Annotated in this window: 54 protein-coding genes and 1 pseudogene (2 of these 55 only partly in view); 18 read left to right on the forward strand and 37 right to left on the reverse strand. The window is 69.8% G+C overall.

Annotated elements, in window-relative coordinates:
- The 6 genes from scy to ACFRKB_RS26445 all read left to right on the forward strand — a co-directional run.
- A protein-coding gene (scy, locus tag ACFRKB_RS26420; protein ID WP_383108928.1) for a polarized growth protein Scy crosses the window boundary here: on the forward strand, positions 1-2,805 show its 3' portion. The gene continues 915 nt to the left of window position 1, outside the view; only the last 2,805 of its 3,720 coding nucleotides appear in the window; its start codon lies off the left edge, out of view; its stop codon occupies positions 2,803-2,805.
- Between the two features lie 152 nt (positions 2,806-2,957).
- Positions 2,958-3,896: a coiled-coil domain-containing protein gene (locus ACFRKB_RS26425; RefSeq protein WP_383108929.1), complete on the forward strand. Its 939-nt coding sequence runs from the start codon at positions 2,958-2,960 to the stop codon at positions 3,894-3,896.
- A 109-nt stretch (positions 3,897-4,005) separates the two neighbouring features.
- The gene (locus tag ACFRKB_RS26430) at positions 4,006-4,992 is read left to right on the forward strand and encodes an ABC transporter ATP-binding protein (RefSeq protein ID WP_383108931.1); all 987 of its coding nucleotides are present in this window, start codon (positions 4,006-4,008) and stop codon (positions 4,990-4,992) included.
- Between the two features lies 1 nt (position 4,993).
- On the forward strand, positions 4,994-5,773 hold the full coding sequence (locus tag ACFRKB_RS26435; RefSeq protein ID WP_383108932.1) for an ABC transporter permease subunit: 780 nt from the start codon (positions 4,994-4,996) through the stop codon (positions 5,771-5,773).
- 181 nt (positions 5,774-5,954) lie between these two features.
- Positions 5,955-7,145 carry an ABC transporter ATP-binding protein gene (locus ACFRKB_RS26440; RefSeq protein WP_383108933.1) on the forward strand — a complete coding sequence of 397 codons (1,191 nt, stop codon included), beginning with the start codon at positions 5,955-5,957 and terminating at the stop codon, positions 7,143-7,145.
- Complete coding sequence (locus tag ACFRKB_RS26445) at positions 7,142-8,017, forward strand: ABC transporter permease subunit (RefSeq protein ID WP_383108934.1); 876 nt, start codon at positions 7,142-7,144, stop codon at positions 8,015-8,017. The genes ACFRKB_RS26440 and ACFRKB_RS26445 overlap by 4 nt, the downstream gene beginning before the upstream one ends.
- A 34-nt stretch (positions 8,018-8,051) precedes the next feature.
- Here the strand turns inward: ACFRKB_RS26445 and ACFRKB_RS26450 are convergent, their stop codons facing one another.
- A complete protein-coding gene (locus tag ACFRKB_RS26450; protein ID WP_365975128.1) occupies positions 8,052-8,381 on the reverse strand; it encodes an ATP/GTP-binding protein in 330 nt (109 codons plus the stop codon).
- Between the two features lie 210 nt (positions 8,382-8,591).
- Between ACFRKB_RS26450 and ACFRKB_RS26455 the strand changes: the two genes are divergently transcribed.
- Positions 8,592-9,620: an LLM class flavin-dependent oxidoreductase gene (locus ACFRKB_RS26455; RefSeq protein WP_383108936.1), complete on the forward strand. Its 1,029-nt coding sequence runs from the start codon at positions 8,592-8,594 to the stop codon at positions 9,618-9,620.
- Between the two features lie 63 nt (positions 9,621-9,683).
- Here the strand turns inward: ACFRKB_RS26455 and ACFRKB_RS26460 are convergent, their stop codons facing one another.
- The gene (locus ACFRKB_RS26460) at positions 9,684-10,076 is read right to left on the reverse strand and encodes an SCO5389 family protein (protein WP_030351971.1); all 393 of its coding nucleotides are present in this window, start codon (positions 10,074-10,076) and stop codon (positions 9,684-9,686) included.
- A 212-nt stretch (positions 10,077-10,288) separates the two neighbouring features.
- Here ACFRKB_RS26460 and nucS point away from each other — a divergent pair, with 212 nt between their 5' ends.
- Positions 10,289-10,960, forward strand: a complete 672-nt coding sequence (gene nucS, locus ACFRKB_RS26465; RefSeq protein WP_365975130.1) for an endonuclease NucS — start codon at positions 10,289-10,291, stop codon at positions 10,958-10,960.
- Between the two features lie 29 nt (positions 10,961-10,989).
- On the opposite strand, the gene ACFRKB_RS26470 is transcribed toward nucS, so the two are convergent.
- Positions 10,990-11,661, reverse strand: a complete 672-nt coding sequence (locus tag ACFRKB_RS26470) for a TetR/AcrR family transcriptional regulator (protein ID WP_383108937.1) — start codon at positions 11,659-11,661, stop codon at positions 10,990-10,992.
- Positions 11,662-11,804: 143 nt separating this feature from the next.
- Here ACFRKB_RS26470 and ACFRKB_RS26475 point away from each other — a divergent pair, with 143 nt between their 5' ends.
- Entirely contained in the window at positions 11,805-12,866 is a 1,062-nt protein-coding gene (locus ACFRKB_RS26475; RefSeq protein ID WP_383108938.1) for a medium chain dehydrogenase/reductase family protein, read from the forward strand.
- A 66-nt stretch (positions 12,867-12,932) separates the two neighbouring features.
- Here ACFRKB_RS26475 and ACFRKB_RS26480 read toward each other — a convergent pair whose 3' ends face one another.
- From ACFRKB_RS26480 to ACFRKB_RS26495, 4 genes are all read right to left on the reverse strand, one after another.
- On the reverse strand, positions 12,933-15,476 hold the full coding sequence (locus ACFRKB_RS26480) for an ATP-binding protein (RefSeq protein WP_383108939.1): 2,544 nt from the start codon (positions 15,474-15,476) through the stop codon (positions 12,933-12,935).
- A gap of 204 nt (positions 15,477-15,680) precedes the next feature.
- The gene (locus ACFRKB_RS26485) at positions 15,681-16,004 is read right to left on the reverse strand and encodes an STAS domain-containing protein (RefSeq protein WP_030351976.1); all 324 of its coding nucleotides are present in this window, start codon (positions 16,002-16,004) and stop codon (positions 15,681-15,683) included.
- Positions 16,005-16,152: 148 nt separating this feature from the next.
- On the reverse strand, positions 16,153-17,001 hold the full coding sequence (locus tag ACFRKB_RS26490) for a 3-hydroxyacyl-CoA dehydrogenase family protein (RefSeq protein WP_383108941.1): 849 nt from the start codon (positions 16,999-17,001) through the stop codon (positions 16,153-16,155).
- Positions 17,002-17,167: 166 nt separating this feature from the next.
- Positions 17,168-17,806: a TetR/AcrR family transcriptional regulator gene (locus ACFRKB_RS26495; protein WP_383108942.1), complete on the reverse strand. Its 639-nt coding sequence runs from the start codon at positions 17,804-17,806 to the stop codon at positions 17,168-17,170.
- 80 nt (positions 17,807-17,886) lie between these two features.
- Between ACFRKB_RS26495 and ACFRKB_RS26500 the strand changes: the two are divergent.
- Positions 17,887-18,213 (forward strand): annotated as a pseudogene (locus ACFRKB_RS26500) (ATP-binding cassette domain-containing protein); the annotation flags it as partial.
- A gap of 67 nt (positions 18,214-18,280) precedes the next feature.
- A complete protein-coding gene (locus ACFRKB_RS26505) occupies positions 18,281-18,853 on the forward strand; it encodes a cob(I)yrinic acid a,c-diamide adenosyltransferase (RefSeq protein ID WP_383108943.1) in 573 nt (190 codons plus the stop codon).
- A gap of 19 nt (positions 18,854-18,872) precedes the next feature.
- Here ACFRKB_RS26505 and ACFRKB_RS26510 read toward each other — a convergent pair whose 3' ends face one another.
- The 3 genes from ACFRKB_RS26510 to ACFRKB_RS26520 form a co-directional block, all read right to left on the reverse strand.
- Positions 18,873-19,334, reverse strand: coding sequence for a hypothetical protein (locus ACFRKB_RS26510; protein ID WP_383108945.1), 462 nt, complete (start codon positions 19,332-19,334; stop codon positions 18,873-18,875).
- 158 nt (positions 19,335-19,492) lie between these two features.
- Positions 19,493-20,218 (reverse strand): SMI1/KNR4 family protein, encoded by a 726-nt coding sequence (locus ACFRKB_RS26515; RefSeq protein WP_383108946.1) that lies wholly within the window; start codon positions 20,216-20,218, stop codon positions 19,493-19,495.
- An 86-nt stretch (positions 20,219-20,304) separates the two neighbouring features.
- Positions 20,305-20,865: an SUKH-4 family immunity protein gene (locus tag ACFRKB_RS26520; protein ID WP_383108947.1), complete on the reverse strand. Its 561-nt coding sequence runs from the start codon at positions 20,863-20,865 to the stop codon at positions 20,305-20,307.
- Positions 20,866-21,833: 968 nt separating this feature from the next.
- Between ACFRKB_RS26520 and ACFRKB_RS26525 the strand changes: the two genes are divergently transcribed.
- The gene (locus tag ACFRKB_RS26525) at positions 21,834-21,968 is read left to right on the forward strand and encodes a hypothetical protein (protein ID WP_383108949.1); all 135 of its coding nucleotides are present in this window, start codon (positions 21,834-21,836) and stop codon (positions 21,966-21,968) included.
- Positions 21,969-22,671: 703 nt separating this feature from the next.
- Positions 22,672-23,655 (forward strand): L,D-transpeptidase family protein, encoded by a 984-nt coding sequence (locus ACFRKB_RS26530; RefSeq protein WP_383108950.1) that lies wholly within the window; start codon positions 22,672-22,674, stop codon positions 23,653-23,655.
- An 89-nt stretch (positions 23,656-23,744) separates the two neighbouring features.
- Here the strand turns inward: ACFRKB_RS26530 and ACFRKB_RS26535 are convergent, their stop codons facing one another.
- Entirely contained in the window at positions 23,745-24,329 is a 585-nt protein-coding gene (locus ACFRKB_RS26535) for a hypothetical protein (protein ID WP_383108951.1), read from the reverse strand.
- 370 nt (positions 24,330-24,699) lie between these two features.
- On the opposite strand from ACFRKB_RS26535, the gene ACFRKB_RS26540 reads away from it, so the two are divergent.
- From ACFRKB_RS26540 to ACFRKB_RS26550, 3 genes are all read left to right on the forward strand, one after another.
- Positions 24,700-25,821, forward strand: a complete 1,122-nt coding sequence (locus ACFRKB_RS26540; protein WP_383109008.1) for a sensor histidine kinase — start codon at positions 24,700-24,702, stop codon at positions 25,819-25,821.
- Complete coding sequence (locus ACFRKB_RS26545; RefSeq protein ID WP_383108952.1) at positions 25,818-26,468, forward strand: response regulator; 651 nt, start codon at positions 25,818-25,820, stop codon at positions 26,466-26,468. Before ACFRKB_RS26540 ends, ACFRKB_RS26545 begins: the two co-directional genes overlap by 4 nt.
- A gap of 145 nt (positions 26,469-26,613) precedes the next feature.
- Entirely contained in the window at positions 26,614-28,470 is a 1,857-nt protein-coding gene (locus ACFRKB_RS26550; RefSeq protein ID WP_383108954.1) for a glycosyl hydrolase family 18 protein, read from the forward strand.
- A gap of 106 nt (positions 28,471-28,576) precedes the next feature.
- Here the strand turns inward: ACFRKB_RS26550 and ACFRKB_RS26555 are convergent, their stop codons facing one another.
- The 25 genes from ACFRKB_RS26555 to ACFRKB_RS26675 form a co-directional block, all read right to left on the reverse strand.
- On the reverse strand, positions 28,577-29,023 hold the full coding sequence (locus ACFRKB_RS26555) for a DUF2550 domain-containing protein (RefSeq protein WP_365975147.1): 447 nt from the start codon (positions 29,021-29,023) through the stop codon (positions 28,577-28,579).
- 127 nt (positions 29,024-29,150) lie between these two features.
- Positions 29,151-29,525, reverse strand: coding sequence for a F0F1 ATP synthase subunit epsilon (locus ACFRKB_RS26560; protein WP_365975148.1), 375 nt, complete (start codon positions 29,523-29,525; stop codon positions 29,151-29,153).
- Positions 29,526-29,648: 123 nt separating this feature from the next.
- Positions 29,649-31,103, reverse strand: a complete 1,455-nt coding sequence (gene atpD / locus ACFRKB_RS26565) for a F0F1 ATP synthase subunit beta (RefSeq protein ID WP_383108955.1) — start codon at positions 31,101-31,103, stop codon at positions 29,649-29,651.
- Positions 31,104-31,106: 3 nt separating this feature from the next.
- On the reverse strand, positions 31,107-32,069 hold the full coding sequence (locus ACFRKB_RS26570; RefSeq protein WP_383108957.1) for a F0F1 ATP synthase subunit gamma: 963 nt from the start codon (positions 32,067-32,069) through the stop codon (positions 31,107-31,109).
- A gap of 20 nt (positions 32,070-32,089) precedes the next feature.
- Entirely contained in the window at positions 32,090-33,685 is a 1,596-nt protein-coding gene (gene atpA, locus ACFRKB_RS26575) for a F0F1 ATP synthase subunit alpha (protein ID WP_382517750.1), read from the reverse strand.
- Between the two features lie 180 nt (positions 33,686-33,865).
- Complete coding sequence (locus tag ACFRKB_RS26580) at positions 33,866-34,681, reverse strand: F0F1 ATP synthase subunit delta (RefSeq protein WP_383108958.1); 816 nt, start codon at positions 34,679-34,681, stop codon at positions 33,866-33,868.
- A complete protein-coding gene (locus ACFRKB_RS26585; RefSeq protein WP_383108959.1) occupies positions 34,678-35,232 on the reverse strand; it encodes a F0F1 ATP synthase subunit B in 555 nt (184 codons plus the stop codon). Before ACFRKB_RS26585 ends, ACFRKB_RS26580 begins: the two co-directional genes overlap by 4 nt.
- A 41-nt stretch (positions 35,233-35,273) precedes the next feature.
- Complete coding sequence (gene atpE, locus ACFRKB_RS26590; protein ID WP_129771293.1) at positions 35,274-35,519, reverse strand: ATP synthase F0 subunit C; 246 nt, start codon at positions 35,517-35,519, stop codon at positions 35,274-35,276.
- Between the two features lie 73 nt (positions 35,520-35,592).
- Positions 35,593-36,363, reverse strand: coding sequence for a F0F1 ATP synthase subunit A (gene atpB / locus ACFRKB_RS26595; RefSeq protein WP_383109010.1), 771 nt, complete (start codon positions 36,361-36,363; stop codon positions 35,593-35,595).
- Between the two features lie 276 nt (positions 36,364-36,639).
- Positions 36,640-37,077 (reverse strand): hypothetical protein, encoded by a 438-nt coding sequence (locus ACFRKB_RS26600; RefSeq protein ID WP_365975154.1) that lies wholly within the window; start codon positions 37,075-37,077, stop codon positions 36,640-36,642.
- A gap of 274 nt (positions 37,078-37,351) precedes the next feature.
- Entirely contained in the window at positions 37,352-38,713 is a 1,362-nt protein-coding gene (locus ACFRKB_RS26605) for an MraY family glycosyltransferase (protein ID WP_383108961.1), read from the reverse strand.
- Between the two features lie 145 nt (positions 38,714-38,858).
- Positions 38,859-40,115: a serine hydroxymethyltransferase gene (locus tag ACFRKB_RS26610; protein WP_383108962.1), complete on the reverse strand. Its 1,257-nt coding sequence runs from the start codon at positions 40,113-40,115 to the stop codon at positions 38,859-38,861.
- A 237-nt stretch (positions 40,116-40,352) separates the two neighbouring features.
- On the reverse strand, positions 40,353-41,012 hold the full coding sequence (locus tag ACFRKB_RS26615) for an arsenate reductase/protein-tyrosine-phosphatase family protein (RefSeq protein ID WP_382664987.1): 660 nt from the start codon (positions 41,010-41,012) through the stop codon (positions 40,353-40,355).
- Positions 41,009-41,656, reverse strand: a complete 648-nt coding sequence (locus tag ACFRKB_RS26620; RefSeq protein WP_365975159.1) for an L-threonylcarbamoyladenylate synthase — start codon at positions 41,654-41,656, stop codon at positions 41,009-41,011. The genes ACFRKB_RS26615 and ACFRKB_RS26620 overlap by 4 nt, the downstream gene beginning before the upstream one ends.
- 110 nt (positions 41,657-41,766) lie before the next feature.
- Positions 41,767-42,606, reverse strand: a complete 840-nt coding sequence (gene prmC / locus ACFRKB_RS26625; protein ID WP_365975219.1) for a peptide chain release factor N(5)-glutamine methyltransferase — start codon at positions 42,604-42,606, stop codon at positions 41,767-41,769.
- A gap of 96 nt (positions 42,607-42,702) precedes the next feature.
- Positions 42,703-43,782, reverse strand: coding sequence for a peptide chain release factor 1 (prfA, locus tag ACFRKB_RS26630; protein WP_129771287.1), 1,080 nt, complete (start codon positions 43,780-43,782; stop codon positions 42,703-42,705).
- Positions 43,783-43,884: 102 nt separating this feature from the next.
- Complete coding sequence (rpmE, locus tag ACFRKB_RS26635; RefSeq protein ID WP_030352007.1) at positions 43,885-44,106, reverse strand: 50S ribosomal protein L31; 222 nt, start codon at positions 44,104-44,106, stop codon at positions 43,885-43,887.
- A 198-nt stretch (positions 44,107-44,304) separates the two neighbouring features.
- Positions 44,305-45,405 (reverse strand): LCP family protein, encoded by a 1,101-nt coding sequence (locus tag ACFRKB_RS26640; protein WP_383108964.1) that lies wholly within the window; start codon positions 45,403-45,405, stop codon positions 44,305-44,307.
- 304 nt (positions 45,406-45,709) lie between these two features.
- On the reverse strand, positions 45,710-47,776 hold the full coding sequence (gene rho / locus ACFRKB_RS26645; protein ID WP_383108965.1) for a transcription termination factor Rho: 2,067 nt from the start codon (positions 47,774-47,776) through the stop codon (positions 45,710-45,712).
- 394 nt (positions 47,777-48,170) lie between these two features.
- Entirely contained in the window at positions 48,171-49,088 is a 918-nt protein-coding gene (gene thrB, locus ACFRKB_RS26650; protein ID WP_365975220.1) for a homoserine kinase, read from the reverse strand.
- 298 nt (positions 49,089-49,386) lie between these two features.
- Positions 49,387-50,469: a threonine synthase gene (gene thrC / locus ACFRKB_RS26655; protein ID WP_365975164.1), complete on the reverse strand. Its 1,083-nt coding sequence runs from the start codon at positions 50,467-50,469 to the stop codon at positions 49,387-49,389.
- Positions 50,470-50,476: 7 nt separating this feature from the next.
- On the reverse strand, positions 50,477-51,778 hold the full coding sequence (locus ACFRKB_RS26660; protein ID WP_383108966.1) for a homoserine dehydrogenase: 1,302 nt from the start codon (positions 51,776-51,778) through the stop codon (positions 50,477-50,479).
- Positions 51,779-51,886: 108 nt separating this feature from the next.
- Positions 51,887-53,281: a diaminopimelate decarboxylase gene (gene lysA / locus ACFRKB_RS26665; protein ID WP_383108968.1), complete on the reverse strand. Its 1,395-nt coding sequence runs from the start codon at positions 53,279-53,281 to the stop codon at positions 51,887-51,889.
- A 23-nt stretch (positions 53,282-53,304) separates the two neighbouring features.
- Complete coding sequence (gene nrtL / locus ACFRKB_RS26670) at positions 53,305-54,342, reverse strand: ArgS-related anticodon-binding protein NrtL (RefSeq protein ID WP_383108969.1); 1,038 nt, start codon at positions 54,340-54,342, stop codon at positions 53,305-53,307.
- A gap of 55 nt (positions 54,343-54,397) precedes the next feature.
- The gene (locus ACFRKB_RS26675; protein ID WP_365975168.1) at positions 54,398-54,832 is read right to left on the reverse strand and encodes a response regulator; all 435 of its coding nucleotides are present in this window, start codon (positions 54,830-54,832) and stop codon (positions 54,398-54,400) included.
- Positions 54,833-54,965: 133 nt separating this feature from the next.
- Between ACFRKB_RS26675 and ACFRKB_RS26680 the strand changes: the two genes are divergently transcribed.
- Positions 54,966-55,379 carry a hypothetical protein gene (locus ACFRKB_RS26680; RefSeq protein ID WP_383108970.1) on the forward strand — a complete coding sequence of 138 codons (414 nt, stop codon included), beginning with the start codon at positions 54,966-54,968 and terminating at the stop codon, positions 55,377-55,379.
- On the opposite strand, the gene ACFRKB_RS26685 is transcribed toward ACFRKB_RS26680, so the two are convergent.
- Positions 55,315-55,899: an HIT family protein gene (locus ACFRKB_RS26685; protein WP_383108972.1), complete on the reverse strand. Its 585-nt coding sequence runs from the start codon at positions 55,897-55,899 to the stop codon at positions 55,315-55,317. The two genes, ACFRKB_RS26680 and ACFRKB_RS26685, sit on opposite strands and share 65 nt — an antisense overlap.
- Positions 55,900-56,061: 162 nt before the next feature.
- On the opposite strand from ACFRKB_RS26685, the gene ACFRKB_RS26690 reads away from it, so the two are divergent.
- Positions 56,062-56,785: the 5' portion of an N-acetylmuramoyl-L-alanine amidase gene (locus tag ACFRKB_RS26690; RefSeq protein WP_383108973.1), read on the forward strand. Its footprint extends 1,061 nt past the window's final position; 724 of the gene's 1,785 nt are visible here — the first part of the coding sequence; it begins with the start codon at positions 56,062-56,064; the stop codon falls past the right edge of the window.

Raw genomic sequence — 56,785 nt, forward strand, 5'->3', positions numbered from 1 at the left:
CAGCGCACGCGTACCGCCAAGTCGGAGATCGCGCGGCTGGTCGGTGAGGCGACGAAGGAGGCCGAGGCGACCAAGGCCGAGGCCGAGCAGGCGCTCGCCGACGCCCGCGCGGAGGCCGAGAAGCTGGTCGCGGAGGCCGCCGAGAAGGCCCGTACGGTCGCCGCCGAGGACACCGCGGCCCAGTTGGCCAAGGCGGCCCGTACCGCCGAAGAGGTGCTGACCAAGGCGTCGGACGACGCGAAGGCCACCACCAAGTCCGCGAGCGAGGAGGCCGAGCGGATCCGCCGCGAGGCCGAGGCCGAGGCGGACCGGCTGCGCGGTGAGGCGGCCGAGCAGGCCGACCAGCTCAAGGGCGCGGCCAAGGACGACACCAAGGAGTACCGCGCCAAGACGGTCGAGCTCCAGGAGGAGGCGCGCCGGCTGCGCGGCGAGGCCGAGCAGCTGCGGTCCGAGGCGGTCGCGGAGGGCGAGCGGATCCGCGGCGAGGCCCGTCGTGAGGCCGTCCAGCAGATCGAGGAGGCGGCCAGGTCCGCCGAGGAACTGCTGACCAAGGCCAAGGCGGACGCCGACGAGCTGCGCTCCGGCGCCACCACCGACAGCGAGCGGGTACGCACCGAAGCCATCGAGCGCGCCACGACGCTGCGCCGGCAGGCCGAGGAGACCCTGGAGCGCGCCCGTGCCGAGGCCGACCGGCTGCGCGCCGAGGGCGAGGAGCAGGCCGAGGCCACCAGGACCGCCGCCGAGCAGGCCGCGGCCGAACTGCGCGAGGAGACCGAGCGGGGCGTCGAGTCCCGTAAGACCGAGGCCGCCGACGAGCTGACGCGGCTGCACACGGAGGCGGAGCAGCGGCTGTCCTCCGCCGAGGAGACGCTCACCGACGCCCGCGCGGAGGGCGAGCGGATCCGGCGGGAGGCCGCCGAGGAGACCGACCGGCTGCGCGCCGAGGCCGCCGAGCGGATCCGTACGCTCCAGGCGCAGGCCGAGCGGGAGGCGGAGCGGCTGCGTGACGAGGCCGCCGCCGACGCCTCGCAGTCCCGCGCCGAGGCGGAGACCGCGGCCGTACGGCTGCGCTCCGAGGCCGCCACGGAGGCGGAGCGGCTCAAGACCGAGGCGCAGGAGACCGCCGACCGGATCAGGGCCGAGGCCGCCGCCGCGGCCGAGCGGGTGGGCACCGAGGCCGCCGAGGCGCTGGCCGCCGCGCAGGAGGAGGCGACCCGCCGCCGCCGCGAGGCCGAGCAGACGCTGACGGCCGCCCGCGCGGAGGCGGACCAGGAGCGCGAGCGCGCCCGCGAGCAGAGCGAGGAACTGCTCGCCTCGGCGCGCAACCGGGTCGAGGAGGCCCAGACCGAGGCACAGCGGCTGGTCTCGGAGGCGGACTACCGCGCCACGGAACTGGTGGCCGCCGCCGAACAGACCGCCCAGCAGGTACGGGACTCCGTCGCCGGTCTCCAGGACCAGGCCGAGCAGGAGATCACCGGGCTGCGGGCCGCCGCCGAGCACGCGGCGGAGCGGACGAGGACGGAGGCGCAGGAGGAGGCCGACCGGGTACGCGCGGACGCGTACGCGGAGCGGGAGCGCGCCGCCGAGGACGCGAACCGGATCCGGACGCGGGCCCAGGAGGAGGCGGACGCCGCGCAGGGGCTCGCCGAGCGCACGGTCGGCGAGGCGATCGCGGAGGCGGAGCGGCTGCGTGCCGACACCGCCGAGTACGCGCAGCGGGTACGGACCGAGGCGTCGGACTCCCTCGCCTCGGCGGAGCAGGACGCGGCCCGCACCCGGGCCGCGGCGCGCGAGGACGCCAACCGGATGCGCGGCGACGCCGCGGGCCAGGCCGACCGGCTCGTCGGCGAGGCCACCAGCGAGACCGAGCGGATGCGCGCGGAGGCCGCCGAGACGGTGGGTGCCGCGCAGCAGGCCGCCGAGCGGCTGCGGGCCGAGGCCGAGCAGTTCAAGCGGGAGACCGAGGCCACCGCGGAACGGCTCAGGAACGACGCCCAGGAGGAGACGGACTGGCTCCTGGACGAGGCGCGCAAGGACGCTGCCAAGCGCCGCTCGGACGCCGCAGAACAGGCCGACCAGCTCATCAACAAGGCTCAGGAAGAGGCGCTTCGGGCCGCCACCGAGGCCGAGACGCAGGCCGATACGATGGTGGGGGCCGCCCGCAAGGAGGCGGGCCGTATCACCGCGGAGGCGACCGTCGAGGGCAACTCCCTGGTGGAGAGGGCCCGTACGGACGCGGACGAACTGCTCATCGGTGCCCGCCGGGACGCGACGGCCGTCCGGGACCGGGCCGAGGAGCTGCGTGTGCGCGTCGAGGGCGAGATCGAGCAACTGCACGAGCGGGCCAGGCGCGAGACGTCCGAGCAGCTGAGAACAGCGGGAGAGCGCGTCGACAATCTGATGAAGGCGGCCAACGAGCAGCGCGCGGAGGCCAACACGAAGGCCAAGGAGCTGGTGGCCGAGGCCAATTCGGAGGCGAGCAAGGTCAGGATCGCCGCCGTGAAGAAGGCCGAGGGGCTGCTCAAGGAAGCCGAGCTGAAGAAGGCCGAACTCATCAGGGAAGCCGAGAAGTTGCGTGCGGACGCCGCCCAGCAGGCCAAACAGACGGTCGACGACGGCAAGCGCGAACTCGATGTGCTGGTCCGCAGACGGGAGGACATCCAGGCCGAGATCTCCCGTGTTCAGGACGTGCTCGAAGCGCTGGAGTCGTTCGAGGCACCTGCCGTGCCCGCGAAGGACAACCCCGTCAAGGCGGGGGCGGCGGCGGGGACCACTCGTTCGAGTGGAAAATCTTCCGACAGCTAGTGCCGTGACGCGGCCGACATGGCCGTGAGGCGCACTTGCCACTCAAAAGGCTGGACATTCTCCATATCAAACCTGCATCAGCTCGATGACACGCCGCTTAGGCCCCTAGGATTCCCCCTATCACCTCACCGGTCTCATTCGACAGGAACCCCATGAGCGACACTTCCTCCCCATTCGGCTTCGAGCTCGTGCGGCGTGGTTACGACCGCGGTCAGGTGGACGACCGCATTACCAAACTCGTCGCCGACCGTGACAGTGCCCTTGGCCGCATCACCTCGCTGGAAAAGCGCATCGAGGAGCTCCACCTCGAAACGCAGAACGCCCAGGCCCAGGTCAGCGACGCGGAGCCGTCGTACGCCGGCCTCGGCGCCCGCGTCGAGAAGATCCTCCGCCTCGCCGAGGAGGAGGCGAAGGACCTGCGCGAGGAGGCCCGCCGCGCGGCCGAACAGCACCGCGAGCTGGCCGAGTCGGCGGCGCAGCAGGTGCGCAACGACGCCGAGTCGTTCGCCTCGGAGCGCAAGGCCAAGGCCGAGGACGAGGGCGTCCGTATCGTCGAGAAGGCGAAGGGCGACGCCGCGTCGCTGCGCTCGGAGGCGCAGAAGGACGCGCAGTCCAAGCGCGAGGAGGCCGACGCGCTCTTCGAGGAGACCCGCGCCAAGGCCGCCCAGGCCGCCGCGGACTTCGAGACGAACCTCGCCAAGCGGCGTGAGCAGTCGGAGCGCGATCTGGCGTCGCGTCAGGCGAAGGCCGAGAAGCGGCTGGCCGAGATCGAGCACCGCGCCGAGCAGCTGCGGCTGGAGGCCGAGAAGCTGCGTACGGACGCGGAGCGCCGGGCGCGTCAGACCGTCGAGACGGCCCAGCGTCAGTCCGAGGACATCGTGGCGGACGCGAACGCCAAGGCCGACCGGATCCGCAGCGAGTCGGAGCGCGAGCTGGCGGCGCTCACCAACCGCCGCGACTCGATCAACGCCCAGCTGACCAACGTCCGCGAGATGCTGGCCACGCTGACCGGTGCCGCGGTGGCCGCCGCCGGCACCCCGGCCGACGACGAGCCGATCTCGCGCGGCGTCCCGGCCCAGCAGTCCCGCTGACCCAGGGCGACCGCCCGGCCGGAGACCGCATTCCGACCGGACAACGATCGCGCAACGCCCCTCGCCACTCCGGTGGCGGGGGGCGTTGCGCCGCCTTAGGTTGGTCCGCATGATCGAGGTGCAGGCGCTCACCAAACGCTTCGGCCGCAAGGTGGCGGTCGATCAGCTCTCCTTCCGGGTGAGACCGGGATTGGTGACGGGCTTTCTGGGCCCCAACGGCGCGGGCAAGTCGACCACGATGCGGATGATGCTCGATCTGGACAACCCGACCAGCGGTTCGGTACGCATCGACGGCAGGCACTACCGCGAGCTGGCGGAGCCGCTCAAGCACATCGGGGCGCTGCTGGAGGCCGGGGCGATGCACGGCGGGCGCACCGCGTACAACAATCTCCTCTGTCTGGCGCAGAGCAATCGCATCCCGGCGAGCCGGGTGACCGAGGTGCTGGACATGGTGGGGCTGAGCGCCGTCGCGAAGAAGAAGCCGAAAGGTTTCTCCCTCGGAATGGGGCAGCGTCTCGGGATCGCCACGGCGCTTCTGGGCGATCCCGAGATCCTGATGTTCGACGAACCGGTGAATGGTCTGGACCCCGAAGGCATCCACTGGGTACGCAATCTGATGAAGGCTCTGGCCCGCGAGGGGCGCACGGTCTTCGTCTCCAGCCATCTGATGAGCGAAATGGCGCTGACCGCCGACCATTTGATCGTGATCGGCCAGGGCAGGCTGCTGGCGAACACCTCGATGGCCGACTTCATCCGGGAGAACTCCCGCGGTTACGCGCGGCTGCGCTCGCCGGAGCGCGCGCGGCTCGAAGAGACCCTGCGCGACGCGGGGTTCACCGTGGTCGAGGGGGAGGGCGGCGTCCTGGAGATCGACGGGGCGTCCACCGAGGAGCTGGGGGAACTGGCCGCGCGGCACGGGATCGTGCTGCACGAGCTCAGTTCCGAGCGCGCCTCGCTCGAAGAGGCGTTCATGCGGATGACGGCGGAGTCCGTGGAGTATCACGCCCACGCGGGGCCCGGCGGCGGACCGGAGCCGGCGGGCCCGCGCTGGGGCGTGCAGCGGCGGGGCGACGACCGGCGGGGCGAGGGGGTCTGACATGGCATCGGTACCGGCCGTCCTCCAGTCGGAGTGGACCAAGATCCGTACGGTCTCCTCCACGACCTGGACCCTGATCAGCGCCCTGGTGGTGACGGTGACCCTGGGCGCCGCGCTGTCCGCGGTGCTGAACTCCCAGTTCGGGGACCTCTCCCCGGAGGAGCGGGCCACCTTCGACCCGACGTACACCAGCTTCTCGGGGATGGTCCTCGGCCAGCTGGCGATGGTGGTCTTCGGGGTGCTGGTGATCGGCTCCGAGTACACCTCGGGCATGATCCGTACCTCGCTGGCCGCCGTACCCCGGCGCGGCACGTTCCTCTTCTGCAAGATCCTGGTGGCCGGGGTGCTGGCGCTGGTGGTCGCGGTGCTGACCGGATTCCTCGCGTTCTTCGTGGGGCAGGCGCTGCTCGGCGAGCACGGTACGACCCTCGGCGAGCCGAACGTGCTGCGCGCCGTGATCGGCAGCGGGCTCTACATGACGCTGATCGCGCTCTTCTCGATGGGGGTCGCGGCGATGCTGCGCAGCTCGATCCTCTCGCTCGGCATCCTGATGCCGTTCTTCTTCCTGGTCTCGCAGATCCTGGCGGCGGTCCCCGGCACCAAGGAGGTGGCCCGCTACTTCCCCGACCAGGCCGGCCGCCAGATCACCCAGGTCGTCCCGAACGCGCTGAACACCAGCCCGGCCCCCTACGGGCCATGGGCCGGTCTCGGGATCATGGCCCTGTGGGTGCTGGCGGCGCTGGCGGGCGGCTACGCGGTCATGAAAAAGCGGGACGCGTAGGCTCGTCCCGGGGGAGACGGCTCCCCCGGGACGTCCCGTACGAGGGAATCACCCGGCGACGCCCCGTCGTAACGACTTGGCTGGAACCGTCAAGGCACCGATATTGTCGTAACTCTTACGGGGGCATGAGGTCAGGTTCGGCCGCTGCCCCGACGACCTGACCTGTCGATGGGGCTGGAGAATGATCGAGGCAGTCGGCCTGACGAAGCGCTACGGCGCCAAGACGGCCGTGTACAACCTTTCCTTCCAGGTACGGCCCGGATACGTCACCGGGTTCCTGGGCCCCAACGGTTCCGGCAAGTCGACGACGATGCGGATGATCCTCGGGCTGGACCGGCCCACCGCGGGCCAGGTACGGGTCGGCGGGCATCCCTTCCGGCAGCTGCCGAACGCTCCGCGCCAGGTGGGCGCGCTGCTCGACGCCAAGGCGGTGCACGGCGGGCGCAGCGCGCGCAATCATCTGCTGTCGCTGGCCCAGCTCTCCGGGATCCCGGCCACGCGGGTCGACGAGGTGCTCGGGGTCGTCGGCCTCCAGGATGTGGCCAAGAAGCGCTCCAAGGGCTTCTCGCTCGGTATGGGGCAGCGGCTCGGGATCGCGGCGGCGCTGCTCGGCGACCCGCAGGTGCTGCTGTTCGACGAGCCGGTGAACGGGCTCGACCCCGAGGGCATCCTCTGGGTCCGGAATCTGATGAAGCAGCTGGCCTCCGAGGGCCGTACCGTCTTCGTCTCGTCCCATCTGATGAGCGAGATGGCGGTGACCGCCGACCATCTGATCGTGATCGGACGCGGTCAGCTGCTCGCCGATATGACGATCAAGGATTTCATTTCCGCCAACTCCGCGGACTTCGCTCGCGTGCGTACTCCGGAGACCGATCCGCAGCGCCGCGAGAAGCTGACCACGGCGCTCGCCGAGGCGGGCGGCCAGGTGCTGTCCGAGCCGGACGGGGCGCTGCGCGTCACGGGGCTGCCGCTGCCGAGGATCAGTGATCTGGCGCACGAGGCGGAGGTACGGCTCTGGGAGCTCTCACCGCACCAGGCCTCGCTGGAGGAGGCGTACATGCGGATGACCCAGAGCGCCGTGGACTACCGTTCGACGGCCGACGCGCTGGCCGGCTTCGAGCCGCCGTACCAGCCCGGCTACGGGCCCCCGCAGGGCTCCGGGGCACCCGTCGTCCCGGAGGTGCCGCAGCAGGGCTGGTACGCCCCGCCGCCGCCCGGTGCCAACCCGTACGCGGGCGCTCCCCCGGCCTCGGCGCCGGCGGCTCCCGTACCCGCGTCCGCGCCGCCGGCCGCTCCCGCGGCGCCGCCCGCTCCCGCGCCGGCGCCCGCCGCAGACATGACGAAGAGCGACAGCAACGAGGACGCCCGATGACGACCCCGTACCAGCAGCCTCCGCAGCACCAGGCGCCGCAGCAGGCCCCCCAGTGGCAGGGCGGCCCCGCGGCCGGCTACACCTCGCCGATCCCGGTCCGGCGGGCCCATCTCGGCGACGCCCTGGCCTCCGAGTGGACGAAGCTCCGTTCCGTACGGTCCACGATGTGGACCCTCGGCGTCATGATCGTGCTGATGCTGGGCATCGGGCTGCTCACCGCCGTGGTGATCTCCAGCGTCGACAGCGATCCGGCGATCCCCAGCGGCCAGGAAGTGCTCTCCCTCGGCTTCTTCGGTGTGCTGCTCGGCTCGATGTGTGTGATCACGCTGGGCGTGCTGACGATCGCCTCCGAGTACGGCACGGGCATGATCCGTACGACCCTCACCGCCTGCCCGAGCCGGGGCCGGGTGCTGGTGGCCAAGTCACTGGTCTTCTTCCTGCTGGTCTTCGTGATCTCGATGGTGATCACGATGACCGTGTCGGCGCTCCAGCTCTCGATCCTGGGCGCGCAGTCGCCCGACGGCGGGTCCTGGCTGCGGGCGACGGCCGGGGTCAGCCTCTATCTGGCGACGCTCGGGCTGCTCTCGCTGGCGATCGGCGCGCTGATCCGGCACTCCGCCGGGGCGATCACCATCATGATCGGTGTGGTACTGCTGCCGCTGGTGCTGGCGATGTTCATGTTCTCGGACTCGCTCACGAAACTGCGCGAGTTCATGTTCGACTACTCGATCCCGAACCAGATGGCGGCGTTCTACAGCGAGGAGGTCCGGGTCTCCGGGCCGTCGGGGTGGGAGCCGCTGTGGATCCTGCTGGGCGTGACGGCGGTCGCGATGGCGGCGGCGTTCTTCGCGCTCGACAAGCGCGACGTCTGATCCGTCCCGCCTTCCGCCGGTGACCGGCGTCCGGTCAGTACTTCGGCGCGTTACGGGACCGCTGCACCCGCGAGGTGCGGCGGTCCTTCGCGTTCCAGCACGCCTGGTGCCAGTGGCGCCGGTCCTCGACACCGCCGTACTCCGGCCAGGCCACCACATGCGGCACCGCGCCGGGGATCTCCTGGTCGCAGCCGGGGCAGCGGTAACGCTTGCCCTCGGCGCTCGCTCCGGCGACATGGCGCACCGACCAGTTCTCGCCCTGCCAGGACTCCGACCGCTGGAAGCCGCCGTACCGGTCCCCCGCCTCGCCTGCTCGCTCGGTCGGATTCTCGCCGCCTCGGGGGCGGTTGCGGCGCGGGGACACAGGACACCTCACGGGGCAGACAGCACAGTTCTGTTCCAGCCTACGACCCGCGCCACGGGGTACACGCCCCTCGCGGCGTGAGTCCGCCACGCGCACCGGCGGCACTGACCGGACAATCGCAAGAATTTCCAGAGCGGGCCGTGCCTTTGGCACGTGTCAGACGTTGTTGCCCGTAGGGGAGTCGCGTCGGCCGCAAGGAGGCAGAAGGCGATGCGTGTTGGAGCTTTTGCACTGGCCGCCCAGTTCCCGGGCCAGGGACAGGGGGAGGCGCTGCACCGTGCGGTGCGTACCACGGAGATGGCGGAGGAGTCCGGGCTCGACTCGGTCTGGCTCGCCGAGCACCACTTCGTGCCGTACGGCGTCTGTCCGTCGGCCGTCACCCTGGCCGGCGTCCTGCTCGGCCGTACCCGCAACATCCGGGTGGGAACGGCGGTCAGCGTGTTGCCGAACGTGCATCCGGTGGCGCTCGGCGAGCAGGCGGCACTGCTGCATCTCGTCTCCGGCGGCCGGTTCACGCTCGGTGTGGGGCGCGGCGGGCCCTGGGTCGATCTGGAGGTCTTCGGCACCGGTCTGCGGGCGTACGAGGAGGACTTCCCGGAATCCCTCGCCCTGTTGCTGCGCTGGCTGCGCGAGCCGCGCGTAGGGGCGTCGGGGGAATGTTTCCGGTTCCGCGAGGTCCCCGTCGTACCGCGCCCCGACGAACTGACCGAACCGGGCACGGGTCCCGAGACGGTCATGGCCTGCACCTCCCCCAAGAGCGTCAAGCTGGCCGCCGAGCACGGCCTGCCGATGCTGCTCGGCATGCACTGCGGCGACGAGGAGAAGGCGGAGATGGTCGCCCAGTGGCGAACGCACGCGCGCGCGGCGGGCCGTACGGCCGACGAGATCGCCGGCGCGGCGCATGTGTCGGCCGGGGTGGCGCAGATCGCCGACGGCCGCGCGGAGGCGACCGAGACGCTCGTCAAGGCGATGCCCGGCTGGCTGCGCCAGGGTCTCGGCGCCCATGTCACGGTGGACGGAAGAATCCGCGCGATGCGGGACCCGGTGGAGTACACCGAACTGCTCTGCGGTCTCCATCCGGTGGGCCCGCCCCGGCTGGCCGCGGACCGGCTGGCGGCCACGGCGGAACGCACCGGCATCACCCGCTTCGCCCTGCTGGTGGAGGGCTCGGGCGATCTGGCGACGACGGAGGAGAACGTACGGCGGCTGGGCGCGGACGTACTGCCCCAACTCCACTGAGCGGCGACGCTGCCGCTCCGACACCATGCCACCGGACACGGTGCGGAGCGGCAGCACGATGCGTCAGCAGTCCCGGAGTTCGGGTGACTGGTTGAGCAGCTGGGCCCTCACCGAGGTGAAGCGGGCCAGCCGCTCGTCGACCGAGGAGTCCAGCGGGAACACAGCGACACGGTGGCAGTTCTGGAATGCGAGACGCACCCCGAAGTGCCGCTGCAGCGCACCGCGAATGGCATCACTCGCGAGCGCGCGCAGCAGCTGACCACGTGCTTGCTCGTCCGGCGGGGGCGTCTGGTTGTCGGCGAACTGTCCACCGTCCACCTTCAGCTGTGCCACCAGAGAACTGATCATCTCCCATGCGTAGGGCAGGGAGGTCCGGACGCAGTCGACGAAAGCCGCTTCGTCGACCTCGCCTCGCTCGGCCTGATCCAACAGCGCCGGTGAGACGTCGAGCGACATGGGTTCTCCTCTCGCGACCCCGGGAGGCGGGGCCTTACGGGCAGGGAAGGAGGCGACGACGACGCAGCGTGCACGACCGGCGACCTCCTGCATCCACGTTATGCGCGCTGTCCGGAGCACACCAGCAGAATGGGAACACAACCGGCCAACAACGAACGGGGCTTCCGGGGCGAATCGCGCGCGGTGGCGGCAGTCGAGTAGCGTTGCCGACCATGCGTCTCGTCATTGCCCGCTGCTCCGTCGACTACGCGGGCCGGCTCACCGCCCACCTGCCCTCCGCACCCCGTCTCATCCTGGTCAAGGCCGACGGAAGTGTGTCGATCCACGCCGATGACCGGGCGTACAAACCCCTCAACTGGATGTCACCGCCCTGCACGCTGAAGGAAGGCGCCGACGCGGACGCCGGTGTGTGGACCGTCGTGAACAAGGCGGGCGAAAAATTGATCATCACCATGGAGGAGGTCCTCCACGATTCCTCGCACGAACTGGGCGTCGATCCCGGCCTCATCAAAGACGGCGTAGAAGCACACCTTCAGGAGCTGCTGGCCGACCGGATCGAGACGTTGGGCGAGGGCTACACGCTGATCCGCCGCGAGTACCCGACGGCGATCGGGCCGGTGGACATCCTGTGCCGGGACGCGGACGGCGTGACGGTGGCGGTGGAGATCAAGCGGCGCGGCGAGATCGACGGCGTGGAACAGCTGACGCGCTACCTGGAGCTGCTGAACCGGGATCCCCATCTGGCACCGGTGCGGGGGGTGTTCGCGGCGCAGGAGATCAAACCGCAGGCGCGGGTGCTGGCGACGGACCGGGGTATTGGGTGCGTGGTGCTGGACTATGACGGGCTGAGGGGCATCGAGGACGACAAGCTGCGCTTGTTCTGACGGGTCGCCTGCGGGCCCGGGCGCTCGGCCTATGCCGCGCCCGGGTCCGCCTTCATGTCCGTCGTCAGGTCGTCGAGTTCGGCCGCGTAGAGCAGCGCGGGGTCGAACCCCATCCCCTTGAAGTGGCCCGCGAGTTCGAGGGACAGGGTGCCGTGCAGCCGGGTCCAGAAGGTCAGGGCCCGGTGGAGGGTGGCGGAGGGGGCCGGGTGGTCGCCCGCCCAGTGCCGGTGGTCTTCGAGGTGCGTGGCGAACGGCGTTGCGGGGCGGTCCGAGGGCAGCGCCGTGCAGGCGTCGAGCAGGGTCGCCATGATCTCGGCGGAGATGGCGGTGATGTCGTCGGGCGCGTGGTAGCCGGGGACCGGTGTGCCGTAGATGAGGAAGTACCGGTGGGGGTCGGCCAGCGCCCATACGCGCAGGGCGTGCGCCAGCCCGGCCACGTCGGCGCCCGAGTCATGGGCCGCGCGGAAGGTGTCGGCGAGGCTTCGGTACGCGTCTCTGATGAGCTCGGTGATCAGCTCGTCGCGGCCGGCGAAGTACCGGTAGAGCGCGGGGCCGCTCATGCCCATCTGTTTGGCGATCGCGTTGAGGGAGAGCGCTGACGCGCCTGCCGTGGCGATCTGCTCCCACGCGCGCTCCTTGACCTCCGCGCGCACCTGACCGCGGTAGCGCTCACGCGGGGTCTTCGTGCCCGGTTCAGCCATGGCCTGCCGCCTTCCACGCCGCGCGACTACATCATCAAGATTTAGTTAGACGCTATCACGCGACCTGTTGACACCACCCCTGCCATCGCGTTAGAACTTATAACGAACACGAGAGCACATAACGCAGCGCGGTGGAGGTCGTCATGAACGCTGAAGGACTGGTCGAGGTGGTTCTGCCGGGCAAGGTGGAGCCGGAAGGGCTTCGGATACGGCACGGAGCCGTCCCCGCCGCGGGCCCGGGGCAGGTCGTGATCCGGATGGAGGCGACCGGGGTCTCCTTCGCCGAGCAGCAGATGCGCCGCGGCAAGTACTACGACCAGCCGGCGTTCCCCTTCGTACCCGGCTACGACCTGGTCGGCACGGTGGTGGCGACCGGCGAGGGCGTCGAACAGGGCCTGGCAGGTACGCGGGTGGCCGCGCTGGTCAAGGTCGGCGGCTGGGCAAGCCATGTGCTCGTCGACGCGGCGGACGCGGTCGAGGTGCCCGCCGGGATCGGCGCGGCGGAGGCGGAGACCCTGGTGGTCAACGGCATCACCGCCTGGCAGATGCTGCACCGCAGGGCACGGATCCGCGCGGGGCAGACCATCGTGGTGCATGGCGCCAACGGCGGCGTCGGCACGGTCCTGGTCCAACTCGCCCACGCCGCGGGCGTGAAGGTGATCGGTACGGCGTCGGCCCGCCACCATGACGCCCTGCGGGAACGGGGCGTCACTCCGATCGACTACCGCACCGAGAACGTGGCCGCGCGGGTCCGCGAACTGGCCCCCGCCGGCGTGGACGCCGTCTTCGACCACGTCGGCGGCCGGGGCATCGTCGGCTCCTGGAGCCTCCTCGCGCCCGGCGGCACGCTCGTCTCGTACGGCAGCGCCTCCACCCGCGACGACGGGGGGTCCAAGCAGTGGCCCGTGATCAAGCTGCTCGGCCGGGTGTGGTGGTGGAACACACTGCCCAACCGCCGCCGCGCCTACTTCTTCAACGTCTGGGCCGGGCGCGCCCTGTCCAAGGACCGGTTCCGGGCCCGGCTGCGCGCCGACCTCACCCAGGTCTTCGCCGCCTTCCGGCGCGGCGACGTCACCGCCCAGATCGCCGCCCAACTGCCGCTCACCCGCGCCGCCGACGCCCTGCGCCTGGCCGAGTCCGGCACCGTCGCCGGAAAGGTCGTACTGGGCCCGGCAGACCACGGACCGGTCGATGACGGGCGGTGAAGGGGCGACAGCCCACACCCGACCACCGGCCCCGGCCGGAGCGCACCCAGGCCCACGCCCCGCCGGCTACGCCGGCTCCGGCTCCGGCTCCGACAGCCCCGGGTTCGGCCCGCTCACCGTCGTCTGCGGGGCCGACGGCGGCGGCGTGTCCGAAGGGTCCTCCGTCGGCTCGTCGCTCGGGGTCGGCGACGGGGACGACGGCGGGTCCGGCGGGGTGCTCGGCGGCTTGCTCGGGGAGGTCGGGGGTTTCGACGGTGGCTTGGACGGGCTGCCCGGCTTTGACGGGGGGTCATCGGGCGACGAGGCGCTGTCCGACGGCGTACCGGAAGGGGACGCCGAGTCGGACGGGCTCGCGCTGTCCGTGGGCGCGGCGTTCCCCGAGGTGCTCGGTGCGGGCAGTTGGACGTCCGGGTTCGGGGGCGCGTCGTCGACGGGCTGGTCGGCGGGCAGGTCGCCGTCGCCGTTGTCCGGGTCCGGGGACTGTCCCGTACGCACCTTGTCCGTCTGGTTGTTCTCGCTGCCGGAGGTCGCGCCCAGCGTCACCACCGTGCCCAGCACGGCCGCGAGCACCGCGCCCGCACCCGCCGCGACCAGGTTGCGGCGGGCGCCGAACGCCGGGCGGCGGCGCGGGGGTACGGGCACCGGGGCGGTGCCGGGCCCGAGCGCCGGCGGCTCGCGCCGGGTGACCAGCGTCACGCTCTCCTCCGGGACCGAGGACGAGACCGAGACCACGTCGGGTACGAATCCCGGCCCCGAGCCCAACGGCCCCGCCTCGCCCCCACCCGCAGGCAACGTCGACGTGCCCGCGGGACGCCGTCCGCCCTCGCGGTCCGTGACCAGCGCCAGCGCCCTGCGCCCCGCGACCGTACCGACCTTGTCGGCCACGGCCCCACGCATCCCGATCGACGCCTCCAGCTCCGCGCGGGCCCGGTCCAGGTTTCCGACGCAGAGCGCGAGGACGCCCAACTCGTGGTGGAAGTAAGCCTCTTCCGCGACCTCTCCGGCGATCCTGGCGGCCTCGGAGCCGGAGCGCAGGACGCGTTCCCACGCGCCCCAGTGCAGACCGGCCAGGAACGCGGGCGCCGCGCTGCGGGCCAGCAGGACGGCCGCGCTCGGGTGGCCCGACTCCTGCCCCGGGATCAGCGGGCCCATCGCCGCGAGGATGGCGTCCGCCTCGGCGGTGACGCGCTCGGGGGTGACCGAGGGGTGCCCCGCCCACCAGGCGTAGTGCTGGGCGGCGGTGTGCGCGTGGGCCACGGCGTCGTCCGCGTACCCCTTCGCCTCCAACTGAACGGCGACGCCCGGCGCGAGCCGGTAGCGCGCGCCGACCGGGGTGAGGAGGCCGCAGCTCATCAGTTCGCCGAGCGCGGCGTCCGCGTGGGTGTCGCCTACCAGGGCCGGCAGATGCGCCTGGTGCGGGACTTCACCGCCGAGCGCGACCGCGAAGCGCAGTGTGGCGCGGGCCGCCTCGCTCAGCCGGGAGGCGAGCAGGACCGCGGGCGCGGCGCCCTCGCCGACGGTGGGCAGCGGAATGTCGTAGCCGTCGGGGGTACTGACGGTACGTGCCGGCGCGTCGTCGGAGACGCGCTCGAAGGGCCGTACGAAGGGCTCGAACTCGTCGGACGCCTCGGAGCTGCCGCGCAGTTGGTCGCGCTGCCGCAGCAGCGCCCCCGCCTGGACGAAGCGCACCGGCAGGCCCTCCGACTCGAACCAGAGGTCACCCGCCCAGTTCGCCTCCTCGTCGGTGAGGGCCCGTTCGACGACGCTCTCCAGCAGCTCCAGCGAGGAGCCGCGGCCGAGACCGCCGAGGGCGACCTCCTCCAGCCCCGCGTCCGCGGAGGGCGGTTCGGTGTCGGGGGTCGCGGCCAGCAGATAGGCGCACTCGGGGGTCGCGGCGAGGAGTTCGTCCAGCGCCTCACCGCCCAGCTCCAGATCGTCCAGGACGACGACCGCGCCGATGCCGTGGACCAGTTCGAGCAGTCCGGCGCGGTCGGGGCGGCAGAGCGCGGAGTGGTGGACGGCCGCGTACAGCTCGTACAGCAGCTCGGTGGTGGTGCGTCGATAGCCGGAGAGGCGTACGACCCCGTCGGGCGCGAGGTCCGCGCAGTCCGCCGCGACGGCTTCGAGCAGCGCCGTACGGCCGGAGCCCGGAGCGCCGGTGAGACGTACGGACCGGCCGCGTCCCAGCAGCCCCGCCAGCCGCTCGCGTTCCGCGCCACGTTCCAGCAGCGGCAGGGGCGGTGCCGCGGGTCCCGGCGGTACGGAGGGCCGGCCCGCGCGCTGGAGATCGGCGCGTTCGGCCGCGGTGCGCCGCGCCGGGGCGTCAAGCTGCCGGCCGGGCGGACACAGCTCGATCTCGCTGCCGTCGATGGGGTTGACGGTGAGCAGGTACTCGCCGGAGATCAGCTGGACCGTGCGGGCGGGCGGCGGAGTGGTGACCGGCCCGGCGCCCTTGAGATGCGCCAGGCCCGGCGTGACATGCGCGGGGGTGACACGGGAAGGCGTGGCCGCGGGCACGATCTCGGCGCGCGGCGCGGGTGCCGAGTCCGCGCTCTCATCCGCGCGTTCGTCGTGACCGTACTCTTCCGGTTCCCGGTCTATCGGGTCCATGGTGAAAAGCTCCCCAGATCGTGGCGTGCGATGCCCCCGGCCTCACACGCCCATCTGTCGCTTCTGGTGCCGGTGTCTGCGTCCACGGGTCGGTCCATCGGCAGACGGGCCGAACCCTAGACCTCCGCAGGGTATCCGCGTATGGCGGGGTGCCACGCCGTCCAAGACATCACGTTCTCATGAGGATTGCGCGATGTGGGAGGGTCAGACCCGAGGCAGCGATTCGGCGGCGATTCCGCCCTCGATGGCGAGAATGCGGTGCAATCGGGTCGCCACCAGCAGTCGCTGCATCTGCGGCGGGACCCCGCGCAGCACAAGCCTACGGCCGCACCGCCCCGCGCGTCGGTGGGCTCCCATGATGACGCCGAGTCCCGTGGCGTCCCAGGAGTCCAGTGCGGTCAGGTCGAGCACCAGATCGCCGACTCCGTCGTCGACCGCCGAGTGCAGGACCGTACGGGCGTCCGCCGCGCTGCGTACGTCGAGGCGGCCCCCGACGACCAGCTCGGCGTGGTCGCCCCTGATGTGCATATGCGCTCCCCGAGAGTACTTTCCGTGCTCCGTAGTCTGTTCTGTCTTCCAACAACTGACTGCCGCGCGGCCCAAGAAGTTGCCGTCTGTAAGCGAACCGATATCGAATTCACCCTGTGGGGTGATATGTGCGTACCGGTGACGCGGCTCAGTGCTTGTAGAACCCCTGCCCGCTCTTGCGCCCGATGTCACCCGCGTCCACCATCCGGCGCATCAGCTCCGGCGGTGCGAACTTCTCGTCCTGCGACTCGGTGTAGATGTTGTCGGTCGCGTGGAGCAGGATGTCGACGCCCGTCAGGTCGGCGGTGGCGAGCGGGCCCATGGCGTGGCCGAACCCCAGCTTGCAGGCGATGTCGATGTCCTCGGCGGACGCGACGCCCGACTCGTAGAGCTTGGCGGCCTCGACGACGAGGGCGGAGATCAGCCGGGTGGTCACGAAGCCCGCCACATCGCGGTTGACGACGATGCAGGTCTTGCCCACCGATTCGGCGAACTCCCGTGCGGTGGCGAGGGTTTCGTCGCTCGTCTTGTAGCCGCGCACCAGCTCGCAGAGGCGCATCATGGGCACCGGCGAGAAGAAGTGCGTACCGACGACGCGTTCCGGGCGCTTGGTCGCGGCCGCGATCTTGGTGATCGGGATCGCCGAGGTGTTGGAGGCGAGGACGGCGTCGTCGCGTACGAGCTTGTCGAGCGTACGGAAGATCTCGTGCTTGACGTCGAGCTTCTCGAAGACGGCCTCGACGACGATGTCCGCGTCGGCGGCGGCGTCCAGATCGGTGGTCGTGGTGATCCGGGCGAGCGCCGCGTCGGCGTCGGCCTCTTCGAGCTTGCCCTTGGCGACGAACTTGCCGTACGAGGCCCTGATCCCGTCGATGCCGCGGGCCAGCGCCGCGTCGGTGACATCCCGCAGGACGACGTCCCAGCCCGCCTGCGCCGAGACCTGCGCGATACCGGACCCCATGAGTCCGGCTCCGATGACGGCGAGCTTCCGTGCCACGACGCACCCCACGTTTCTTGTTCGGCTTCTGTTCAGCCTTAACGCCTGTTTACTTTGGGCTCTCTGCCGGAGGTTAGCGGTCGCGGACGGCCCAGTGACACTGAAGAGATGCGCGTCACGTCTCACATGACGGACATCACACCGGACATCGCACCTGCGGGGTCCATCAGGCGTCGCGTACCGCGTACTTGAGCACCTTCTCCCCCAGCACCGCTTCCATGTCGTCCAGCAGCACGAGCGCTTCGCGCGAGGCCGGGCCGGGCGCGGCACCCTCCAGCATCCGTTGGGTGATCCGCGCCATGAGCGTCCCGTGCACCCAGGAGAGCTGGCCGGCCACGAGCGTGGGGAGCGTGTCGTCCTCGTCGGCGCCGGTCTCCTCCCGCAGTGTCCTGTCGAGGTCGGCGAGGACTTGGTGCTGGAGGAATGCCACCCGCGAGCCGAGGGTGTGCGAGCCGTGCACCACCTCCATGAAGCGCGCGTACCCGTCGGAGAGGCCGACGGCGGGCGATACGGTCTCGACCAGCTCGCGCAGCTCGCGGAAGACGGCATCGGAGGCCGACTCGCCCTTGCCGCGGGCCCGTACGAAGCGGGAGAGCCGGTCCACGACGGACGTGCTGCGGTCGAGGAAGAGATCTTCCTTCGCCTCGAAGTAGTTGTAGACGGTGTTGACGGAGACGTCCGCCGCCTCCGCCACCTCCGCGATCGTCACCGCGTCGAAGCCGCGCTCCAGGAAGAGACCCGTGGCCACATCCGAGATGTGCTGCCTGGTCTGCCGCTTCTTCCGTTCCCTGAGGCCCTCGGACATGGCCCCATCCTAGGCTCCGCCGCAACGAGTGAAAACTTGGAGTCATTGCAAACTTTAAGAGATTCTGTTTTTCTGGGGCCATGCCCATCATCAGTACGGCCGGGCTCGCGCGGACCTTCCCGGCCAAGAACGGACCCGTCGAGGCCGTTCGCGGCATCGATCTGACCGTCCGCCCCGGCGAGATCATCGGCTTCCTCGGCCCCAACGGCGCCGGCAAGACCACCACCCTCCGGATGCTCACCACCCTGCTGCCGCCCACCGGGGGCGCGGCGACCGTCGCGGGCTTCGACCTGGAGCGCGAACCGGACGCCGTCCGGCGGAAGATCGGGTACGTCGCCCAGGCCGGCGGCGTCGATCCGCAGATCTCCGTACGCGAGGAACTGGTCACCCTCGGTGTGGTGGAACGCACGCGGGTCACACCCGTGAGCGGCTGGCCCTGCTGCTGGGACGGGGGCGCGTAACTACGCTGGCCCTATGGTCAACCTGACGCGCATCTACACCCGCACCGGCGACAAGGGCACGACGGCGCTCGGCGACATGAGCCGCACCGCCAAGACCGATCTGAGGATCGCCGCGTACGCCGACGCCAATGAGGCCAACGCGGTCATCGGCACGGCGATCGCCCTGGGACAGCTGTCCCCCGAGCTCGTGAAGGTCCTCGTCCGGGTCCAGAACGATCTCTTCGACGTGGGCGCGGACCTGGCCACGCCCGTGGTGGAGAATCCAAAGTTTCCGCCGCTGCGCGTCGAGCAGCAGTACATCGACAAGCTGGAGGCGGACTGCGACCGCTTCCTGGAGGAACTGGAGAAGCTGCGCAGCTTCATCCTCCCCGGCGGCACCCCGGGCGCGGCACTGCTCCACCAGGCCTGCACGGTCGTACGCCGCGCCGAACGCTCCACCTGGGCGGCGCTCGACGCACACGGCGACACCATGAACGCCCTGACGGCGACGTACCTGAACCGCCTCTCCGACCTCCTGTTCATCCTGGCCCGCGTGGCGAACAAGGAAGTCGGCGACGTGCTCTGGGTCCCGGGCGGCGAACGCTGACACCGCTCTCACTGGTGGGCTATCGCACCAACTCGGAGCTGAGCTGAGACAGCTTCCGGAACGTCGGATTGTCGCGGAAGGTGGGGTATTCGCTGGTGATGAATTCCAGACCATCGACGGCAAACCGGGAAACAGCGGCGATAAATTCATCCATGCCACAGAATCCAGGAGCCGCGTCCCAGGATCTCAGGACCTTCAGCTCTGATCCGTGCGGGAAAATTTCTATGAGCACATCACTCTCGGTGAAATCGACACACCCTTCACCTCCGTCTCGAATGTCTCGGGCCGACAACAGGAGGCAGTACATGAAATCGAGAACGGGAACCCGAAAGACCTCCGCATCGAAACCGTCCACAACGAGGGTGACGTTCATCTCGAAGTATGCGTAGCGAAGTTGCCAATCGGCGACGGATTTCAGCTTCGCGATCTGCGACTCCGAGGGCTCCCGCATGGAGTCTCGGTCGAACTCAAGGAGAATCACTGCCCGTTACCTCTCGGAGCTCCAGAAGACGGAAGCTCGTATCGTACGTGCCCGAACCGTCGTCGCATGGCTGTGCGTTGTAGCGGTAGGCGTCCTACACGTACCTCTCCTGCGCCGACCCGCCGAACGAAACCGCGTTCAGCCGGTTCGGCCGCCGATCAGTCGATGCGGTCGCCCAGGCCCAGCACCTCCGGGGAGTCGCTCGGGAAGTCCCCGGGCATACCGGGTACGTGGATGGTTCGCCGGTACACGCCGGTCAGAAACTCGACAGCGCCGACCGGGAACTCCGACCAGTCTCCGTTGTCGCCGCGCACGACCACCGGCCATGCGTCCGGGTCCCCGGGACTCGTCCCCCAGTAGAAGGAGTCCCCCGAGTTGGACTCCGCCCAGGAGATCAGGCCTCCCGGTTGCGGGAAGGGAACGTAGCCCTCGGTGTCGCCCATCTCGTACAGATCCTGAAGGATCTCGTCCTCCCTGGACTCCGACGCCCACGACGCCTCGCCCCCAGGCGTCGGAACGGACAGCATGAGGAAGTCATCGATGACCAGTACCGGGTACGCCTCCGCCAGGGAGCGGAAGTCCGAGGGAAGCGCCGTCCCGAGATCCGCCTCGAGGGCGCCCCAGTCCACGCTACGCCCGGCTGTCACACGCCACTGCGTCATCGATGGAAGCGCCGCCTCCAGCTCTTCGACCCTCAGCATGTCGTCCGCCAATCCGTGATGTTCAGCCAGCGCCGCTCTGGCCCGGGAGGACAGCCGCTCCGTGTCCAGTTCGGTCAAGGTGAGCCGAAGGTTCTCTTCGCCCATCACCGGGACCGCAGCGACCAGCAGTTCTTCGCTGCTGAACAACGGCTCCACGACCTGGAAGTACCCCGCACCGCGCACTGATTCATTGGAACTCCGCAGGACCGAGATTATGGAATGCGCTTAGGAAGTCGGGGGCCCTCACGCGGCGTGCACCACGCACGATCTTATTCGAGATCCGGAGGCCACCAGTCGACGTCCTCGTTTAAGAAGTCACCGATTGAGACATCGTGGACGAATGATGCCCAGAAGGCCCCGTCAGCCTCGAACGAAGCAGGGTCGATCTGCCGGAGGAGAGCCTCAAGCCGGTCCGCGACCTTTGCATGCTCATGAGGTTCTGCAGTTGCCGGGTAGTAGGGGAAGTCCCGTTGCACAGCCTCAAGACAGCGAACGAACTCTTGAATACCCGAGTTGACTGGCCACACCGGATCTGTTGCACCCGCGCCGAAGTGGACGGAACCCAGATCTACGTCGAGCACGAGGTGCTCATCCTCGGTGTAGTCCCCGAGGACCACGTACCTTCGGCTTCCCTGAACCCACTCCGCCACCTGATTCGGATCAGTCGCACTGAAGACGAGCGAGATCTTCGGAACGCCTTCCCCGGCGAGGAATTGGCGACTTCCCGTGTGGGAAACGGCTTCCAGACTGTCTGTTGTCCATCGAACCCGATCAACCGAACACACCTGGAATGCCCTCCTTGAAGAGACGTGTAACGGCGTCCAGCCCATCAGCCTGCGACTTCACGGCGGTCTCCGTTCCCGGCCGGCGACGGTCGATGAGAACGTGTCCGGCGGCGGTGGCGCAGGTGAGTATCACCAACGTCTGACAGCCAACGATCCTGTCAGCACGGACAGTTCGGCACTCCACTCACTCGCCGTAGGCAATGTCGCGTGCGGGCCAGACAGGATTCCTCCGCGGCACACCTGGGGGCAGTACCGAAGTCAGAGCACGAAGCACGCAAACTCTTTCGCCGCTCTTATATTCAAGCAGCGTTGGAGTCGCGCACAGCATCAGACCTCCGCCGCGCACCTCATCGACTCTCATGAACGCCTCAGAAAATCCCGAGGAGTTCGAATCACGTGCTAATCTGTCAGCAAGATACTGCGAGCACAGAGTGATCCAAGAGTATCCACGAAGGTACACCCCTGCCTCCCTGTGCGACGTGTAGAGATTCCGCCTCAGCCCCCTATCCAGATCAGTGGCGTCAGACTGGTCACTTCTTCCCACTGCGCCAAACAACGGGGCGTCGGCAGACCAATGGGCCGTCATCAGAGGAGCCCAGAAGTCTGCGGCAAGTGGGGCGCCACTACCGTCGAGCGATTCGACTGCCACATCGCAGCTGAACTGCATCACTTCATCACCAGTGTCGGACATTCCAATCCGTCCTATGAACCTGTCGCCAGTCGGCGTTCGCACAAAATGCCCGATGCTCACATAAGAGGCACCGGATTGGCATTTACGCACAGCGGCGTCACACGTATCGCCTTCGACTCTCTGCGTGCTGGAATCACCAGTTCCCCCTGCGCTGGCCAGAAACGAAACCAGCCGCGACGGATCGACTGCCGCCGAACCCAGGAGGGCGTCGGTCGAAGCCTCAAACCATCCGGCTGCAAAACCGCGCCAATCCGCACGCTTCTCCATCTCCCACAGGGAGAAAACACAGTCTCGCTCATCTTCCATGAGGCACCACTTTCGCATGTATGAAAAAGCGGACTGCGGCCGCCTGGCCTGGTTCACCGTGAAGTTCGCGGCCGGTTCGGCGGAGGTGACCGTGTCCGGGGCGGCCGTCGCGCCGTCCGTCTGCACGGGGGTGTGGACCTCGACCCGGTAGTCCGTCGCCTCGGGCACCACCGGCTGCCACGTGTACGACTCACCCGTCGGACGAACTTCACCGGCCCGTCGGGGCGTTCGGCGAGGTTGATGTTCTCCTTCAGCCGGCCGTGTCACCCTTCGCGGACACGACACCCTTCGCCGCACCCTCCAGCCCCAGGGTGACTGCCTGACCGCCCTCTGTCTCGCGAACCAACTACGGCCCATATTCGACGTATTGGCGAACTCGAAACCCTCGTCCTTCGACGGCTTCACCGTCGTGTCGATCGGCTTCCACAACGCCCCGGACCGGTACGACACCGGCGACGCCGCCAGCTCCCTCACCCGCTTCGCCGGCGGCAGGCTCTCGCCCGTATCTCCTGTACGGAACTTTCACCACGCTGCCCTTCCGTCAACGCGCCCATTCCGGCGCATGCGGAAATGGGCACACCGAATAGACCGGCACGGAGCTCTCCGGCCGGTCTGACCGACTGTGCCGCGACCGCAAACCGTAAGGCTCTGGGCGTGGCGTGGTGTTTTCTAATAGCGCGAATGACGCGCCGTCAACTCCCAAGACAAACAGGACATTCGACGTCACCAAGAGGGGCGATAAGCCGGATTCATTCCCTCACTCGCGACCGGCGCAGCGCATGGTGTATAAACGCCCGGTCCCAGCCCGTCACTCATATCTGGATCTCCATTCCGTCCAGGGAATGAGCGGCGTCATGGAATTTCTCAGCAAGGAGCAGTGCGTGCACATCCCACCCCGGCGGATTCTGGCCGCCACCGTTGTCCTCGGCGCCCTGGCCATGACATCCGCCTGTGGACAGAGCGACCGCGAGGACTCGGCCTCGGGTGCGGACTCCGTCGCGGCGTCGGAGACGCCCGGGGGCGACGACGTGCCCGGCGCGGGTGGCTCGGCCTCTCCCAGCGCGTCCGTTTCGGCGAGTCCCACCGGCTCTCCCAGCGCGTCGGCTTCCGCTTCGCCCTCGGGCAGCGCCGCCGACAAGACCGCGGCTCCGACGACCGACGACCGATCCGGGGCCGGGGCCGGAACCGGGGCGGGAACCGGGGCCGGGGGCACGGCCGAGGGCGCCGCCCCGCCGCCGAGCGCCCCGTCCTTCCCCGTGCCCGTCTCCGTCGGCAACGCGACCCAGATCATCACGGTCAAGGCCAGTGGCTCGTACGCCACCGTGACGGCGTGGGCCAAGGGCTCCTCCGGGTGGAAGGCCCAGTTCAGTACGAGCGCCGGTCGCGTCGGCTCCAACGGCGTGACGGACGGGGCGACCCGGAAGCAGAGCACCTACACCACCCCCTCGGGCACCTACACCCTCACCGAGGGATTCGGCGTCGAATCCGGCGGCACCGCGATGCCGTACACCGTGGTCAACAGCAGCCACTGGTGGGTCCAGGACCCGGAGTCGAAGTTCTACAACCAGATGCACACCGAGCAGGGCGCGGATTTCCCGCTCACCGAGTCGGGCGACCGCGGCAGCGAGCACCTCGTCAACTACCCCACGCAGTACGCCAAGGCGCTCGTCATCGACTTCAACCGGTGGCCCGCCGTGCCCGGCCGCGGCGCCGGCATCTTCCTGCACGTCAACGGAAACGGCGCCACAGCGGGCTGTGTCTCGGTCCCCCGCGCGACGATGGACCGGATCATGTCCTGGATCAAGCCCGCCCATCACCCCAGGATCGCCATCGGCTGAGGGGCACCGACCACCGACCTGGAATGCCGGGCCTCCTCAGCCACGAACCGGTGAGGGGGCCCACCGGGGCACCCCGACTCAGCGATTCCTCACCCCTTCCCCACCGACGACGGCCGTTCCACGCGGACGGATTCAGCGTCCGCCGGGGGCTTCTTCGGAAAGAGCGCGTACGTCAGAGCGATCACGCCGTGGATACCGGCGACGCGCGCCGCGTTGAGCTGCCACGCGGTCAGCGACTCCGTGCCGCCTGCGTCGCCCACGTACCAGACCGCGATCTGGAGCAGCACGACCGCGACCGCGGCGGCCAGGACCGTACGGAGCCACAGCATGCCCTCGTACCGGGCGCGGGCCATGCCGTAGCGCGGCGGTTTGACCGGCGGGGGACCGTCGGCGAAGCGATGAGCGACCCAGCCGTCGATCCGCTTGATCGTGTAGTGGCCGTAGCCGACGGTGAAGCCGATGTACATCGCGGCCAGACCGTGCTTCCAGTCCGGCTCCGCGCCGTTCCTGAGATCGATGGTCGTGACCACCAGCAGCACGACCTCCAGCAGCGGTTCCAGCAGCAGGACCGCCGCGCCGAGCCGTGGCATCCGCGCCGGATAGCGCAGGATCAGCCCGGCGGCCAGCAGCACCCAGAAACCGACCTCGCAGGCGACGATCAGTGTGACGATCACGGCGCCTCTCCTTTCTGTCGGCTCCAGCCTCCCGTCCGTGGAGTCGCGGCACGTCGTCGTCGGTGACGAACCGCGACTGCATCCTTCGATGTACCCGGCCCTCGGCCGGGATGGGGACGCCGGTCGGTGGCGGGCGGTGTTGGATGGGGGAATGATCGCCTTTCCCCGATCTGCCGCGTCGCTCCCCCGGCGCCGGCCCGGATCTCTCCCCCCGCGCCGACCCCACCGGCCCGACCGACCCCACCAGCCCGACCGAGCCCACCAGCCGCACCGGCCCCACCAGCCCCACCGGCCCGGGTCCTCCCCCTGCCACCGGCCGCACCGCGTCGACGCGCTGATCGCCCTCGCCGGTCTGGTCGGCGGCATCTCCCTGTGGGCCGTGGGCCTGCACACCCAGCAGGGCCGCGCGCTGCCCGGGGCCTGGGTGCTGCTGCCGCTGAGCGTCCTGGCGGCGGTGGAGCTGCTGCGCAGGTCGGCGCCGCAGACCGCGCTGGTCATCGGCACGCTCGCGCTGGTGGCCGATCAGTTCACCAACGGCAGTCTCGCGACCGTGGTGATGTTCACGGACGTGATGTACGCGGCCGTGCTGTACGGGACTCCGGCCGCCGCCCGCCGTATCCCCTGGACCACCGGGCTGATCACGGTCGCGGTGACGATCGGGTTCGTCACCTGGCTGCGTACGCCCGAGGCGCTGCTGATCGGGGTGGTCACCGCGTTGATCGGTTTCTTCCCGGCCAGCACCGGCGTTCTCGTACGCAACCACCGGGACGCCGCCGAGTCGGCGCGGCTGCGGGCCGAGCAGACCGCGCTGCTGGCCGAGATGGACCGGACCCAGGCGGTGGCCGCCGAGCGCGCGCGGATGGCCCGCGAGCTGCACGACATGGTCGCCAACCATCTCTCGGCGATCGCCATCCACTCGACGGCCGCGCTCTCGCTGGACGACGCGCGCACGTCCAGGGACGCGCTCGGCGTCATCCGGGAGAACAGCGTCGAGGGGCTTGCCGAGATGCGCCGGCTGATCGGGCTGCTGCGGGAGAGCGACGACACCGGCACGGTCTCCGCAGCGCCGACACTGCGGGCGCTGGACACACTGCTGGCGCAGGCCCGTACGAACGGTGCCTCCAGCGGGCTGCGCTTCACCCTGGACGACCGGCGCGGCGAGGGCGCCGCGCTGCCCACGCCCATCGATCTGGCCGCGTACCGGATCATCCAGGAGTCGCTGACCAACGCCCTCAAGCACGCCGTCCAGGGGACGATCACCGTCGAGCTGGACGGATCCGAGCGCGCGCTGACGGTACGGGTCCGCAGCCCGTTCGGTGACCGGCCGGGGCCGCGCGCGCCGGGCTCGGGCGCCGGGCTGATCGGGATGCGCGAGCGGGTCGAGCTGCTGGACGGATCGTTCGAGGCGGGTCCCGTCACCGCTGCCGACGGGGGCAGGATCTGGCTGGTACGCGCCGAACTGCCGGTCATGGAAGGGCGGGAGAGAGCATGACGATCCGGGTGCTGGTCGCGGAGGACCAGTCGGCGGTGCGCGCGGGGCTGGTGCTCATCCTGCGCAGCGCGCCGGACATCGAGGTCGTCGGGGAGGCGTCGGACGGCGAGGAGGCGGTCGCGCTGGCCCGGGAGCTGCGGCCCGATCTGGTGCTGATGGATGTGCAGATGCCACGGCTCGACGGAGTGTCGGCGACCCGGAAGGTGGTCGCGGAGCGGCTCGCCGATGTGCTCGTGCTGACCACCTTCGATCTGGACGAGTACGTCTTCGGGGCGCTGCGGGCCGGGGCCGCGGGCTTTCTGCTGAAGAACGCGGAGGCCGGTGAACTGTTGGCGGCGGTACGGACGGTGGCGCGCGGCGAGGGCCTGATCGCCCCGGCCGTCACCCGACGGCTGATCGCCGAGTTCGCGGCGCCGACGCCCGTACGCCCCGCCGGCGCGGCCGATCCGGCGGTCCTGGACGTCCTCACGCGCCGGGAGCGCGAGGTGCTGTCGTGCCTGGGCCAGGGGATGTCGAACGCCGAGATCGCCGGGCACCTCACGATGGCCGAGGCGACCGTGAAGACCCATGTGAGCAGACTGCTGGGCAAGTTGGAGCTGCGCAGCCGGGTGCAGGCCGCCGTCCTCGCCCAGGAACTGGGAATCTGACAGCAACTCCTCACCTTTGGTCTGGACCTATTGACGAGTGGTCCAGACCTTCCTACTCTCACCGCACACACTGCGGTGAGTCGTCGCAGGGTGAGCAGTGCACGGACCACCCCCGTTTTGTCCTGTACTCACCTGAGGAGCACGCTTGAACTCCCAATCCGCCCTCCACAGACCCGGATTCAGATCCAGAGCCGTCGCGGGTCTCACCGCGCTGCTGCTGCCGCTGGCCGCCCTCGTCGGCCTGGCCACCCCCGCAGAGGCCGCCGCCTCGGCCACCGCCTCGTACACCAAGGTCTCCGACTGGGGCACGGGCTTCGAGGGCAAGTGGACGGTGAAGAACACCGGCACCACCAGCCTCAGCTCCTGGACCGTCGAGTGGGACTTCCCGGCCGGTACGGCGGTCACCTCCGGCTGGGACGCCGACATCACCGGAGCGGCCAACCACTGGACCGCCAAGAACAAGACCTGGAACGGCACGCTCGCCCCCGGCGCGACCGTCACCTTCGGCTTCAACGGCACCGGCGCGGGCGCGCCGACCGGCTGCAAGCTCAACGGCGGCTCGTGCGACGGCGGCCCCGGCGTTCCGGGCGACAACCCGCCCTCGGCGCCCGGCACCCCGACCGCGAGCGAGATCACCAACACCTCGGTCAAGCTGAGCTGGACCGCGGCCACCGACGACAAGGGCATCAAGAACTACGACGTCCTGCGGGACGGCACGAAGGTCGCCACGGTCACCGGTACGACCTACACCAACACCGGTCTGACCGCGGGCACCGACTACTCGTACACCGTCCAGGCCCGTGACACGGCCGACCAGACGGGCCCGCTCAGCGGCGCCCGCGCGGTCCGTACGACCGGTGGCGACCCGGGCCCCGGCCCCGGTCCCGGCGGCAAGGTCAAGCTCGGCTACTTCACCGAGTGGGGCGTCTACGGCCGGAACTACCACGTCAAGAACCTGGACACGTCCGGTTCCGCGGCCAAGATCACCCACATCAACTACGCCTTCGGCAATGTCACCGGCGGCAAGTGCGCCATCGGCGACTCCTACGCCGACTACGAGAAGGCGTACACCGCCGACCAGTCCGTCGACGGCGTCGCCGACACCTGGGACCAGCCGCTGCGCGGCAGCTTCAACCAGCTGCGCAAGCTCAAGGCCAAGTACCCGCACATCAAGGTCCTCTGGTCGTTCGGCGGCTGGACCTGGTCCGGCGGCTTCGGCCAGGCCGTGCAGAACCCGGCCGCCTTCGCCCAGTCCTGCTACGACCTGGTGGAGGACCCGCGCTGGGCCGATGTCTTCGACGGCATCGACCTGGACTGGGAGTACCCCAACGCCTGCGGTCTGACCTGTGACACCAGCGGCCCCGCGTCCTTCAAGAACATGATGCAGGCCATGCGCGCCAAGTTCGGTCCCAACAACCTGGTCACGGCCGCCACCACGGCGGACGCCTCGGCCGGCGGCAAGATCGACAAGGTCGACTACGCGGGCGCGGCCCCGTACATGGACTGGTTCAACGTCATGACGTACGACTTCTTCGGCGCCTTCGCCGCGCAGGGCCCGACGGCTCCGCACTCCCCGCTCACCTCGTACCCGGGCATCCCGCAGGCGGGCTTCAACTCCGCCGAGGCGATCGCCAAGTTCAAGGCGCAGGGCGTGCCGGCCAACAAGCTGCTGCTCGGTATCGGCTTCTACGGGCGCGGCTGGACGGGCGTGACCCAGGACGCACCGGGCGGCACCGCCACCGGCGCCGCTCCCGGTACGTACGAGGCGGGGATCGAGGACTACAAGGTCCTCAAGAACACCTGCCCGCCCACCGGCACCATCGCGGGCACCTCGTACGCCAAGTGCGGCAGCAACTGGTGGAGTTACGACACCCCGGCCACCATCACGTCCAAGATGGCCTGGGCGAACCAGCAGAGCCTGGGAGGCGCCTTCTTCTGGGACTTCACGGGTGACACCGCCAACGGCGAGCTGGTGACCGCGATCAAGAACGGTCTCGGATAGCCGGAACGGCACGACGGCACAGCTGAAGGGGGCGGCGCCCGAGCGCCGCCCCCTTCATCATGTCCCTGACGTCACAGCCGCTGAGCCCCCGGCAGGAGTACGGGGCTCAGGCCACGTTCACCCGCTGTCCGGGCGGAGCCGCCTCCAGCCAGGCGAGAAAGCCGGTGAGGGCGTCATCACTCATCGCCAGCTCCAGCCGGACCCCGCTGTGCGCACAGCCCAGGATGACCGCGTCGGAGAGCAGCGCCAGCTCCTCCTCGCCCTCGGGCGCGCGGCGCGACAGCACCTCGATCGCGGAGCGCTCCAGCGTACGGCGCGGGCGCGGGGCGTAGGAGAAGACCCGGAACCAGTTGATGCGGTCGCCGTTGTAGCGGGCGACGCCGTACACCCAGCCCTTGCCCGAGCGATCGGGCTCCGCCGGCACGTTCCAGCGCAGACTGCAGTCGAACGTACCGCCGGAGCGCTGGATCAGCCGCCGGCGCAGACCGAAGACGAAGAGCCCCACCGCAACCAGTACGACGACCGTTCCGCAAATGAGCAGAGCGAGGACCATCAAACACCGACCTCCTCGCCTCATTCAGTACCGGAACAGGAACCGCACCCGCATCGCCTCAGCCGCGACCCGGTCCGGAGGGATCCGGAACGAGCCGCGGCTGAGGATAAATCAGTGGTGACTGCGCTCAGCGCACCGCCACCGCACGCAGTCGGACGTCGGCGCGCCGTTCGGCGGCATCGTCGTCACCCGACTTCGCGCGTTCCAGCGCACGCTCGGCGCGCTGGGTGTCGATCTCATCCGCCAGCTCGGCGATCTCCGCCAGCAGCGAAAGCTTGTTGTCGGCGAACGAGACGAAACCGCCGTGCACAGCGGCCACGACCGTTTCGCCCTCACTCGTACGAATGGTCACCGGGCCCGACTCCAGCACACCGAGCAGCGGCTGGTGACCGGGCATGACGCCGATGTCGCCGGACGTGGTGCGCGCGACGACCAGGGTGGCCTCGCCGGACCAGATACTGCGGTCAGCGGCGACCAGCTCGACATGCAGCTCAGCAGCCAAGGGTGGCTCCTCGGGTCACCACCCGGCCGTATCGCCGGGTGTTGGCTTCAATTCTATGGGGTGTCGATAAGCGCGCGACGGAGGGGGGCGGGAGGTACCCGCCCCCCTCCGTGCGCCGACGGGTCAGGAGACGCCGAGTTCCTTGGCCTTGGCCTTCAGGTCCTCGATGCCACCGCACATGAAGAACGCCTGCTCGGGGAAGTGGTCGTACTCCCCGTCACAGATCGCGTTGAACGCGGAGATCGACTCGTCGAGCGGCACGTCCGAACCGTCCAGGCCGGTGAACTGCTTGGCGGCGTGGGTGTTCTGCGACAGGAAGCGCTCGACACGACGGGCCCGGTGGACAACGAGCTTGTCCTCCTCGCCCAGCTCGTCGATACCGAGGATCGCGATGATGTCCTGGAGGTCCTTGTACTTCTGCAGGATTCCCTTGACGCGGCTGGCCGCGTCGTAGTGCGCCTGCGAGATGTAGCGCGGGTCCAGGATGCGGGACGTCGAGTCCAGCGGGTCCACCGCCGGGTAGATGCCCTTCTCCGAGATCGGACGCGACAGCACGGTCGTCGCGTCGAGGTGCGCGAAGGTCGTGGCCGGGGCCGGGTCGGTCAGGTCGTCCGCGGGGACGTAGATCGCCTGCATCGAGGTGATCGAGTGACCGCGGGTCGAGGTGATGCGCTCCTGGAGCACACCCATCTCGTCCGCCAGGGTCGGCTGGTAACCCACCGCGGACGGCATACGGCCGAGCAGCGTGGAGACCTCGGAACCGGCCTGGGTGAAGCGGAAGATGTTGTCGATGAAGAGCAGCACGTCCTGCTTCTGCACATCGCGGAAGTACTCCGCCATGGTCAGCGCGGAGAGCGCCACACGCAGACGCGTGCCCGGCGGCTCGTCCATCTGGCCGAAGACCAGCGCGGTCTTGTCCAGCACGCCCGAGTCGGTCATCTCGTCGATGAGGTCGTTGCCCTCACGGGTGCGCTCACCGACACCGGCGAACACGGAAACACCGTCGTGCAGCTTGGCCACACGCATGATCATTTCCTGGATGAGGACGGTCTTGCCGACGCCCGCACCACCGAACAGACCGATCTTGCCGCCCTTGACGTACGGGGTCAGCAGGTCGACGACCTTCAGGCCGGTCTCGAACATCTCGGTCTTGGACTCGAGCTGGTCGAAGGCCGGGGCCTTGCGGTGGATCGGCCAGCGCTCCGTGATCTGGGACTCGGCCTCGGGCTCGTTCAGGATCTGACCGAGGGTGTTGAACACCTTGCCCTTGGTCACATCGCCGACCGGCACGGTGATGCCGTCGCCCGTGTCGGTCACCGGGGCCTGGCGCACCAGACCGTCGGTGGGCTGCATCGAGACCGCGCGGACCAGTCCGTCGCCCAGGTGCTGGGCGACTTCGAGGGTCAGCGTCTTGAGCTTGCCCTCCTCGGCCGGGTCCGCGACCTCGACGTGCAGCGCGTTGTAGATGTCCGGCATCGCGTCGACGGGGAACTCCACGTCGACGACCGGGCCGATGACCCGGGCAACGCGGCCTGTGGCCGTGCTTCCCGGGGTGGCCGCCTCAACAGTGGTCGTCATGATCTATTCACTCCCCGCGGTCGCGTCGGCCAGGGCGCTCGCGCCACCGACGATCTCGCTGATTTCCTGGGTGATTTCGGCCTGGCGGGCCGCGTTGGCAAGCCGGGAAAGGCTCTTGATGAGGTCCCCGGCGTTGTCGGTCGCCGACTTCATCGCGCGGCGGGTGGCAGCGTGCTTGGAAGCAGCGGCCTGGAGCAGCGCGTTGTAGATACGGCTCTCGACGTAGCGCGGCAGCAGGGCGTCGAGGACGTCCTCCGCCGACGGCTCGAAGTCGAAGAGCGGAAGGATCTCGCCCTTCCCCGTGGCGGCAGCCGCTGATGTTCCCGTCGAGTCCTCAGCCGTCCCCGCGGCGGCAGCCGCTGATGTCTGCGTCAGGCTGAGCGGCAGCAGCCGGCGCTGTACCGGCGTCTGCGTCAGCATCGAGACGAACTCGGTGAAGACGATGTGGAGCTCGTCCACGCCGCCCTCGGCCGTGTCCTGCTGGACGGCCGCGATCAGCGGCGCCGCGACCTGCTTGGCGTCCGCGTACGTCGGGCTGTCGGTGAAGCCGCTCCACGAGTCCGTGACCTTGCGCTCACGGAAGCCGTAGTAGGCGACACCCTTGCGGCCGACGATGTACGTGTCGACCTCCTTGCCCTCACCGCGGAGCCGCTCGGTGAGCCGCTCCGCCGCCTTGATGGCGTTCGAGGAGTAGCCGCCGGCCAGTCCGCGGTCGCTCGTGACGAGCAGGACCGCGGCGCGGGTCGGCGTCTCCGCCTCGGTGGTCAGGGGGTGCTTGGTCGTCGACCCCGTCGCCACCGCGGTGACCGCGCGGGTCAGCTCGGTCGCGTACGGAGTGGAGGCCGCCACCTGGCGCTGCGCCTTGACGATGCGCGAGGCGGCGATCATCTCCATCGCCTTGGTGATCTTCTTGGTCGCGGTGACGGATTTGATGCGACGCTTGTAGACCCGGAGCTGGGCTCCCATGAGTCAGGTCCCTTCCGTCGTCACTTGGAGACGTTGACGGCCGGCGCGTCGTCGCCGAGGAGCTTGCCGTCCGAGGTCTCGAACTGCCGCTTGAAGGCGGTGATGGCGTCCGCGATCGACTGGATCGTGTCGTCGGACATCTTGGCGCCCTCGGCGATGCTGGTCAGCAGGTCCTTGCGCTCACGGCGCAGGTACTCCAGCAGCTCGCTCTCGAAGCGACGGATGTCGGCGACCGGTACGTCGTCCATCTTGCCGTTGGTGCCGGCCCAGACGGAGACGACCTGCTCCTCCACCGGGAACGGCGCGTACTGCGGCTGCTTCAGCAGCTCGACCATGCGCTTACCGCGCTCCAGGGACGCCTTGGACGCCGCGTCCAGGTCGGAACCGAAGGACGCGAACGCCTCCAGCTCACGGTACTGGGCGAGGTCCACACGCAGTCGGCCGGAGACCTGCCGCATGGCCTTGTGCTGGGCGGAGCCACCGACTCGGGAGACCGAGATACCGACGTTCAGCGCGGGCCGCTGGCCGGCGTTGAACAGGTCGGACTCCAGGAAGCACTGTCCGTCGGTGATGGAGATGACGTTGGTCGGAATGAACGCCGACACGTCGTTGGCCTTCGTCTCGACGATCGGGAGACCCGTCATCGAACCGGCGCCCATGTCGTCGGAGAGCTTGGCGCAGCGCTCCAGCAGACGCGAGTGCAGGTAGAAGACGTCGCCCGGGTAGGCCTCACGGCCCGGCGGACGGCGCAGCAGCAGGGACACGGCGCGGTAGGCGTCGGCCTGCTTCGAGAGGTCGTCGAAGATGATCAGGACGTGCTTGCCCTGGTACATCCAGTGCTGGCCGATGGCCGAGCCGGTGTACGGCGCCAGGTACTTGAAGCCGGCCGGGTCGGACGCGGGGGCGGCGACGATCGTCGTGTACTCAAGAGCGCCCGCCTCCTCCAGCGCACCGCGGACACCCGCGATGGTGGAGCCCTTCTGGCCGATGGCGACGTAGATGCAGCGGACCTGCTTGTTGGTGTCGCCCGAGCGCCAGTTGTCGCGCTGGTTGATGATCGTGTCGACGGCCAGAGCGGTCTTGCCGGTCTGCCGGTCGCCGATGATCAGCTGACGCTGGCCACGGCCGATCGGCACCATGGCGTCGACAGCCTTGTAGCCGGTCTGCATGGGCTCGTGGACCGACTTACGGACCATGACGCCCGGGGCCTGCAGCTCCAGGGCGCGGCGGCCCTCGGTCTCGATCTCGCCGAGGCCGTCGATCGGGTTGCCGAGCGGGTCGACCACGCGACCCAGGTAGCCCTCGCCGACAGCGACGGAGAGGACCTCGCCGGTACGGGTGACCGACTGACCCTCCTCGATACCGCTGAACTCGCCGAGGATGATCGAACCGATCTCGCGCTCCTCAAGGTTGAGGGCGAGGCCGAGGGTGCCGTCCTCGAACTTCAGCAGCTCGTTCGCCATGGCCGAGGGAAGACCCTCGACCTTCGCGATGCCGTCGCCGGCCACGCTGACCGTACCGACCTCCTCGCGCGAGGCCGCGTCCGGCTTGTACGACTGGACAAAGTTCTCCAGCGCGTCCCGGATCTCCTCCGGCCGGATCGTGAGCTCCGCCATCTGGGTTCCCTGCTCTCCTTGTTGGGCCCGAAGTTTCTTTGGGGGTCTGCGGGTCTGGGGGCGACCCCCAGGAATCTTCTGCAATTTCTGCACGGCCCAACCGGGCCGCTGGTGTTGCTCTGTTCTGTTGCCGACGTCCGTTGTCCCGCCTGCGTCCGCGGACGGCTCCGCCGTCCGTCGTCAGCCCGCGAGTCGCCGTTCCGCCTCTTCGAGACGGTCCGCGACGGTGCCGTTGATGACCTCGTCGCCGACCCGCACCGAGATCCCGCCGAGGACCTCGGGGTCCACGTCCAGGTTCAGATGCATCGGGTGGCCGTACAGCCTGGCCAGAGCGGCGCCGAGACGCTGCTTCTGCCCGTCGCTGAGCGGCACGGCCGAGGTGACGACGGCGACCATCCGGTCCCGGCGCGCCGCGGCGAGCCGGGACAGGGTCTGGAGACCCGCTTCCAGGCTACGTCCCCGGGGCCGGGTCACGAGACGCGCTACCAGACGCTCGGTGGCCGGAGTGGCCCGGCCGCCCAGCAGACCGTCCAGGAGCCCGGTCTTGGCCGTGGCCGTCGCCGACCTGTCGGTCAGCGCGGACCGCAGCGCGGGGCTGGACTCGACGATCCGGCCGAACCGGAACAGCTCGTCCTCCACGTCGTCCAGCGAACCGGCCTGCTGCGCGGCGGTGAGCTCGGCGGTCGCCGAGAGCTCCTCCACCGAGTCGACCAGGTCACGCGGCTGCGACCAGCGGGAGCGGACCATGCCGGAGACCAGGTCGGCGGCCGGACCGCCCACCTGACCGCTCAGCAGCCGTCCGGCCAGCTCGGCCTTGGCCTCGCCGGCCTGCGCCGGGTCGGTCAGGACCCGACGCAGCGAGACCTCACGGTCGAGCAGCGCGGTCACGGCGGCCAGGTCCTCGGCGAGCTTCGCCGCGTCGACCGACGTGCTGTCGGTCAGCGCGTCGAGACGCTCACGCGCGGCGGCCAGCGCCTCGCGGCTCGCTCCGTTCATCGCGTGGCCTCGGCCTTCGAAGCGCCGTCCTCGAGCTCGTCGAGGAAGCGGTCGATGGTGCGGCTCTGCCGGGCGTGGTCCTCAAGGGACTCCCCGACGAGCTTGCCGGCCAGTTCGGTGGCGAGCTTGCCCACGTCCTGGCGCAGCGAGCTGGCCGCGGACTTGCGGTCGGCCTCGATCTGGGCGTGACCGGCGGCGATGATCTCTTCACGCTGCCGCTGGCCTTCCGCCCTCATCTCCTGGATGATCGCGGTGCCCTGCTCGGTCGCCTCCTGGCGAAGCCGAGCGGCCTCGTGCCGGGCTTCGGCGAGCTGCGCCTTGTACTGCTCAAGGACGCTCTCCGCCTCCGTCTTGGCGGCGTCGGCCTTCTCGATACCGCCCTCGATGGCCTCGCGACGCTCTTCCAGAACCTTGTTGATGTTCGGGAGGAGCTTCTTCGCGAGGAAGAAGAAGACGATGGCGAAGGCGATCAGCCCGACGAGGAGCTCCGGTCCGGGCGGGATGAGCGGGTTCTGCTGCTCCTCCGCCGCCAGGGATACCAGCGCGTTCACATCATTGCCTTTCGTCGTAATGGGCTATTCGTCCCAGAACGTCAGCTGCCGTAGACGAACGGCATGACGATGCCGATGAGCGCGAGCGCCTCACAGAAGGCGAAGCCGAGGATCTGGTTGGTACGGATCAGGCCGGCGGCCTCGGGCTGACGGGCCAGCGCCTGGGTGCCGTTACCGAAGATGATGCCGACGCCGACGCCGGGGCCGATGGCCGAGAGACCGTACCCGATGGAGCCGAGGGCCTTGAGGTCACCGGTGACGGCGGCGAGGTTCGAGAGAGCGGACATGCCGGTTCTTCCTTCTCTTTCACGGACCGGTGGGGGTTGGCCACCGGACGACAGGGTTGAGTGTGGGGAGGGTTCAGTGACTCTCGGCGAGTGCGCCCTGCAGATAGGTGCAGGCCAGGAGTACGAACACGTAGGCCTGGATGGCCTGGACGAACAGCTCGAAGACGATCATGCCCATGGTCATCACGAACGAGACGCCGGCGGCCGGGATGAGGAAGCCGTTCAGCAGGTACCAGCTGGCGACGGTGAACATCACGAGCAGCAGGTGACCGGCGAACATGTTGGCGAAGAGCCGGACCATGTGTGTGAACGGCCGGACGAGGACGTTCGAGAAGAACTCGATGAGCACGACGAGAGGCAGGACCGGGCCGAGCGACTTGTCGTAGCCGGTGACGTTCTTCAGTCCGCCGACGAATCCGTGGCGCTTGAACGTCACGGACATCCACATCAGGTACACGATGAGCGCGAGACCCGCCGGGTAGGCGATGACGGAGGCGACCGGGAACTGGGCGAGCGGAACGACCGACCAGATGTTCATGATCCAGACGAAGAAGAACAGCGAGACCATGAACGGGACGTACTTCTCGCCCTCGCGCTTGCCCAGCGTCTCGTAGACGATGCCGCGGCGGACGAAGTCGTAACCGGCCTCACCGATCATCTGGACCTTGCCGGGGATCAACTTCGGCTTGTTGAAAGCCATCCAGAAGAATCCGACCACGATCACCGAGGCGAGCAGCGCCAGAAGCATCGTCTTGTTGAAGTAGAAGCCGCCGACCTCGACGATCGGCTTGAAGAGGAAGGAGTGCAGGCCCGGAGCCGGAAAGCCGCAGCCGTTGTCGGCCAAAATGCGGCAACTCCAGTCGAAGGCGAGCGTCGTCTGGTCAGCACTCACCGCGGGCTCCTTCAGAGTGGCGCATAGGTACGGCAACCTCGTTGTGTCGGTGCGGCGCAGGGCCGCGGTTCGGCACCGGACAGGTCTTACAGGTGTGGGAGCGGCAGCTCTCGGGCTTCAAGCCTCGCGTGAGAACAGGCGTCAGCTCGGATGCCCGCGCCCGCAATGCCGCAGTTGGAACCGGACGATAGCAGGGTTCCGAACGGGTACTTATCCCGGCCCTACCTCTCACGCCGACGACCCCGTCTTCTCGGCCTTACCGGCAGACGAAGACTCGGGTTCGACGTAAAGGATCTTGGCCTTCATGTGCGCACGCGCCTGAGCGGAAACCCACGCGACGGTCGCCACGATCAAGGTGATGGCGAACGCCTTCGGGTGGAACAGGGTGGTGTTCTTGAACAGGGCCACGAAGATGAACAGCAACAGGATCTGGGCCGTGTAGAGCATCAGCCCCATGGCCTGGAACAACTGCGGCAGTGACTTCGCCGTCCGCTGGAGGACGACCAGCCCGATACCCATGAAGAGGATGACCACCAGCGTGCCGACGGCGGCTCCCAAAGCCCCCTTGCCCCCCGCGACCACACCGCTGACCACGGCGGCGACAACACCGACGGCAGCAGTGGGCACGGCGGTGTGAAGGAGGTTCCGGACGTCGTTGGACGGCATGGCGGCAGCTCCGCTGAATGGGTGGGGCAGATGGTGTCGTCATGGACGAGCGTAGGCCCGGTCCGAGAGAGGGTTTCTCGGGCCAACGGACCGTCGCACTACGGTCCTTCGGCTCTGTCGCCGGGTCTCGTGAACAGTATCACAAACTATTTGATGAGGTCTTTACCATGGGGGTGTGCTAACTGTCACACATGAGAGTTAACCCGCGCGTGTGCGCAGGACAGAGGTGTGACTTGTCTGGTATTGGGCACCGACGAGTGTAATGGCCCCAGGCTCAGCGCCTGGAATCAGCCTTTCTTCTGTCGGAAAAACGCGAACGAGCGCCGAGGGCGGTCGCCCCGTTGACGCCGGCGGGAACAGGCGTACGCTCCGCCGCCACCCCCTGCGCCCCCACCGGCTCGGGGACCGGCTCCGGAACGATCTCCTCGATCTCCTCGTGCGAGCCGTCCGGCTCGGCCGCCGCCCGCTTGCGGCGCCGGTAGCGCGGCGGTACGAAGGCCTGCGCCCAGAGCGGGGCCCGCGGTGTGAAGCGCGGCAGCAGCAGAAGCACCAGCCCCACCGCGCTCAGCACGACGACGACCGGCAGGATCCACATCGACGCCGAGTGCACCGAGTACAGGACCACACCGAACGCGATCAGGGCCGACCAGAAGTACATGATCAGGACGGACCTGCTGTGCGAGTGACCGATCTCCAGCAGCCGGTGGTGCAGATGGCCCCGGTCGGCGGCGAACGGCGACTGGCCGTTCCAGGCGCGGCGTACGACGGCCAGCACCAGGTCCGCGAACGGGATCGCGATGATCGTCAGCGGCAGCAGCAGCGGGATGAAGACCGGCAGGGCCGCGTGCGTGGCCGCGCGCCCCGACCCCTCGAAGACCTTCAGGACATCCAGGTCGACCTGCCCCGTCACGGAGATCGCGCCCGCCGAGAGCACCAGACCGATCAGCATCGATCCCGAATCGCCCATGAAGATGCGCGCCGGATGCATGTTGTGCGGCAGGAAGCCCACACACATGCCCATCAGGATCACGGCGAAGAGCGTGGCGGGGGCGGCGGCCTCGATGCCGTACCCGTACCAGAGCCGGTAGGTGTACAGAAAGAAGGCGGTGGCGGCGATGCAGACCATGCCGGCCGCGAGGCCGTCGAGACCGTCCACGAAGTTGACGGCGTTGATGGTGATCACCACCAGCGCGACGGTGAGCAGTGTGCCCTGCCAGGAGGTCAGCGAGACCATGCCGATACCGGGCACCGGGATCCACAGGATCGTCAGACCCTGCATCACCATCACACCGGCGGCGATCATCTGGGCACCCAGTTTGATCAGCGCGTCGATCTCGAACTTGTCGTCGAGGACACCGATCAGCCAGATCAGCGCGGCGCCGGAGAGCAGCGCGCGCGGCTCGTTGGAGAGCTCGAACACCCCGTTGAGGTTCTGCAGATTGTCGGCGACGAGCAGTCCGGCGCACAGGCCGAAGAACATGGCGATACCGCCGAGCCTCGGCGTCGGTTCGCGGTGCACGTCGCGGGCGCGGATCTCCGGCATCGCTCCCGCCGCGATGGCGAACTTCCGCACCGGGCCGGTCAGCAGATAGGTCACCGCAGCCGTCACACAGAGCGTCAGCAGGTAATCACGCACGGGCTGCCCCACAGGAATCGCTGGCCATCTCAGCCCCACACACTAGCCCGCCCCGGATCCACCGATGGAAACCGAGTCGCGTTATGAGCGAGGACTACACAATGAGCGAGATGGTTGCACGGCTTCCCGCCCCTGGATGTTTCATTCAGGAAAGGGTCCCATACGGCGGAAAACGCCCGGTCAGGCTCCGCACTTCACCGCGGACCCGCCGAGCCTCCGCAACATCCTCACGCAGCGCCGCGGCGAAGAGGGCCGCGATCCGGCGCATTTCCGCCTCTCCCATGCCCTGGGTGGTCACCGCAGCGGTGCCCAGCCGGATGCCGCGCCCGTCCGCGTAGGGCAGCGCGCAGGTGTCCAGCACCATCCCGGCGGCGGCCAGCCGGCCGCGGGCCGTTCTGCCCTCCACTCCCAGGGGCGAGGGGTCGGCGGTGATCAGATGCGTATCGGTACCACCCGTAGTGATGAGGAAACCCTCCGTGGCCAACGCCTCGGCCAGCGCACGGGCGTTGGCGACGACCCGGTGCGCGTACGCCGTGAACGCGGGGGCCGCGGCCTCCCCGAAGGCGACACCCTTGGCCGCGATCGTGTGCATCTGCGCGCCGCCCTGGGTGAACGGGAACACGGCCCGGTCCACGCGCTCCGCGTACTCCTCGCCGCACAGGATCATCCCGCCGCGCGGCCCGCGCAGCACCTTGTGCGTCGTCGCGCACACGACATCGGCGTACGGCACGGGATTGGGCGCCGCTCCCCCGGCGACCAGCCCGATCGGATGGGCGGCGTCCGCGATCAGATACGCCCCGACGTCGTCGGCGATCTCGCGGAACGTCTCGTAGTCGATATGCCGGGGATACGAGATCGAGCCGCACACGATGGCCTTGGGCCGGTGCGTCCGCGCCAGCTGGTGCACCTGCGCGTAGTCGATGATCCCGCTCTCCGCGTCGACCCCGTACCCGACGAAGTCGAACCAGCGGCCGGAGAAGTTGACGGGCGCCCCATGGGTGAGATGCCCCCCGTACGGCAGCCCCATGGCCAGCACGGTGTCTCCTGGCCGCAGCAGGGCGGCGTACGTGGCGAGGACGGCGGACGACCCGGAGTGCGGCTGTACGTTGGCGTGCTCGGCCCCGAACAGCGCCTTCGCCCGCGCGATCGCGATCCGCTCGGCCGCGTCGACCAGCTCACATCCGCCGTGGTGGCGGGCGCCGGGATAGCCCTCGGCGTACTTGTTGGCGAGCGGGGAGCCGAGCGCGGCGAGAACGGCGGGGGACGTGAAGTTCTCGGCGGCGATCAGCTGAAGGCTGTCCGCCTGCCGGCGCGTCTCCCCGAGGATCACCTCGGCCATCTCGGGATCCTGCCGCCGCAGGACGTCCGGCGCGGTCGTGGGGGAGGCGGTGACGACTGCCATGGCGGACTCCGGACCTCGGAGGGGGTGCGTGCCTTCCAATGTAGGCCGGTGGGAACGCCGATGCGCGATGGCGAGGCCGCCTGGCTCCCGCCGCCCGCCTCCACGTCCGCCGGCGAGTGAGCCGAAGGGCGCGCCGCTGTCGAAAGGGAGAGCGCGCGGAGGTTCCCGAGGTACGAGGGAATCGAGCACGGTCGACCGTCGACAGTGGCATGAAGCGCCCGGAGGTGAACCGAGCCCTCAAAAAAGGGGGGGCCGCGCCGGGACCCCCGTCAGGGCCGTCACGACCGGGTCCAGCGCCTGGTGGATCTCCTCGCCGATCGAGCGGAAGAACGTGATGGGCGCGCCGTACGGGTCGTAGACCTCGTCCGCCTCCGCCGTGGGCGCCAGCAGCCAGCCGCGCAGCGCCGCCGCCGCGCGGACCAGTGCGCGGGCGCGCTCGACCACCCCCTCGTCGAGGGGGTCCGGCAGCGTCGCCGGGTCTATGGCGCGCACCAGCCGGGTGAACTCCTTGAGCGTGAAGGTGCGCAGCCCCGCCGAGTGGCCCATGGAGATCACCTGGGCGCGGTGGTCGCGGGTCGCGGTGAGGACCAGGTCGGCGCGGATGACGTGTTCGTCGAGCAGTTCGCGGCCGACGAAGCCGGAGGCGTCCGCGCCGAAGTCGGCGAGTACGGCTTCGGCGTTGGCCTCCATGGCGGCGCCCTCGTGCCCCCAGGTGCCCGCGCTCTCCACGATCAGGCCGCCGGTGAGCCGCTCACCGAGGCGGACGGTCAGGGCATGCCGGTTCAGCCGCTCGGTGATGGGCGAGCGGCAGACGTTGCCGGTGCTGACGTGGAGGATGCGGAAGGTGTTGCCGGTGAATGCGGTCTCCGCTATGCCACGCCCCTCAGGGGCGGTCAATTGGCCACCTCAAGGTCGGGTACCACCTTGCGGAGCTCCTCCGCGTCCAGGGCACCGGCCCGCAGCAGCACCGGGACCGCGCCGGTGACATCGACGATCGAGGAGGGAACGTTGCCGGGCGTCCGGCCGCCGTCGAGATAGACGGAGACGGCGTCCCCGAGCATCTCCTGCGCGGCGTCGCAGTCCTCGGGCGCCGGGTGTCCCGTGAGGTTGGCGCTGGAGACGGCCATCGGGCCGACCTCGGTGAGCAGTTCGATGGCGACGGGGTGCAGCGGCATCCGGATGGCGACGGTGCCACGGGTGTCCCCCAGGTCCCACTGGAGGGACGGCTGGTGCTTGGCGACGAGGGTGAGCGCGCCGGGCCAGAACGCGTCGACCAGCTCCCAGGCCTGCTCGGAGAAGTCGGTGACGAGGCCGTGCAGGGTGTTCGGGGAGCCGATCAGGACAGGGGTGGGCATATTGCGGCCGCGCCCCTTGGCCCCCAGCAGATCGGCGACGGCCTCGGAGCTGAAGGCGTCCGCGCCGATCCCGTAGACGGTGTCGGTGGGCAGCACGACCAGCTCACCACGGCGGACGGCCGACGCGGCCTCGCGCAGACCCGTCGTACGGTCGGTCGCGTCGTTGCAGTCGTATCGCCGTGCCATTTAGCCGGCCCTCCTGTGGTCTGATGCCCGGTTCACTGCCGGTGCGGCGGTCTCTGCGGCGGTCTCAGCGGTGCTCGGTGCGGCTGTAGCGGTCACGGTCGCCGTCGCGGTCACGGCATGGCCTTACGGGCCGTCGCGAAGCGCGGCCTCTTGTTCAGATCGGGGTGGTCGGCGGCGTCCGCCCAGCCGGATTCCTCGCTGAAGATCCACGGCACCTGGCCGCCCTGGGTGTCCGCGTGTTCCACGACGACCAGACCGCCGGGCCGCAGCAGCCGGTGCGCGGTGCGTTCGATGCCGCGGATCGTGTCGAGGCCGTCCTCGCCGGAGAAGAGGGCCATCTCCGGATCGTGGTCACGGGCCTCGGGGGCGACGTACTCCCATTCGGTCAGCGGGATGTACGGCGGGTTGGAGATGACCAGATCGACCTGGCCGTCGAGCTCGGGAAGGGCGCTCAGAGCGTCTCCCTGGTGGACGGTGACCCTGGACCCCTCCGCGTTCTTCCGCGTCCAGGCGAGGGCCTGCTCGGACAGCTCCACGGCGTGTACGCGCGAGCGCGGCACCTCCTGTGCCATGGCGAGCGCGATCGCGCCGGAGCCCGAGCACAGGTCGACGATCAGCGGCTCCACGACGTCCATGGCGCGTACGGCGTCTATCGCCCAGCCGACGACCGACTCGGTCTCCGGGCGCGGCACGAACACGCCGGGGCCCACCTGGAGCTCCAGATAGCGGAAGAAGGCGCGTCCGGTGATGTGCTGGAGCGGCTCGCGGGCCTCGCGGCGGGCCACGGCCTCCCAGTAACGGGCGTCGAAGTCCGCGTCCTTGACGTTGTGCAGCTCTCCCCGCTTGACGCCGTGCACATACGCGGCGAGCTCCTCCGCGTCGAAGCGCGGCGAGGGCACGCCCGCGTCCGCCAGCCGCTGGGTGGCCTGGGCCACCTCGGCGAGCAGCAGGCTGCTGCGGCTGGCGGGCCCGCGACGGAGCCGCTGAGGGTCGCTGTGCCCACCGGGAAGTGGCTGCACGCTGGTTCCTCCGGACTGCGAGAGTGGTTACTGGGCGGCGGCGAGCTTCGCTGCCGAGTCGGCGTCGACACAGGCCTGGATGACCGCGTCCAGGTCTCCGTCGAGCACCTGGTCCAAGTTGTACGCCTTGAAACCGACGCGGTGGTCGGAGATCCGGTTTTCCGGGAAGTTGTACGTCCGGATCTTCTCGGACCTGTCGACCGTCCGCACCTGGCTGCGCCGGGCGTCCGCCGCGTTCTTCTCCGCCTCCTCCTGCGCCGCCGCGAGCAGCCGCGAGCGAAGGATACGCAGTGCCTGCTCCTTGTTCTGGAGCTGGCTCTTCTCGTTCTGGCAGGAGGCGACGACGCCGGTCGGCAGATGGGTGATGCGGACGGCGGAGTCGGTGGTGTTGACGGACTGGCCGCCGGGCCCCGAGGAGCGGTAGACGTCGATCCGCAGATCGTTCGCGTGGATCTCGACGTCGACCTCCTCGGCCTCGGGCGTGACGAGCACACCGGCGGCGGAGGTGTGGATTCGGCCCTGCGACTCGGTGGACGGCACGCGCTGGACGCGGTGCACCCCGCCCTCGTACTTCAGCCGCGCCCAGACGCCCTGTCCGGGCTCGGTCGCGCCGTTGCCGCCCTTGGTCTTCACCGCGACCTGGACGTCCTTGTAGCCGCCCAGTTCGGATTCGGTGGCGTCGATGATCTCGGTCTTCCAGCCGACGCGCTCCGCGTACCGCAGATACATGCGCAGCAGGTCGCCGGCGAAGAGCGCGGACTCGTCGCCGCCCGCGCCGGCCTTGACCTCCAGGATGACGTCCTTGTCGTCGCTGGGGTCGCGCGGTACGAGCAGCAGTCGGAGCTTCTCGGTCAGCTCTTCGCGCTGCTTCTCCAGCTCCTTGACCTCGGCGGCGAAATCGGGATCGTCGGCCGCGAACTCGCGGGCGGTCACGATGTCCTCGCCGGTCTGCTTCCAGGAGCGGTAGGTGCCGATGATCGGGGTGAGCTCGGCGTAACGCTTGTTGAGCTTGCGCGCGTGTCCCTGGTCCGCGTGGACCGACGGGTCGGCGAGCTTCTTCTCCAGATCGGCGTGCTCGCCGATCAGTTCCTCGACCGCCTCGAACATCGGGGGCTCCTGGTTTTTCGTACGAAAGGTGCTTCGGGACGCCAAAGCGCCGGTCCCGGCGCCCCGGTCAACGGGGCACCGAGAACCGGCGCGGGGTGCTCGCTACTTCTTGGCGGCGGCGGCCTTGCCGAAGCGGGCCTCGAAGCGGGCCACGCGGCCACCGGTGTCGAGGATCTTCTGCTTGCCCGTGTAGAACGGGTGGCACTCGGAGCAGAGGTCGGCACGGATGGTGCCGGACTCGATGGTGCTCCGGGTGGTGAACGACGCACCGCAGGTGCAGCTGACCTGGGTCTCGACGTACGCGGGGTGGATGTCGCGCTTCAAGGGGTTCTCCTAGGGAACATCCCCGCGCGGGGGCGGGGAGGGCGCCGGGTCGCACGTGCGGAGTGCTCGTGCGTGAACCGGGACCGACGTACCAGTCTGCCAGGACCGGCCGTATCTCCCAAAACGGGGGTGCGGCGGAAAGTATTCCGGATTCCGGCGCACACCTGTGGAAAAGCCGGTGCCCGCCGACGGGCCCTGTCAGCGGTCCCCGACGACGCCGTTCGTGTCGCCCCGGTCGCCCGCGGAGTCCTTGGTCGCGGAGGCGGGGATGGGCTTGTCCTCCCTGAGCGCCTTCCAGACCTGCTGGTCGGCGGCCTGGAGGGGCAGTACGCGGTTCCGGTCGGCGGGGTCGTACTGGACCGGGAGCGTGATCATCTTGATGTCCTTCGCCCCCAGGTCCTTGAGTCCGTCGGCGAATCCGATCAGTTTGTCGACCGAATCGAGCTGGGAGTCGGGCCTGATCGCGCGGGTGGCGGTGTCGGCGAGGTCGTAGAGCTTCTTCGGGCTGCTGAACAGGCCGATGCTCTTGACCTGCTCGATCAGCGCCTTGACGAACGCCTGCTGGAGCTCTATCCGGCCCAGGTCGCTGCCGTCGCCGATGCTGTGGCGGGTCCGTACGAGACCGAGGGACTGCTCACCGTCCAGGGTGTGGGTGCCGGGCGCGAGCGTCAGATGGCTCTTGGGATCGTCGATGGCCCGCGTGGTGGTGATCTTCACGCCGCCGAGCTGGTCGACGAGCTTCTTGAAACCGGTGAAGTCGACCTCGATGTAGTGATCCATGCGGATGCCGGACATCTGCTCGACGGTCTTCACCGCGCACGCGGGGCCCCCGACCTCGTACGCCGTGTTGAACATGGCGAACCGCGCGCCGGGTACGGCGGCGCCCTGGGAGTCGGTGCAGTCGGGGCGGTCGATCAGGGTGTCCCGCGGTATCGAGACGACACTGGCGCTTCTGTGGCCTCTGTGGACGTGGACGATCATCGCGGTGTCCGAGCGGGCGCCGCCGCCGTCCTTGCCGTACACGGCGTTCGCGCCGGACCGGGAGTCCGAGCCGAGCACGAGGATGTCCTCGGAGCCGTTGTCGGGGTCGGGCGGGCGGTCGCGGCCCAGCTGGGCGTTGATGTCGATGCCCAGGATGTTGCCGTTGAGCTTGAAATAGACGTAACCGATCCCGGACCCGCCGAGGAGAACCAGACCCGCGGCGCACCACGCCACGACGGTGGTCGCGCGCCGGCGCTTGCCCGGGGTCTTGCGGCGCTTGTCGCCGCCACGTATTCGGCTGTCGCTCCGGTCGGTCATGGTCTCCCTCTGTCCGTCGCGCCGATTCCGTTACCTCCCGCCGGGCGATGTGGGGCATTTCGTCACCACTTGTACAGATAGTGAAGCATCAGGAAGGGGGGCACAGCACGCGGTGGCCGTCCCGGGCTCGGCAGGTGAGAGAGCCTGCCGGGGCGCTGCGCCGCCCGGGTGAGGGCGCCGGTGGTCACCCACGTCTTCGGCGTACGGAGCCGCCCACGGGCCGGCCAGGGCCTGTACAGGGGGCCCGGAGACGGAAAACCGCCCCCTCGCCGGAGCGAGAGGGCGGTTTCCGTGAGTGTCACCGTCAGTCGTTGCCGTTGCCGTTTCCGGGGCCGGGCGTCGTCTTCTGGATCTGGAGCAGGAACTCCGCGTTCGACTTCGTCTGCTTCATCTTGTCCAGCAGCAGCTCGATCGCCTGCTGCTGGTCCAGCGCGTGCAGCACCCTGCGCAGCTTCCAGACGACGGCGAGCTCGTCGCTGCCGAGCAGGATCTCTTCCTTACGGGTGCTGGACGCGTCCACGTCCACCGCCGGGAAGATGCGCTTGTCGGAGAGCTTCCGGTCGAGCTTGAGCTCCATGTTGCCGGTGCCCTTGAACTCCTCGAAGATCACCTCGTCCATCCGCGAGCCGGTCTCGACCAGCGCGGTGGCCAGGATGGTCAGCGAGCCGCCGTCCTCGATGTTGCGCGCCGCACCGAAGAAGCGCTTCGGCGGGTAGAGCGCGGTCGAGTCGACACCACCGGACAGGATGCGTCCGGAGGCGGGAGCCGCGAGGTTGTACGCACGGCCCAGACGAGTGATGGAGTCCAGCAGGACGACCACGTCGTGACCCAGCTCCACCAGGCGCTTGGCGCGCTCGATGGCCAGCTCGGCGACGGTGGTGTGGTCCTCGGCCGGGCGGTCGAAGGTCGAGGAGATGACCTCGCCCTTGACCGACCGCTGCATGTCGGTGACCTCTTCGGGCCGCTCGTCGACGAGGACGACCATCAGATGGCACTCGGGGCTGTTGACCGTGATCGCGTTGGCGATGGCCTGGAGGATCATGGTCTTACCGGTCTTCGGCGGGGCCACGATCAGACCGCGCTGGCCCTTGCCGATGGGGGCGACCAGGTCGATGATCCGCGTCGTCAGCACACCCGGGTCGGTCTCCAGCCGGAGCCGGTCCTGCGGGTAGAGCGGCGTCAGCTTCTGGAACTCCGGCCGGCCGCGGCCGGTTTCGGGCGCCATGCCGTTGACGGAGTCGAGGCGGACCAGCGCGTTGAACTTCTCGCGGCGCTCGCCTTCCTTGGGCTGGCGGACCGCGCCGGTGACATGGTCACCCTTGCGCAGACCGTTCTTGCGGACCTGGGCGAGCGAGACGTACACGTCGTTCGGACCGGGCAGGTAGCCGGAGGTCCTGATGAACGCGTAGTTGTCGAGGATGTCGAGGATGCCCGCGACGGGGATCAGCACATCGTCGTCGGCGACCTGCGGCTCACCGGGGCCGAACTCGTCGCGCCCGCGACGGCCGCGGCGGTCGCGGTAGCGCCCGCGACGGCCGCGCCGGCCGCCCGCCTCGTCGTCGAAGTCGTCCTGCGGGCCGGTGTTCTGGCCGCCGCCCTGCTGCTGACCGCCCTGGCCGCCGCCGCGGTTGTCGCGCTGCTGACGGCCGCCGCCCTGCTGCTGACCGCCCTGGCCGCCCTGCTGGTCGTCGCCCTTGCCCCGCCGGTCGCGCTGACGGTCACGGCGGTCGCCGCGCTCGCCGCGGTCACGGTCGCCGCGCTGGCCGCGGTCCTGGCGCTCGCCGCGCCGCCCGTCGGCCTCGGCCTGCGCCGAGCCGGCGGCGGACGCGGAGACGGCCACCTCGGCCTTGGCGTCGGGCTGGGCCTCGACCTTGACATCGGCCGGGGCCTCTGCCGTGGCGGTCTCGGGGCTGCCCGCCTGCGCGGTCGCCCGGCGACGGCGGCGCTCGCCCGTCGGCTGATCGTCACTGGCGGGCTGGCCGGGGATGTCGATCTGCTGCTGGGCCACGGCCTTCTCGGCCTTGCCGGTCTTCTCCTCGGCGGCCTCGCCCGTACGGGCCTTGGAGGTCGCGCGCCGCTTCGGCTTGGTCTCGGCGTCGGCGCTGCCCGCGTCGGCGCTCTTGGCGGCGGACGAGCCCCCGGCCTGCGCCTCCTTGATGACCTCGATCAGCTGGCTCTTGCGCATCCGCGCGGTGCCCCTGATCCCGAGGCCTGACGCGACCTGCTGCAGCTCGGCCAGGACCATGCCCTCAAGGCCGGTGCCGGAGCGGCGGCGCCGTGCGGTGGTGCCAGTGGCAGCACCTTCGGCGGGCGCGGTCGTGTCGACAGTGCTGTCGGCAGTCACGCCCATCAGATCGGTGGTGTCGCTCACGAAGGGTCCTTCCCTGGAGCGGACGTCGGCCTTCTGGCTCGGCGACCGGTTGTGCTGTCCGACTGCGGTCCTGTCTTGTGGACCGTGCCGGGGCGGTGGTCCCGCCGGGTATGGCGGAGAGATCTGCAAACGTGCATACGTGCCATGGGTCCGGCCCGAGGTCCCCCTGCTCGGCCCACCGCTGGGAAAAACGGGGGGTGTCGCGCCGGTTCCGGTGCGTGCTCAAAACTGCTCAGGCAGGCTGCTCAGGCAGTCGGGGAGGCTCCCGGAAGAAGGGTGGTCCCGAAGCGGGACACGAAGCACCGCGCCTCAAAGACGTCGGTTGCAGACTTGAGGTTAACACTACCGGCTCCAACAAACATTCCCCCTCTCACTCACCGGCAATCTCCTGTGACTACGAGCCGAGCGGCAGAACGCTCGTCCCCGCGGCGTCGAGGGCGAGACGATTGGCCGCCCACCCCTCGCCCGCCAGCCGTGCGACCTTGTCGGCCGCACCGTCCTCGACCAGCGCGAGGACCGTGGGGCCCGCGCCGGAGATGACCGCGGGGACGCCGTCCGCGCGCAGTCGGTTGACCAGCGCGACGCTCTGCGGCATCGCGGGGGTCCGGTAATCCTGGTGCAGCCGGTCCTCGGTGGCCGGCAGCAGCAGCTCCGGGCGCCTGGTCAGGGCCTCGACGAGCAGGGCCGCGCGACCGGCGTTGACCGCCGCGTCCACATGGGGGACCGTGCGCGGCAGCAGGCCGCGCGCGGTCTCGGTGAGAACCGGGCTGCCGGGCACGAAAACCACCGGAACGATGGAATCGGCGGGCTTCATCCTGATGGCGCGCGCCGCCCCGCCGTCCATCCAGGCCACCGTGAATCCGCCGAGCAGACAGGCGGCGACATTGTCGGGGTGGCCCTCGATCTCGGTGGCCAGTTCGAGCAGCGCCGCGTCGTCGAGCCGGGCGTCGCCGCCTATGGTCACCGCGCGGGCCGCCACGATCCCGGCGCAGATCGCGGCGGACGAGGAGCCCAGACCGCGGCCGTGCGGGATGCGGTTGGCGCAGACGACCTCCAGGCCGCGCGGCTGCCCGCCGAGCAGTTCGAAGGCCGTGCGCAGGGACCGTACGAGCAGATGGTTCTCGTCGCGGGGAAGCGTCTCGGCGCCCTCGCCCGCGATGTCGATATGCAGACCGGAGTCGGCGACGCGGACGACCACGTCGTCATAGAGCCCCAGCGACAGGCCGAAGGCATCGAAGCCCGGGCCGAGATTGGCGCTGGTGGCGGGGGTGCGCACCCGTACGGCGGCGGCGCGGAACGCGGGACCGGCCATCGCTCTGACGACTCTCCTCATGGCTGCGGGACTACAGGGGTGGTGACTGTGGGACTGGCGGGATTCGGCTGCGAGACAGGGACGGCTGCGAGATGTCCGTGGACATACGGAACGCCCGAGGGCCACAGGGGCTACAACGCCGTGGCATATGCGGCGGGGCGGGTTGAGTACAGCCTATCGAAGGAAGGTTCCATGGCGACATAGGGCGCACAGGAGGCGCACGATGCGTGTCGCATGGCTCCTGTGCGCCGACGCGGGCGCACAGGAGCGGGACCGTGCCCGTGCGGGCGCCCAGGGCCTAGGCCAGGCCGAGGCGCTGGGCCGCCGCGACCGCGTCCACCGGTACGGTGACCGGCTGCGGCGCCCCCGCGACCGCCCAGTCCGGGTCCTTGAGGCCGTTTCCGGTCACGGTGCAGACGATGCGCTGGCCGGGGTCGACCTTGCCCTCCTCCGCCGCCTTGAGCAGACCGGCGACGGAGGCGGCCGAGGCGGGCTCGACGAAGACGCCCTCCTGGGAGGCCAACAGCCGGTAGGCGGCCAGGATCTGCCGGTCCGTCACCTCGTCGATGAAGCCGCCGGACTCGTCGCGGGCGGCCAGCGCGTACTGCCAGGACGCCGGGTTGCCGATCCGGATCGCGGTGGCGACCGTGTGCGGGTCCTTGACGATCTCGCCGCGCACGATCGGGGCGGAGCCGGACGCCTGGTAGCCCCACATACGCGGGGTGCTCGCGGCGGGGCCGTCGGCGGCGTACTGGGTGTAGCCCTTCCAGTACGCCGTGATGTTGCCGGCGTTCCCGACGGGCAGCACATGAATGTCGGGGGCGTCGCCCAGCGCGTCCACGATTTCGAAGGCGGCGGTCTTCTGACCCTCGATGCGTACCGGATTGACCGAATTGACCAGCGCCACCGGGAAGTTGTCGGACAGCGAGCGCGCCAGCGTCAGACAGTCGTCGAAGTTGCCCTCGACCTGGAGGATGCGCGCGCCGTGGACCAGCGCCTGGCCCATCTTCCCGAGCGCGATCTTCCCCTGGGGTACGAGCACGGCGCAGACCATTCCGGCGCGTACCGCGTAGGCGGCGGCCGAGGCCGAGGTGTTGCCGGTGGAGGCGCAGATGACCGCCTGGGCGCCCTCCTCCTTGGCCCGGGTGATGGCCATGGTCATGCCACGGTCCTTGAAGGATCCCGTGGGGTTGGCGCCCTCGACCTTGAGATGAACCTCACACCCCGTGCGCTCGGACAGCACCTGCGCGGGGACGAGCGGCGTACCACCTTCACGGAGGGTGACGACCGGCGTCGTGTCCGTCACCGGGAGGCGGTCCCGGTACTCCTCGATGATGCCGCGCCACTGATGGGTGCCCTCGCGGGCGCCGATGCTGGTCATGGGTCCCTTACTCCCCTTCAACACGCATGATGCTGGCGACACCGCGCACGGTGTCGAGCTTGCGCAGCGCTTCGACGGTCCCGGAGAGGGCGGCGTCTGGCGCGCGGTGGGTGACGACGACGAGGGCGGCCTCGCCGTTGCCGTCCTGTCGGCCCTTCTGGCGTACCGTGTCGATCGATACACCATGCTCGGCGAAGACCGTGGCGACCTGGGCGAGTACGCCCGGTTTGTCGGCCACGTCGAGGCTGATGTGATAGCGCGTCACGACCTCGCCCATGGGGCTCACGGGCAGCTGCGTGTACGCCGACTCGCCGGGGCCCGTGGCCTCGTTGAGCTTGTTGCGGCAGACGGCGACGAGATCGCCGAGCACGGCGGAGGCCGTCGGGGAGCCGCCCGCGCCGGGGCCGTAGAACATCAGCTGTCCGGCCGCCTCGGCCTCGACGAAGACCGCGTTGTACGCCTCGCGCACGGAGGCGAGCGGATGGCTGAGCGGGATCATCGCCGGGTGGACCCGCGCGGTGACGGACCGGCCGTCGGCGGCGCGCTCGCAGATGGCGAGGAGTTTGACGGTGCAGCCCATCCGTTTCGCCGAGGCGAGATCGGCGGAGGTGACCTCCGTGATGCCCTCGCGGTGCACGTCGTCGAGGCCCACCCGGGTGTGGAAGGCGATCCCGGCGAGGATGGCGGCCTTGGCGGCGGCGTCGAAGCCCTCGACATCGGCGGTCGGGTCGGCCTCCGCGTAGCCGAGGGCAGTGGCCTCGTCGAGCGCCTCGGAGTAGCCGGAGCCGGCGGTGTCCATCCGGTCGAGGATGAAGTTGGTGGTGCCGTTGACGATGCCGAGGACCCGGTTCACCTTGTCCCCGGCGAGGGACTCGCGCAGCGGCCTGATCAGCGGGATGGCGCCGGCGACGGCCGCCTCGAAGTACAGATCCCGGCCGTGCCGCTCGGCCGCCGCGTACAGCGTCGCGCCGTCCTCGGCGAGCAGCGCCTTGTTGGCGGAGACGACCGAGGCGCCGTGCTCGAACGCGGTGGTGATCAGCGTACGGGCGGGCTCGATCCCGCCGATGACCTCGACGACCACATCGATGTCGCCGCGCTTGACCAGCGCGGTCGCGTCGGTGGTGATCAGCGCGGGGTCGATGCCCTCACGCACCTTGGAGGGGCGCCGGACGGCCACCCCGGCCAGCTCGACCGGGGCCCCGATCCGTGCCGCGAGGTCGTCGGCGTGCGTCGTCACGATGCGCGCCACCTCTGAGCCGACCACTCCACAGCCCAGCAGCGCCACCTTCAGCGGACGCGTACGCATCATCCGACCTACGCCTTTCATCCATCACAGCTGTTTAAAGCAGGAATCCGAACCAGTCTCACTCACTGGACGGGAGTTTCTGTGCCCCGTCCAGATTGCGAGACATGTATTTCAGTGACCGACATCGAGACGCAGAAGATCTTCCTCCGTCTCACGCCGGACGAGCACCCGGGCCGCACCGTCCCTGACGGCGACGACGGGCGGCCGGAGCGCGTGGTTGTAGTTGCTCGCCATCGAGCGGCAGTACGCGCCGGTGGCGGGGACGGCGATCAGATCACCGGGCGCCAGATCGGCCGGCAGGAACGCGTCCCGTACGACGATGTCGCCGCTCTCGCAGTGCTTGCCGACGACGCGCGTCAGCATCGGCTCGGCGTCGGAGCGGCGGGAGACGAGCGCCACGCTGTACTCGGCGTCGTAGAGGGCCGTACGGATGTTGTCGGACATGCCACCGTCCACACTGACATACGTACGCAGCCCTTCGAGCGGCTTGATCGTGCCGACCTCGTACAGCGTGAAGGCCGTGGGACCCACGATCGCGCGCCCCGGCTCGACGGAGATCCGCGGGGTCCGCAGCCCGGCGGACTCGCACTCGCGGGTGACGATGTCGCTGAGGGCCTTCGCGATGTCGTGCGGCTCACTGGGATCGTCCTCGGAGGTGTACGCGATACCGAGGCCGCCGCCGAGGTCGATCTCGGGCAGCTCCACGCCGTGCTCGTCGCGTACGTCGGCGAGCAGCTGGACGACGCGGCGGGCGGAGACCTCGAAACCGGCCATGTCGAAGATCTGCGAGCCGATGTGGGAGTGGATGCCGATCAGTTCGATCCCGTCGAGCTTGAGGGCCCGCCGGACGGCCTCCGCGGCCTGCCCGTCGGCAAGCGCGATCCCGAACTTCTGGTCCTCGTGCGCGGTGGCGATGAACTCGTGCGTATGCGCCTCGACGCCGACCGTGACCCGGATCTGGACGGGCTGGCGCCTGCCGAGACGCCGCGCGATGTGCGCGACCTGGACGATCTCCTGGAAGGAGTCGAGGACGATACGGCCGACGCCGGCGGAGACCGCCCGCTCGATCTCCTGGGCGGACTTGTTGTTGCCGTGGAAGGCGATGCGCTCGGCGGGCATGCCGGCCGCCAGCGCGGTGGCGAGTTCGCCGCCGGAGCAGACGTCGAGGTTCAGGCCCTCCTCGTGGAGCCAGCGGACGACGGCCCGGGAGAGGAACGCCTTGCCCGCGTAGAAGACATCGGCGTCCTTGCCGAAGGCGTCGGCCCAGGCGCGGCAGCGGGCGCGGAAGTCCGCCTCGTCGAGGAAGTACGCGGGGGTGCCGAACTCCTCGGCCAGCCGGGTCACTTCGATCCCCGCGACGGTCGCCACCCCGTCCTCGTTCCTGCGGACCGTACGCGACCAGACCTTCTCGTCGAGGACGTTGAGGTCGGCGGCGGGCGCGGTGTAGTGGCCGTCGGGGAGGACATCCGCGTGACGGGGGCCTGCGGGGTGTGCGGAACGGCTCATGTTCTTGGCTCTCTTGGATCTCTTCAGAGGTGTGCGGGGGCGTCGATGCCGAGCAGGGACAGGCCGCCGGCCAGCACGGCCCCGGCGGCGTCGGCGAGCGCGAGCCGGGAGCGGTGGGCGGCCGAGGGTTTCTCGTCGCCGAGGGGCAGCGGGCGGCAGGTCTCCTGGAAGCGCAGGAACGCGTCCGCGGTGTGTTCGAGATGGCGGGCGAGCCGGTCGGGCGCGCGCAGCCGGGCGGCGGATTCGAGGACGGCGGGGTGGTCGCCGAGGGCGGTGAGCAGGAGCGCGGTGGCGCTGTCGTGACCGGTGACCTCGGGGGTGCCGTCGGAGGCCGGGCAGGGGGTGATGCCGAGCTGTGCCGCGTTGCGCGCGAGGGCGCGCGTACGGGCGTACGCGTACCGCACCCGGAAGAGCGGGTTGCTCTCACGCTGTACGAGCAGCTCCGCGCCGGTGTGCGGGCGGTCGTGGGCGGCGGGCCGCAGCAGCCCCCAGCGGGCCGCGTCGGGGCCCAGCCGGGCGAAGACGTCGTCGCCGGCGGGGGCGGGGAGGGGGCGCAGTCTCTCGCCGGCTCCTGGCACGATCTCCGCCCGCGCGCCCTGGCTGCGGAGCAGTTCCACGACCGTGTCGGTCCACAGGGCGGCCCGGGGCTCGTCGGCGGGGGCGAGGGTCGCACTCGTACCGGCGAGCGCGTCGCCGTATCCGTGGCGCGGCCCCGCGCGCAGGACCGTACGGACCAGCTCGGCGCGGCTGTCGCGGGCCAGGGTGAAGTTCAGGAAGCCGGGGCCGGTGATCTCGATGCGTGCGATACCGGGGCTCGTCGCGGGAGCCTCGCCCGGCGCCGAGCGCAGGATGGCCGCGCGCAGGATCTCGGCGACCTCGCGGGGCGGGCGCCCGGCCGGGCCCGCCAGCCGCAGCGCGATATTGCTGGCGTAGTCCCCCCGGCCGCCGGGACGGGGCCGCTCGACCGTGACCCGTTCGGGCACGGGCCCGGGGAGGGCGTCGTCCTCGACCGCGCGGCACACGGCGCGCCGTACGGTTCGGGAGAGCTCGGCGGGGGTCACGGGACAAGCGTATGGGAGGAGGGGGGCCTCTTCGCGAACCGGTTTCGCGATGCGGTCAGCCGCGGGCGCTTCCGGCCCGCCCGGCACCGCGTCTGCCGTCCAGGGACGGCGGGCCCTCGCGGTGCGTCAGCCGCCGGACGAGCCGGATCAGCTCGGCCGGCTCGAAGGGTTTGGCGAGAAAGGCGTCCACACCGGCGGCTATGCCGGACTCCACCTCGTACTGCGTACAGGCGCTGATGATCGCGACCGGCAGATCGCTGGTACGGGGGTCGGCGCGCAGCCGCTGGGCGGTACGGACACCGTCGAGGCGGGGCATCACCACATCGAGGGTGATGGCATCGGGCATGACGTCGTGGACCACTTCCAGGCACTCGGCACCATCGGCCGCGGTCACGACCTCGAACCCCTCAAGTTCGAGATTGACCCTGATCAGCTGCCTGATGACCCTGTTGTCGTCGACAACGAGCACCCGGCCGGACTCGCCCGACACCACTTGAGAGTAGGTCCGAACCCGGTGCCGCGTCCGGGTTTTGCCGACTTCCGCCTCGGGCGGGCGGCGCGGGCGCGGTGCCCGGGCGGGCGCCTCTGTGCCGCCGGTGCCGCGTCCCCATAGGCTCTGGTGTATGGAGCAGAGCGAGGTCGTTCTCAGGGCCATCGGCATTCTCACGCAGTCCGCGGAGTGGATCCGGACCGCCAACCGGGACGCGGGCCGGGACATGGGCGGGAACATGGACGGCGACATCGGCGGGGAGGGCGGCGCGGCCGGCGGCGAGCGGGGCTCGGGCGAGGGACAGATCGGGTCGCTGCTCGCGGAGGTCTTCCCCTCCTTCACGGTCTCCCCGGAGTCCACCCCGCTCGAAGCGGCGCACGCGGTGACCGCCGCCGCGCTGCCGCCGATGATGCAGCTGATCGGCGCGTTCACGTACGTCTTCACGCAGCTGGCCGAGGTCCATGACAGTGGCCGTACGGACATCACCTCGGAGGATCTGCTGCGGGAGCTGGCGCTGCGGATGTCCCGTCCCGACGACGCGGTGTAGCGGCGGGGGCCGGCGCCCGCGGCAGCCGGTCATCGAGGCCCGTGCCCCACCCTTTCCCGCACCGCCCGGCGCAACCTCTCGGCCAGCGCCGCGCTCTCCTCGGGAGGCGTGACCAGTACGCCGTTCTCGGCCATGAGCGCGTAGTACTGCTGCCGTTCAGTCCGGCGACGTGCCAGTGCAGATGCGTGTTGCCCTGCTGGCTGCCCAGCGAGAGCAGGTACGTGCGCTCGGGGGCCAGGACGTCCTCCATCGCCAGCGCGACCGTCCGTACGCACAGCATCAGCCGGGTGTACGCGGCCTCGTCCAACTCGCGGACGACCTGCTCGACATGGGCCTTCGGCGCGACCAGGAGCTTTCCCGGGAGGGTGGGGTAGCGGTCGAGGAAGGCGACGTGCTCCTCGTCCTCGTACACCGTCTCGTGCCGGAACGCGGGGTCACCCGCGAGGAACGCGCAGATGAAGCAGGGGCCGCGCCTGGCCAGTTCCTCGTACGCCGTGAGATCCGTCGAGCGGCGGTCCACCCGGGCTCCTCCTTGGACGGACTCAACGGACCCGGCGAATGCCCGTTTTGTCGCCTCGCGTGTGCGTGATCCCGCCAATGTTGTATAACCGCCGAGCCCATGACACCGAATTCGGAACCGCCCGCCTTCTGGCACGGCCGGTGACGAAACCAGGAGAAGGATATGAGCTCGAAGAGAGCCCGCGCGGGATCCACCACGGGGTCCACCAGAAGAATCGCCGGAAAGCGTTCGGTATGGCTGGCGGTGGGCGCTGTTGTGCTCGGCGGTACGGGGGTGGCGGTCGTCACCGTCGGCACCGGTGAGGGCGGCGACGATCTGGAAAGTGTCGGTTCGGCCCGGCCTGCCTCGTCGCACACCCTCGCGCTCGGCGGCGCCGACAAGTACGCGATCGATCTGCCGCGCACGGACACCGAGGCCTTCTCGCTGATCGGCGTCTCGTGGAAGGACCGCAAGGCCGACTTCGAGGGCACGGCCCAGATACGTACCCGCGACGCGGACTCCGGTCAGTGGCGGGAATGGCAGGACCTCGAGTTCGGCGTTTCGGCGCCGGAGACGGCAGAAGGCGACACGACGGGCGTACGCGGCGCTTCCGAGCCGCTGTGGGTGGGCCCGTCGGACGCGGTCGAGGTACGCGGGGGCGCGAAGGACAAGAAGAAGCCGCTGCCCGGCGGGGCGCGGCTCGACATGATCGACCCCGGTACGACGGCCAAGGGGAACGGCAAGGGCAAGGGCGGCACGAAGCCCGAGCACACCAAGGCACCGGGCAAGCAGACGACGGCGACCACCGCCCCCGCCCCGTCGGGCGAGCCGGACACGTCCCCCTCGGACATCGCGCCGGAGGACGGAGCCGCCACCGACGGCGGTACGACGGGCGGGAGCGAAGGGA

The sequence above is a fragment of the Streptomyces scopuliridis genome (genome assembly GCF_042790125.1).
GTDB lineage: Bacteria > Actinomycetota > Actinomycetes > Streptomycetales > Streptomycetaceae > Streptomyces > Streptomyces scopuliridis_A.

Excerpts from the sequence above, each read along its gene's own strand:
- ACFRKB_RS26425 (WP_383108929.1), top strand. The coding sequence starts at position 2,958 with ATGAGCGACACTTCCTCCCCATTCGGCTTCGAGCTCGTGCGGCGTGGT.
- ACFRKB_RS26430 (WP_383108931.1), top strand. The coding sequence starts at position 4,006 with ATGATCGAGGTGCAGGCGCTCACCAAACGCTTCGGCCGCAAGGTGGCG.
- ACFRKB_RS26435 (WP_383108932.1), top strand. The coding sequence starts at position 4,994 with ATGGCATCGGTACCGGCCGTCCTCCAGTCGGAGTGGACCAAGATCCGT.
- ACFRKB_RS26440 (WP_383108933.1), top strand. The coding sequence starts at position 5,955 with ATGATCGAGGCAGTCGGCCTGACGAAGCGCTACGGCGCCAAGACGGCC.
- ACFRKB_RS26445 (WP_383108934.1), top strand. The coding sequence starts at position 7,142 with ATGACGACCCCGTACCAGCAGCCTCCGCAGCACCAGGCGCCGCAGCAG.
- ACFRKB_RS26455 (WP_383108936.1), top strand. The coding sequence starts at position 8,592 with ATGCGTGTTGGAGCTTTTGCACTGGCCGCCCAGTTCCCGGGCCAGGGA.
- ACFRKB_RS26460 (WP_030351971.1), bottom strand. The coding sequence starts at position 10,076 with ATGTCGCTCGACGTCTCACCGGCGCTGTTGGATCAGGCCGAGCGAGGC.
- nucS (WP_365975130.1), top strand. The coding sequence starts at position 10,289 with ATGCGTCTCGTCATTGCCCGCTGCTCCGTCGACTACGCGGGCCGGCTC.
- ACFRKB_RS26470 (WP_383108937.1), bottom strand. The coding sequence starts at position 11,661 with ATGGCTGAACCGGGCACGAAGACCCCGCGTGAGCGCTACCGCGGTCAG.
- ACFRKB_RS26475 (WP_383108938.1), top strand. The coding sequence starts at position 11,805 with ATGAACGCTGAAGGACTGGTCGAGGTGGTTCTGCCGGGCAAGGTGGAG.
- ACFRKB_RS26480 (WP_383108939.1), bottom strand. The coding sequence starts at position 15,476 with ATGGACCCGATAGACCGGGAACCGGAAGAGTACGGTCACGACGAACGC.
- ACFRKB_RS26485 (WP_030351976.1), bottom strand. The coding sequence starts at position 16,004 with ATGCACATCAGGGGCGACCACGCCGAGCTGGTCGTCGGGGGCCGCCTC.
- ACFRKB_RS26495 (WP_383108942.1), bottom strand. The coding sequence starts at position 17,806 with ATGTCCGAGGGCCTCAGGGAACGGAAGAAGCGGCAGACCAGGCAGCAC.
- ACFRKB_RS26505 (WP_383108943.1), top strand. The coding sequence starts at position 18,281 with ATGGTCAACCTGACGCGCATCTACACCCGCACCGGCGACAAGGGCACG.
- ACFRKB_RS26520 (WP_383108947.1), bottom strand. The coding sequence starts at position 20,865 with ATGGGCTGGACGCCGTTACACGTCTCTTCAAGGAGGGCATTCCAGGTG.
- ACFRKB_RS26525 (WP_383108949.1), top strand. The coding sequence starts at position 21,834 with ATGTATGAAAAAGCGGACTGCGGCCGCCTGGCCTGGTTCACCGTGAAG.
- ACFRKB_RS26530 (WP_383108950.1), top strand. The coding sequence starts at position 22,672 with ATGGAATTTCTCAGCAAGGAGCAGTGCGTGCACATCCCACCCCGGCGG.
- ACFRKB_RS26545 (WP_383108952.1), top strand. The coding sequence starts at position 25,818 with ATGACGATCCGGGTGCTGGTCGCGGAGGACCAGTCGGCGGTGCGCGCG.
- ACFRKB_RS26555 (WP_365975147.1), bottom strand. The coding sequence starts at position 29,023 with ATGGTCCTCGCTCTGCTCATTTGCGGAACGGTCGTCGTACTGGTTGCG.
- atpD (WP_383108955.1), bottom strand. The coding sequence starts at position 31,103 with ATGACGACCACTGTTGAGGCGGCCACCCCGGGAAGCACGGCCACAGGC.
- ACFRKB_RS26570 (WP_383108957.1), bottom strand. The coding sequence starts at position 32,069 with ATGGGAGCCCAGCTCCGGGTCTACAAGCGTCGCATCAAATCCGTCACC.
- atpA (WP_382517750.1), bottom strand. The coding sequence starts at position 33,685 with ATGGCGGAGCTCACGATCCGGCCGGAGGAGATCCGGGACGCGCTGGAG.
- ACFRKB_RS26580 (WP_383108958.1), bottom strand. The coding sequence starts at position 34,681 with ATGAACGGAGCGAGCCGCGAGGCGCTGGCCGCCGCGCGTGAGCGTCTC.
- atpE (WP_129771293.1), bottom strand. The coding sequence starts at position 35,519 with ATGTCCGCTCTCTCGAACCTCGCCGCCGTCACCGGTGACCTCAAGGCC.
- ACFRKB_RS26600 (WP_365975154.1), bottom strand. The coding sequence starts at position 37,077 with ATGCCGTCCAACGACGTCCGGAACCTCCTTCACACCGCCGTGCCCACT.
- ACFRKB_RS26610 (WP_383108962.1), bottom strand. The coding sequence starts at position 40,115 with ATGGCAGTCGTCACCGCCTCCCCCACGACCGCGCCGGACGTCCTGCGG.
- ACFRKB_RS26620 (WP_365975159.1), bottom strand. The coding sequence starts at position 41,656 with ATGGCACGGCGATACGACTGCAACGACGCGACCGACCGTACGACGGGT.
- prfA (WP_129771287.1), bottom strand. The coding sequence starts at position 43,782 with ATGTTCGAGGCGGTCGAGGAACTGATCGGCGAGCACGCCGATCTGGAG.
- ACFRKB_RS26640 (WP_383108964.1), bottom strand. The coding sequence starts at position 45,405 with ATGACCGACCGGAGCGACAGCCGAATACGTGGCGGCGACAAGCGCCGC.
- thrB (WP_365975220.1), bottom strand. The coding sequence starts at position 49,088 with ATGGCCGGTCCCGCGTTCCGCGCCGCCGCCGTACGGGTGCGCACCCCC.
- thrC (WP_365975164.1), bottom strand. The coding sequence starts at position 50,469 with ATGACCAGCATCGGCGCCCGCGAGGGCACCCATCAGTGGCGCGGCATC.
- ACFRKB_RS26660 (WP_383108966.1), bottom strand. The coding sequence starts at position 51,778 with ATGATGCGTACGCGTCCGCTGAAGGTGGCGCTGCTGGGCTGTGGAGTG.
- lysA (WP_383108968.1), bottom strand. The coding sequence starts at position 53,281 with ATGAGCCGTTCCGCACACCCCGCAGGCCCCCGTCACGCGGATGTCCTC.
- ACFRKB_RS26680 (WP_383108970.1), top strand. The coding sequence starts at position 54,966 with ATGGAGCAGAGCGAGGTCGTTCTCAGGGCCATCGGCATTCTCACGCAG.